Source organism: Acidimicrobiia bacterium, assembly GCA_036396535.1.
Lineage (GTDB): Bacteria > Actinomycetota > Acidimicrobiia > Spongiisociales > UBA5794 > DASWKR01.
On record DASWKR010000057.1, the window covers coordinates 1 to 56,724 of the forward strand.

At 68.1% G+C, this 56,724-nt stretch carries 59 protein-coding genes (1 of these 59 only partly in view); 24 read left to right on the forward strand and 35 right to left on the reverse strand.

What is annotated here, in order from left to right:
• The first annotated feature begins 421 nt into the window (after positions 1-421).
• The 4 genes from VGC47_09775 (at position 422) to VGC47_09790 (ending at position 8,027) form a co-directional block, all read left to right on the forward strand.
• Positions 422-2,767: a hypothetical protein gene (locus VGC47_09775; protein HEX9855592.1), complete on the forward strand. Its 2,346-nt coding sequence runs from the start codon at positions 422-424 to the stop codon at positions 2,765-2,767.
• Between the two features lie 82 nt (positions 2,768-2,849).
• The gene (locus VGC47_09780; GenBank protein ID HEX9855593.1) at positions 2,850-3,524 is read left to right on the forward strand and encodes a metal-dependent transcriptional regulator; all 675 of its coding nucleotides are present in this window, start codon (positions 2,850-2,852) and stop codon (positions 3,522-3,524) included.
• 2 nt (positions 3,525-3,526) lie between these two features.
• Complete coding sequence (locus tag VGC47_09785) at positions 3,527-5,830, forward strand: sodium-translocating pyrophosphatase (GenBank protein ID HEX9855594.1); 2,304 nt, start codon at positions 3,527-3,529, stop codon at positions 5,828-5,830.
• A 37-nt stretch (positions 5,831-5,867) separates the two neighbouring features.
• Positions 5,868-8,027: a cation:proton antiporter gene (locus VGC47_09790; GenBank protein ID HEX9855595.1), complete on the forward strand. Its 2,160-nt coding sequence runs from the start codon at positions 5,868-5,870 to the stop codon at positions 8,025-8,027.
• A gap of 3 nt (positions 8,028-8,030) precedes the next feature.
• Here VGC47_09790 and VGC47_09795 read toward each other — a convergent pair whose 3' ends face one another.
• A complete protein-coding gene (locus VGC47_09795) occupies positions 8,031-8,459 on the reverse strand; it encodes a universal stress protein (protein HEX9855596.1) in 429 nt (142 codons plus the stop codon).
• Between the two features lie 176 nt (positions 8,460-8,635).
• On the opposite strand from VGC47_09795, the gene VGC47_09800 reads away from it, so the two are divergent.
• From VGC47_09800 to VGC47_09840, 9 genes are all read left to right on the forward strand, one after another.
• The gene (locus VGC47_09800; protein ID HEX9855597.1) at positions 8,636-9,016 is read left to right on the forward strand and encodes a hypothetical protein; all 381 of its coding nucleotides are present in this window, start codon (positions 8,636-8,638) and stop codon (positions 9,014-9,016) included.
• Positions 9,017-9,104: 88 nt separating this feature from the next.
• Positions 9,105-9,773 carry a haloacid dehalogenase type II gene (locus tag VGC47_09805; protein HEX9855598.1) on the forward strand — a complete coding sequence of 223 codons (669 nt, stop codon included), beginning with the start codon at positions 9,105-9,107 and terminating at the stop codon, positions 9,771-9,773.
• A gap of 148 nt (positions 9,774-9,921) precedes the next feature.
• On the forward strand, positions 9,922-10,596 hold the full coding sequence (locus tag VGC47_09810; GenBank protein ID HEX9855599.1) for a dienelactone hydrolase family protein: 675 nt from the start codon (positions 9,922-9,924) through the stop codon (positions 10,594-10,596).
• 63 nt (positions 10,597-10,659) lie between these two features.
• Positions 10,660-11,181: a MauE/DoxX family redox-associated membrane protein gene (locus tag VGC47_09815; GenBank protein ID HEX9855600.1), complete on the forward strand. Its 522-nt coding sequence runs from the start codon at positions 10,660-10,662 to the stop codon at positions 11,179-11,181.
• A complete protein-coding gene (locus tag VGC47_09820; GenBank protein ID HEX9855601.1) occupies positions 11,178-11,798 on the forward strand; it encodes a hypothetical protein in 621 nt (206 codons plus the stop codon). The genes VGC47_09815 and VGC47_09820 overlap by 4 nt, the downstream gene beginning before the upstream one ends.
• 22 nt (positions 11,799-11,820) lie before the next feature.
• Positions 11,821-12,564, forward strand: a complete 744-nt coding sequence (locus VGC47_09825; GenBank protein HEX9855602.1) for a hypothetical protein — start codon at positions 11,821-11,823, stop codon at positions 12,562-12,564.
• A gap of 83 nt (positions 12,565-12,647) precedes the next feature.
• Positions 12,648-13,250: a hypothetical protein gene (locus VGC47_09830; GenBank protein HEX9855603.1), complete on the forward strand. Its 603-nt coding sequence runs from the start codon at positions 12,648-12,650 to the stop codon at positions 13,248-13,250.
• The gene (locus VGC47_09835; GenBank protein ID HEX9855604.1) at positions 13,247-13,720 is read left to right on the forward strand and encodes a hypothetical protein; all 474 of its coding nucleotides are present in this window, start codon (positions 13,247-13,249) and stop codon (positions 13,718-13,720) included. Before VGC47_09830 ends, VGC47_09835 begins: the two co-directional genes overlap by 4 nt.
• A complete protein-coding gene (locus tag VGC47_09840; GenBank protein HEX9855605.1) occupies positions 13,717-16,011 on the forward strand; it encodes an LpqB family beta-propeller domain-containing protein in 2,295 nt (764 codons plus the stop codon). Before VGC47_09835 ends, VGC47_09840 begins: the two co-directional genes overlap by 4 nt.
• 56 nt (positions 16,012-16,067) lie before the next feature.
• Here VGC47_09840 and VGC47_09845 read toward each other — a convergent pair whose 3' ends face one another.
• Positions 16,068-17,132: a hypothetical protein gene (locus tag VGC47_09845; GenBank protein ID HEX9855606.1), complete on the reverse strand. Its 1,065-nt coding sequence runs from the start codon at positions 17,130-17,132 to the stop codon at positions 16,068-16,070.
• A 527-nt stretch (positions 17,133-17,659) separates the two neighbouring features.
• Between VGC47_09845 and VGC47_09850 the strand changes: the two genes are divergently transcribed.
• From VGC47_09850 to VGC47_09860, 3 genes are all read left to right on the forward strand, one after another.
• The gene (locus tag VGC47_09850; protein ID HEX9855607.1) at positions 17,660-19,423 is read left to right on the forward strand and encodes an ABC transporter ATP-binding protein; all 1,764 of its coding nucleotides are present in this window, start codon (positions 17,660-17,662) and stop codon (positions 19,421-19,423) included.
• A complete protein-coding gene (locus tag VGC47_09855; GenBank protein HEX9855608.1) occupies positions 19,420-21,189 on the forward strand; it encodes an ABC transporter ATP-binding protein in 1,770 nt (589 codons plus the stop codon). The genes VGC47_09850 and VGC47_09855 overlap by 4 nt, the downstream gene beginning before the upstream one ends.
• A 216-nt stretch (positions 21,190-21,405) precedes the next feature.
• Entirely contained in the window at positions 21,406-22,407 is a 1,002-nt protein-coding gene (locus VGC47_09860) for a cyclase family protein (protein HEX9855609.1), read from the forward strand.
• A 78-nt stretch (positions 22,408-22,485) separates the two neighbouring features.
• On the opposite strand, the gene VGC47_09865 is transcribed toward VGC47_09860, so the two are convergent.
• The 13 genes from VGC47_09865 to VGC47_09925 all read right to left on the reverse strand — a co-directional run bounded on the left by VGC47_09865 (position 22,486) and on the right by VGC47_09925 (position 33,471).
• Positions 22,486-23,445, reverse strand: coding sequence for an ABC transporter permease (locus tag VGC47_09865; GenBank protein HEX9855610.1), 960 nt, complete (start codon positions 23,443-23,445; stop codon positions 22,486-22,488).
• Positions 23,446-23,696: 251 nt separating this feature from the next.
• Entirely contained in the window at positions 23,697-24,761 is a 1,065-nt protein-coding gene (locus tag VGC47_09870; protein ID HEX9855611.1) for a sugar ABC transporter substrate-binding protein, read from the reverse strand.
• A gap of 111 nt (positions 24,762-24,872) precedes the next feature.
• Complete coding sequence (locus VGC47_09875) at positions 24,873-26,378, reverse strand: sugar ABC transporter ATP-binding protein (protein ID HEX9855612.1); 1,506 nt, start codon at positions 26,376-26,378, stop codon at positions 24,873-24,875.
• Between the two features lie 132 nt (positions 26,379-26,510).
• On the reverse strand, positions 26,511-26,951 hold the full coding sequence (locus VGC47_09880; protein ID HEX9855613.1) for a pilus assembly protein TadG-related protein: 441 nt from the start codon (positions 26,949-26,951) through the stop codon (positions 26,511-26,513).
• Entirely contained in the window at positions 26,951-27,400 is a 450-nt protein-coding gene (locus tag VGC47_09885) for a hypothetical protein (protein HEX9855614.1), read from the reverse strand. The genes VGC47_09880 and VGC47_09885 overlap by 1 nt, the downstream gene beginning before the upstream one ends.
• On the reverse strand, positions 27,397-27,810 hold the full coding sequence (locus tag VGC47_09890) for a hypothetical protein (protein HEX9855615.1): 414 nt from the start codon (positions 27,808-27,810) through the stop codon (positions 27,397-27,399). The genes VGC47_09885 and VGC47_09890 overlap by 4 nt, the downstream gene beginning before the upstream one ends.
• Complete coding sequence (locus tag VGC47_09895; GenBank protein HEX9855616.1) at positions 27,807-27,980, reverse strand: hypothetical protein; 174 nt, start codon at positions 27,978-27,980, stop codon at positions 27,807-27,809. Before VGC47_09895 ends, VGC47_09890 begins: the two co-directional genes overlap by 4 nt.
• A 92-nt stretch (positions 27,981-28,072) precedes the next feature.
• The gene (locus VGC47_09900) at positions 28,073-29,026 is read right to left on the reverse strand and encodes a type II secretion system F family protein (GenBank protein HEX9855617.1); all 954 of its coding nucleotides are present in this window, start codon (positions 29,024-29,026) and stop codon (positions 28,073-28,075) included.
• Positions 29,026-29,916, reverse strand: a complete 891-nt coding sequence (locus VGC47_09905) for a type II secretion system F family protein (GenBank protein HEX9855618.1) — start codon at positions 29,914-29,916, stop codon at positions 29,026-29,028. The genes VGC47_09900 and VGC47_09905 overlap by 1 nt, the downstream gene beginning before the upstream one ends.
• Positions 29,913-31,199 carry an ATPase, T2SS/T4P/T4SS family gene (locus VGC47_09910; GenBank protein HEX9855619.1) on the reverse strand — a complete coding sequence of 429 codons (1,287 nt, stop codon included), beginning with the start codon at positions 31,197-31,199 and terminating at the stop codon, positions 29,913-29,915. Before VGC47_09910 ends, VGC47_09905 begins: the two co-directional genes overlap by 4 nt.
• Positions 31,196-32,413 (reverse strand): hypothetical protein, encoded by a 1,218-nt coding sequence (locus VGC47_09915; protein ID HEX9855620.1) that lies wholly within the window; start codon positions 32,411-32,413, stop codon positions 31,196-31,198. The genes VGC47_09910 and VGC47_09915 overlap by 4 nt, the downstream gene beginning before the upstream one ends.
• Positions 32,406-33,092, reverse strand: a complete 687-nt coding sequence (locus VGC47_09920) for a hypothetical protein (protein ID HEX9855621.1) — start codon at positions 33,090-33,092, stop codon at positions 32,406-32,408. The genes VGC47_09915 and VGC47_09920 overlap by 8 nt, the downstream gene beginning before the upstream one ends.
• A gap of 157 nt (positions 33,093-33,249) precedes the next feature.
• The gene (locus tag VGC47_09925; GenBank protein HEX9855622.1) at positions 33,250-33,471 is read right to left on the reverse strand and encodes a helix-turn-helix domain-containing protein; all 222 of its coding nucleotides are present in this window, start codon (positions 33,469-33,471) and stop codon (positions 33,250-33,252) included.
• Positions 33,472-34,080: 609 nt separating this feature from the next.
• Here VGC47_09925 and VGC47_09930 point away from each other — a divergent pair.
• Positions 34,081-34,629 carry a hypothetical protein gene (locus VGC47_09930; GenBank protein HEX9855623.1) on the forward strand — a complete coding sequence of 183 codons (549 nt, stop codon included), beginning with the start codon at positions 34,081-34,083 and terminating at the stop codon, positions 34,627-34,629.
• 124 nt (positions 34,630-34,753) lie between these two features.
• Here VGC47_09930 and VGC47_09935 read toward each other — a convergent pair whose 3' ends face one another.
• The 4 genes from VGC47_09935 to VGC47_09950 form a co-directional block, all read right to left on the reverse strand.
• A complete protein-coding gene (locus VGC47_09935) occupies positions 34,754-34,900 on the reverse strand; it encodes a hypothetical protein (GenBank protein ID HEX9855624.1) in 147 nt (48 codons plus the stop codon).
• 31 nt (positions 34,901-34,931) lie between these two features.
• On the reverse strand, positions 34,932-35,447 hold the full coding sequence (locus VGC47_09940; GenBank protein ID HEX9855625.1) for a DUF6328 family protein: 516 nt from the start codon (positions 35,445-35,447) through the stop codon (positions 34,932-34,934).
• Positions 35,440-35,658 (reverse strand): hypothetical protein, encoded by a 219-nt coding sequence (locus VGC47_09945; GenBank protein ID HEX9855626.1) that lies wholly within the window; start codon positions 35,656-35,658, stop codon positions 35,440-35,442. Before VGC47_09945 ends, VGC47_09940 begins: the two co-directional genes overlap by 8 nt.
• Before the next feature lie 217 nt (positions 35,659-35,875).
• On the reverse strand, positions 35,876-36,247 hold the full coding sequence (locus VGC47_09950; protein HEX9855627.1) for a hypothetical protein: 372 nt from the start codon (positions 36,245-36,247) through the stop codon (positions 35,876-35,878).
• A 58-nt stretch (positions 36,248-36,305) separates the two neighbouring features.
• Between VGC47_09950 and VGC47_09955 the strand changes: the two genes are divergently transcribed.
• The 4 genes from VGC47_09955 to VGC47_09970 all read left to right on the forward strand — a co-directional run bounded on the left by VGC47_09955 (position 36,306) and on the right by VGC47_09970 (position 38,305).
• On the forward strand, positions 36,306-36,683 hold the full coding sequence (locus tag VGC47_09955; protein ID HEX9855628.1) for a hypothetical protein: 378 nt from the start codon (positions 36,306-36,308) through the stop codon (positions 36,681-36,683).
• Positions 36,676-37,425: a SigB/SigF/SigG family RNA polymerase sigma factor gene (locus VGC47_09960; GenBank protein HEX9855629.1), complete on the forward strand. Its 750-nt coding sequence runs from the start codon at positions 36,676-36,678 to the stop codon at positions 37,423-37,425. The genes VGC47_09955 and VGC47_09960 overlap by 8 nt, the downstream gene beginning before the upstream one ends.
• Positions 37,426-37,547: 122 nt before the next feature.
• A complete protein-coding gene (locus VGC47_09965; protein ID HEX9855630.1) occupies positions 37,548-37,913 on the forward strand; it encodes an ATP-binding protein in 366 nt (121 codons plus the stop codon).
• Positions 37,914-37,990: 77 nt separating this feature from the next.
• Positions 37,991-38,305, forward strand: coding sequence for an STAS domain-containing protein (locus VGC47_09970; protein HEX9855631.1), 315 nt, complete (start codon positions 37,991-37,993; stop codon positions 38,303-38,305).
• Here the strand turns inward: VGC47_09970 and VGC47_09975 are convergent.
• The 5 genes from VGC47_09975 to VGC47_09995 form a co-directional block, all read right to left on the reverse strand.
• Positions 38,246-40,051: a SpoIIE family protein phosphatase gene (locus tag VGC47_09975; protein ID HEX9855632.1), complete on the reverse strand. Its 1,806-nt coding sequence runs from the start codon at positions 40,049-40,051 to the stop codon at positions 38,246-38,248. The genes VGC47_09970 and VGC47_09975 overlap by 60 nt on opposite strands.
• 186 nt (positions 40,052-40,237) lie before the next feature.
• Positions 40,238-40,480, reverse strand: a complete 243-nt coding sequence (locus tag VGC47_09980; GenBank protein HEX9855633.1) for a hypothetical protein — start codon at positions 40,478-40,480, stop codon at positions 40,238-40,240.
• Between the two features lie 53 nt (positions 40,481-40,533).
• On the reverse strand, positions 40,534-41,055 hold the full coding sequence (locus VGC47_09985) for a macro domain-containing protein (GenBank protein ID HEX9855634.1): 522 nt from the start codon (positions 41,053-41,055) through the stop codon (positions 40,534-40,536).
• Positions 41,052-41,822, reverse strand: a complete 771-nt coding sequence (gene murI, locus VGC47_09990) for a glutamate racemase (protein HEX9855635.1) — start codon at positions 41,820-41,822, stop codon at positions 41,052-41,054. Before murI ends, VGC47_09985 begins: the two co-directional genes overlap by 4 nt.
• Positions 41,823-41,831: 9 nt before the next feature.
• Positions 41,832-42,989, reverse strand: a complete 1,158-nt coding sequence (locus VGC47_09995; GenBank protein HEX9855636.1) for a homoserine O-acetyltransferase — start codon at positions 42,987-42,989, stop codon at positions 41,832-41,834.
• A gap of 72 nt (positions 42,990-43,061) precedes the next feature.
• Between VGC47_09995 and VGC47_10000 the strand changes: the two genes are divergently transcribed.
• Positions 43,062-43,913, forward strand: coding sequence for an SDR family NAD(P)-dependent oxidoreductase (locus VGC47_10000; protein ID HEX9855637.1), 852 nt, complete (start codon positions 43,062-43,064; stop codon positions 43,911-43,913).
• 60 nt (positions 43,914-43,973) lie between these two features.
• Here VGC47_10000 and VGC47_10005 read toward each other — a convergent pair whose 3' ends face one another.
• The 4 genes from VGC47_10005 to VGC47_10020 all read right to left on the reverse strand — a co-directional run bounded on the left by VGC47_10005 (position 43,974) and on the right by VGC47_10020 (position 49,409).
• Positions 43,974-45,362, reverse strand: a complete 1,389-nt coding sequence (locus VGC47_10005) for an ABC transporter substrate-binding protein (protein HEX9855638.1) — start codon at positions 45,360-45,362, stop codon at positions 43,974-43,976.
• Positions 45,359-46,912 (reverse strand): OmpA family protein, encoded by a 1,554-nt coding sequence (locus VGC47_10010; protein HEX9855639.1) that lies wholly within the window; start codon positions 46,910-46,912, stop codon positions 45,359-45,361. Before VGC47_10010 ends, VGC47_10005 begins: the two co-directional genes overlap by 4 nt.
• Positions 46,913-46,976: 64 nt before the next feature.
• Positions 46,977-47,495, reverse strand: a complete 519-nt coding sequence (locus VGC47_10015) for a nitroreductase family protein (protein HEX9855640.1) — start codon at positions 47,493-47,495, stop codon at positions 46,977-46,979.
• Between the two features lie 111 nt (positions 47,496-47,606).
• Positions 47,607-49,409, reverse strand: coding sequence for an acyl-CoA dehydrogenase (locus tag VGC47_10020; GenBank protein ID HEX9855641.1), 1,803 nt, complete (start codon positions 49,407-49,409; stop codon positions 47,607-47,609).
• A gap of 146 nt (positions 49,410-49,555) precedes the next feature.
• Between VGC47_10020 and VGC47_10025 the strand changes: the two genes are divergently transcribed.
• Complete coding sequence (locus VGC47_10025; GenBank protein ID HEX9855642.1) at positions 49,556-50,101, forward strand: helix-turn-helix domain-containing protein; 546 nt, start codon at positions 49,556-49,558, stop codon at positions 50,099-50,101.
• 96 nt (positions 50,102-50,197) lie between these two features.
• Here VGC47_10025 and VGC47_10030 read toward each other — a convergent pair whose 3' ends face one another.
• The 7 genes from VGC47_10030 to VGC47_10060 form a co-directional block, all read right to left on the reverse strand.
• The gene (locus VGC47_10030) at positions 50,198-51,034 is read right to left on the reverse strand and encodes an LLM class flavin-dependent oxidoreductase (protein HEX9855643.1); all 837 of its coding nucleotides are present in this window, start codon (positions 51,032-51,034) and stop codon (positions 50,198-50,200) included.
• Complete coding sequence (locus VGC47_10035; GenBank protein ID HEX9855644.1) at positions 51,031-51,627, reverse strand: nucleotidyltransferase family protein; 597 nt, start codon at positions 51,625-51,627, stop codon at positions 51,031-51,033. Before VGC47_10035 ends, VGC47_10030 begins: the two co-directional genes overlap by 4 nt.
• Positions 51,624-52,994: an 8-oxoguanine deaminase gene (locus VGC47_10040; protein ID HEX9855645.1), complete on the reverse strand. Its 1,371-nt coding sequence runs from the start codon at positions 52,992-52,994 to the stop codon at positions 51,624-51,626. Before VGC47_10040 ends, VGC47_10035 begins: the two co-directional genes overlap by 4 nt.
• A 102-nt stretch (positions 52,995-53,096) precedes the next feature.
• Positions 53,097-53,564 (reverse strand): DUF2017 family protein, encoded by a 468-nt coding sequence (locus VGC47_10045; GenBank protein HEX9855646.1) that lies wholly within the window; start codon positions 53,562-53,564, stop codon positions 53,097-53,099.
• Positions 53,561-53,851, reverse strand: a complete 291-nt coding sequence (gene clpS / locus VGC47_10050; protein ID HEX9855647.1) for an ATP-dependent Clp protease adapter ClpS — start codon at positions 53,849-53,851, stop codon at positions 53,561-53,563. Before clpS ends, VGC47_10045 begins: the two co-directional genes overlap by 4 nt.
• Before the next feature lie 65 nt (positions 53,852-53,916).
• A complete protein-coding gene (locus VGC47_10055; GenBank protein HEX9855648.1) occupies positions 53,917-54,678 on the reverse strand; it encodes a 3-hydroxyacyl-CoA dehydrogenase in 762 nt (253 codons plus the stop codon).
• A gap of 36 nt (positions 54,679-54,714) precedes the next feature.
• Positions 54,715-56,376: a D-aminoacylase gene (locus VGC47_10060; protein HEX9855649.1), complete on the reverse strand. Its 1,662-nt coding sequence runs from the start codon at positions 56,374-56,376 to the stop codon at positions 54,715-54,717.
• Positions 56,377-56,635: 259 nt separating this feature from the next.
• Here VGC47_10060 and pyrB point away from each other — a divergent pair, with 259 nt between their 5' ends.
• A protein-coding gene (pyrB, locus tag VGC47_10065; protein HEX9855650.1) for an aspartate carbamoyltransferase crosses the window boundary here: on the forward strand, positions 56,636-56,724 show its 5' end (the start). Its footprint extends 865 nt past the window's final position; the window shows 89 of its 954 coding nt (coding positions 1-89); it begins with the start codon at positions 56,636-56,638; its stop codon lies off the right edge, out of view.

Below are 56,724 nucleotides of genomic sequence, written 5' to 3' on the forward strand. Positions count from 1 at the left end.
CTCGGCCTGCGGCGCTTTGTTCACCCTGCTCGACCTGACCAGTGCCACACCGAGCAAGGAAAGGTCAAGCAGGGTGAATCCGCTCCCCCGCAAAGTGGGGGACAGCGTAAGAGGAGCGGGAAACACTGTGTGAGGCGGCGAGAGCTCACCCCACCACGTAATCCCCCGGCGAGAGCTCACCTCCCCACGCAATCCCCCGGCGAGAGCCGGGGGATCGACGAGCGTCCCGCCAGGGACCGAGTCGAGGGGGCCCACCAGTGACAGCAAACCCGCGCGCCCGGCCTCTCGACTCGGCCTGCGTGCTTCGTGCACCTGCTCGGTCTGGCGCGTGCCCCACCGAGTCGAGGGGGCCCACCAGTCAGGATGAGTCCGCTCAGCTGCCCTTAAGGGCGCTCGAAGGTCGCGGCTGCATGATCGTGCCATGGGCACGCTCGACACATCGTGGAAGCGGGTGCCTCGCTTCGAGGTGGCGGTCGTCGTGCTCGCGATGGCCGCGGCGGCGTGTGGCGGGTCGGGGAATGCCGCTGAGGACGAGACACCCGGCCAGCCGTCCCAGGAGCAGGCCGCCTTGGCGGCGGAGGGGGTGGCGGCGCGCTTCGACGGGGTCGGTATCGGCGTGTTCGACGACGTCGAGGGCTCGGGGGACACGGACTCCCCGATCAGGCTCATCGACGACCAGATCGACGGACTTGTCGCCGAGCTGAACTCCGGGGGCGGCGTCACGGGCGCCCAACTCGACGACCTGGTGCCGATGCCGGACGACGCCCCGCCCTTCTCGTACCTGGTCGCCGGATGGCTCGATTCCGTCGACAGCCCCGAGACGGAGTACGCACTCGAGCTGATGGGCGGGCGCGGCGCCCACGACTGGACCCGCACCACCGACGTCATCTTCCCGAACGCCGTCCTGATGCTGTTCGTCTCGAACATCGGGCGTGAGGTGGCGGACGAGGCCGGGGTCGACTTCGAAGCATCGCCGGCGGCACAGGAGGTGATCCTCGCTGCTGGTGAGTCGCTCACGCTCGCTCAGAACGACGTGTGCAGCCAGTTGCAGGGGTGGCTCAACAAGGTGCTCACCGCCTTGTTCGATGTGCTCAAGATCGAGGAGTCGACCTGGATCCCGGGTTTCATCCAGGTCATCTGGAACGCCGCGGTCGACATCGCCAAGACAGTCATCACCGGGCTCATCGAGGTGCTGACCGCCCCGATCCTGCAGGCGATCAAGGTCGGCATCGGCATCGTCGGGACGCTGGCGCTCGCTGCTTCGTTCCTGAAGTCGTGGACGGTGGAGGTGATGCCGTCGCCGATCATCGACCACTTCGCTCACCCAGGTGAACCCGACCACGACGGGACGTTCACGGCCAGCGTCGGCATCGGCAAGGACGCCTCGTTCGCAGCGGCCCTCGTGAAGTGCGCCGAGGTCGCCGGCTTCACGCTTCCCAGCCCGCTCCCACCGGGCAAGCCGATCGAATGGGACATGAACCAGCTGGGAGCGATCACCGTTGCCACGGACATCGGGCACGACGACGAGATCAGGGACGACAGCAGCGCCCAACTGCGCTACCGCACCGGGCGCGAAGGTCCGAAGGATCCCGAAGGCGACCTCCACAACGGCAGCGTCCAGGTGATCGCGACGGTGGAACGTCTGAGCGAGGAGGACCTCCAGGCATTGCTCGACACGATGATGTTCAAGGGGACCGTCGGCGAGCTGCTCGGCAAGGTCCTCGGCGCGCTGCTCGGCGACGTGAAAGACAAGCTCTCTGCGCTCATGGACGTCAACGGATCGATCGTCCTCGCCGTCGACTATCACGTCAACGAAGAAGAGGACGAGCCGGAGGAGGCGGCCTCGTGCTTCCAGGGGGTCTGGTCGAGCACGTCGTACCACGCCATGGACCAGACCGTCACCGGAGGAACGGGCATCGAGTTGATCATCGGAAGCAACCTGAACGGCACGATCGACTTCGACGGTTCGGAGCCGATCGTGGGAAGCCTCAACTTCTCGGGAGCACCACAGACGATGGTGGTCCAGGCTGGAGGAGCAACCCTCACGATCTCGGAGGCCTCGGAGGGCCACGGCACGGTGAGTGCCTCGGCAACCCACGATTACTCGGCCATTCCGTTCGTGTTCCTCGATGAATGGGTGCAGTCCGGCCCCGGCACTCAGAGCCTGAGCGGTGGGGGCGCCAACTCACTGCTGCAGCTCACGTGCGGCGGGGACACGATCACCTGGGACGTGCCCGGAATCTCGGGCTATGTATTCGAAAGGGTCGGCGCCTACGCGGGAGAGCTGCCCCCGCCCGACACGGGCTCGGGGGATGGCGACGACTCTCCGCCATCGACGGTGCCACCCGACTGGGGTGAGAGCCTCGACGCCTGCTCCCTCCTCACCCTGAAGGAGGTCCGCAGCCTGGCCGCCGACGCCGAGAAGCCGGAGGGCGAGGACGACTTGAGCTCACAGTTCTTCCACCAATGCACCTACTCCCCGGCGCTCAGCATCCAGGCGACCCCACCGCAACAGCAGGAGGGATTCCGGGAAGGGGCGGAGAGCTTCGGGTTCGCGGTCCTCGAGATAGACGGCATCGGCGACTGGGCGCTGGCCATGGTGAACATCCCCGATCCCGACTTCGGCACGGACGACTCGGTGTTCACCGTGGTGGCGACGAGCGCCGACGCCACGGTCTCGATCGTGCCCTGGACAGGGGTCCACGAGGACACAGCGGAGTGGGAGACGCTCCTCGAGCTGCTCGAGATCGCGCTCGGCAACGTGTGAGCCGGCCTCGCCTTCTCGCTCAGGTTCAATTGAACCGAAAACGAGGTTTCGTCGAGACGAACCCTGGCTAACGTCTCCAGCCTTGGAGCTCTCATCAGTCGAACGCGAGACCTTGAAGGCGATCTATCGGCTCGCCGGAATCGACGCGATGGTGAAGGCGGGACCACTCGCCGAGGCTCTCGACATCTCCCCAGCGAGCGTAACGGCGAGGCTGCGACGCCTCGACGAGAGGGGCCTGGCAGTCCATGCCCGATACCACGGCGTCAGCCTGACGCAGACCGGCCGTGAGCTGGCCATCTCGGCGATCCGGCGGCATCGCATAGTCGAGAGGTTCTTGGCGGACTCGCTCGGCTTCGACTGGGAGGAGGCGGACGGCTTGGCCGTGACCTTCGAGCACGACCTCCCGGTCGATGTCGTGCGGCGAATGTTCGCCATGCTGGGCAGTCCGACCACTTGCCCTCATGGGTTCCCGATCCCCGATGCCGGCGCAGACGAGCTGCCCCGTCTTCCGAGGCTGACAGATCTCACCGTCGGTGAGGTGGCCGACGTGGCCGTCTCGAGGGACGTAGATCCGGAAGCCGCCGCCTTCCTCGAGGATCTCGGCGTCCGACCAGGGGTGCGCGTCGAGGTGATCGAGAAGCACCCGTTCGACGGGCCCGTCGTCATCGCGATCGACGGAGCGCCACGAACGATCGGCAACAACCTGGCCCGCGAGATCTACATGCTCGCCGCCACCGGCACGGAGGTAACGACCTGACAGTGATCATCGCCGCCGAAGGCGGCTTCCAAGAGTTCACGCTCGGCGGCGCCGAGTGGGCCTGGCTCGTCGCCTCCGTCGCCACCGCGCTGCTGGCGATGGTCGTCGGATACGCATTGTCGAGCGATGTCTTGAAAGCGGACGCCGGGACGCCGCACATGCGCGAGATCGCCGCCGCCATCCAAGAGGGGGCCATGGCGTACCTGCGCCGGCAGTTCAGGACGATCGGGCTGATCCTGATCCCGCTTGTCGCCGTGGTGTTCCTCACGTCGACGAGCGTCACCCGACCGGACGGGTCGGTGGCGTTGTCGTTCTGGGAGTCCGGCGCCGCCAGGACCCTTGCATTCCTGGCAGGCTGCTTCATGTCGGGGCTCACCGGGTTCATTGGCATGTCGCTGGCGGTTCGCGGCAACGTGAGGACGGCGGCCGCCGCCATGCGCGGCTCGATGCCGGCGGCTCTCAAGGTGGCGTTCAGGACGGGAGGCGTCGCCGGGATGTTCACGGTCGGCCTCGGGCTCCTCGGCGCCACGCTGATCATCATGATCTTCCAGAACACGTCGTCCGCGATCCTCATTGGATTCGGCTTCGGCGGATCCCTGCTCGCCCTCTTCCTGCGAGTTGGCGGGGGCATCTTCACCAAAGCTGCGGATGTCGGCGCCGATCTCGTCGGCAAGGTCGAGCAAGGGATCCCGGAAGACGACCCGCGCAACCCTGCGACGATCGCGGACAACGTCGGAGACAACGTCGGGGACTGCGCCGGCATGGCCGCCGACCTGTTCGAGAGCTACGAGGTCACGCTCGTCGCCTCGATCATCCTCGGGGTCTCCGCCTTTGCGTCGATAGGGGCCAATCCGGTGCTCGGGCTGATCTTTCCGGTGATCGTTCGCATGATCGGCGTGCTCGCCTCGATCGTCGGCGTCTTCCGGGTGAGGGCGACACCCAAGGATCGCTCGGCCCTCGCCCCGATCAACAGGGGATTCCTCACCGCGGGGGTGCTCACCGTCGCCGGCACGTTCGTCGTCGCCGTCCTCTACGTCGGCAACGACCACGGCAACCAGGGGTGGAAGGTGCTCGGAGCGGTGGTGTCCGGCCTCGTGCTCGCCCAGGTGGCATCCCGCATCACCGAGTACTTCACGTCGACGGAGGAGCGTCCCGTGCGGGAGATCGCCGAGGCGACTCGGACCGGACCGGCGACGACAGTGCTGGCGGGCGTTTCCACGGGTCTCGAGTCGTCCGTCTGGGCGATCGTCGCGATCGCGGGAGCGATCGGCGTCGCGGTCGGACTCGGCGGCGGGAACCTGCAGTTCGCCCTGTACCTCGTGGCCCTCACCGGGATGGGGATGCTGGCAACGACCGGTGTCGTCGTGTCGGAAGACACGTACGGCCCGGTCGCCGACAATGCCGCCGGGATCGCCGAGATGTCGGGCGAGTTCCACGGCGAGGCGCTGGCGATCATGGTGGAACTGGACGCGGTCGGGAACACGACGAAGGCCGTCACGAAGGGGTTCGCCATCGGGTCGGCGGTGATCGCCGCCGTGGCGCTGTTCGCCTCGTTCGTGGAGACGATAGGCGCGGAGCTCGGCCTCGGCCTCGAGGGCAGCGATCTGTTCCGCAACGTCGCGACGTCGATCAACGTCGCCGACCCGACGGTGTTCATCGGGCTGCTGATCGGGGGATCGGTGGCATTCATGTTCTCGGCGATCGCGATCAGAGCAGTCGGCCGGACCGCTGGCGTCGTCGTGAACGAGGTGCGGCGCCAGTTCGCCGACGGCCAGATCATGGCCGGGAACCGTCGACCCGATTACGGCCCCGTCATCGACATCTGCACCGCGGCGTCGCTGCGGGAGCTGGCGACCCCTGCGCTCCTCGCCGTGCTGACGCCGACGATCGTCGGGTTCGGCATCGGCTACCTGGCGCTCGGCGGCTTCCTGGCGGCGGCGATCCTCACAGGGCAGCTCATGGCGAACTTCCTGTCGAACTCGGGCGGCGCCTGGGACAACGCCAAGAAGTACATCGAGGAGGGCCATCTCGGCGGCAAGGGCTCGGACTCGCACAAGGCGGCCGTGATCGGCGACACGATCGGCGACCCGTTCAAGGACACCGCGGGCCCGGCGCTCAACCCGCTCATCAAGGTGATGAACCTGGTGTCGCTCCTCGTGCTCCCAGCCGTGATCGCTCTCGCCGACAGCGGGGTGCGGTTCGTGATCGCCGGCGCAGGCCTCGTCGTGCTGCTCGCCGCCATCTGGTGGGCGCGCCGCCCGGCCGACGTGACGGTCGAGCCGATGCCGACGGCGATCGAGGCATGAGCATCGCACCCGCCCCACCCGTCCCTCTTGGAGCCGCTTGATCATCACCCCTTCGCCGCACGACCAGGTGCTCCAGCTGGTGATACAGCTGGCGATCCTGCTCGGTGTGGCGCGACTGCTCGGGGAGGTTGCCAGGCGCTTCCGACAGCCTGCCGTCGTCGGGGAGATCCTCGCAGGAGTGCTGCTCGGACCATCGGTCGCCGGGGCGCTGGCGCCGGCACTTGCGTCGAACTGGATCCCGGCGACCGTCGAGCAGGGCAGGCTGCTCGAGGTGGTCGCCCTCCTGGGGGCGATGCTCCTCCTCGCGGTCACCGGCCTCGAAACCGACGTCCCGCTCATCAGGAGGAGAGCGGGATCGGCCGTTGGGATCGCGGCCGGCGGCCTCGTCCTCCCCTTCGCGGCGGGGCTCGCCCTCGGTGGGGTCTTCCCGGAGGACCTGGTCGGCGATCCGTCGCGCAGGCTGCTGTTCGCATTCTTCCTGGCGACGGCGCTGGCAGTCTCGGCGATCCCGGTCCTGGCCTCGATCCTCCTCGAGCTCGGGATGATGCGCCGCAACGTCGGCCAGGCGATGCTCGCCGCCGGCATGATCGACGACCTCATCGGGTGGACGGTGCTCGGCGTCGTTGTTGCCCTCGCCAACGAGGGCACCGGCGTCGGAGCACTCACCGCAACGGCACTGACGGTCGGCGGGTTCGTCGCCGCCACGATCTTCGTCGCTCCGCGGCTCGTGGGCAGCGCCGTGCGCGCCGTTCACTCGGCAGGCGGCAGCAGCCATCGCTTCCTCAGCCTGGCGCTGGTACTCGTCTTCGGGTGGAGCGCGCTGAGCCAGGCGCTCCACCTCGAGCCTGTCATCGGCGCCTTCGCGATGGGGGTGCTCCTCGGCAGGACGAAGCGGCTCCCCGTGGCGACGATCGAGTCGATCGAAGCGCTGGCTTTCGGGGTGTTCGCGCCGATCTTCTTCGCCGTCGCCGGACTCAAGGTCGACGTCGGGTCGATTGCGTCCACCCGACTGGCGCTGCTGACGCTACTCGTGCTCGGGGTGGCGATCGTCGGCAAGGTAGCGGGCGCCTACCTCGGGGCACGGTTCCTCTCGCGGGCGGACAACGCATCGGCCCTCGCCTACGGCATCGGGCTCAGCGCTCGCGGCGCCATCGGTATCGTCGTCGCCACCGTTGGGCTCTCGCTCGAGATCCTCACCCCGGAGGTGTTCTCGATGATCGTCGTCATGGCCGTCGCCACGTCGCTCATGACGCCACCGGCCCTGAAGGCAGTCCTCCACAGGATCGCACCAGACGAGGACGAGGCAGTGCGGCTTCGCAGGGAGTCGGCCGAAGCGGCCGGCATGGCCGGGAGAGTGCGCCGCGTGCTGCTAACCGTGCGGCCTCGCTCCGAGCCGGGCAGCGCGGTCGACGTCCAGGCTGCGATTCTCGACAGGCTCGCCGAGGACGTCGGCCTGGCGGTGACGGTCGCGGCCGTCGCCGAGCCGGGCGAGGCCTCGTCTGCCGAGGCCTCGGCAGCCGACGTCTCGGCCGCCGAGGACGCCGTTCGCCGGATGGCCGACCGCCTGGCAGCTGCCCAGGACGTCACCACGAAGGTCCTCTCGGGCGATCCGGTGACGTCGATCATCACAGAAGCGGCCAAGGGATACGACCTCGTCGTCCTCGGAGCGACGGAGGCGACTGCCCCCGCGGCTCTCTTCGGCAGCGCCGTCGACGAGATCGTCCGCATGGTGGCGGTGCCTGCCCTGCTCGTGCGCGGCGGGAGTGCGCCCGAGGGTTGGCTGCCCCGCCACATCCTCGTTCCCGTCGACGGCACCGCGGCTGCCATTCGTGCCGCCGAGTTGGCTTTCGCCATCGCCGGCCGTGAGGCGAAGGTGACGGTGTTGCACGCCGTCCAGGACCTCAGCCCCGTCGTGTCAGTGTCGGACACCGGCCCGATGCGCCGCCTCGACATGGGCCATCAGGTCGTGGCGGCCGTCCGGGCGATCGGCGACTCGCTGGGGGTCGAGACGGAGGGCCTCGTCGAGTTCAGCCCAGAGCCCGAGGTCGCCATCCTCACGGTGGCGGCGTCGATCGGGGCCGACCTCGTCGTGCTGAGCACGGCCGCCCGTACCGGGACGAGCCGGCTGTTCCTGGGACCAAGAGTCGAGCGGATCCTGGCCGAATGCACTTGTGCCGTGGCCGTCCTCAACAGTTGACGGTCACTCCTGTTCCTCCGCCTTGACGACGAGGACGTCGCACGGGGCGATGTGGATCGCCCTGTGGCTCGTCGAGCCGAGCACGAGCGCTCCGATCTGCCCGCGGCTCCGTGTGCCCACAACGAGCAGGTCCGCCCCCACGTCGGCGGCGTGGTCGGCGAGCGCGTCCGGCGGGTAGCCCCACAGGTCGATCTTCTCCATCTCGACGTCGTCGACGCCGTCGAGCAGGCCGTCGATGAACTCCCAGAGAGACTTGCGAACCGCCACCGCGATGGCGTCGACGTCAACGGGGAAGTCGACGTACGCCAGCGGCGGCTGATGGAACACGTGCACGATGTCGAGCGAGGCGCCGTGGGTACGCGCTTCGATCACGGCCCGCTCGAGCACGCCGGCACTACGCGGCGACTCGTCCACGCCGACGACGATCTTCATGGTGGGCTCCTTTCTCCATCAGCGTCGCGCACGTGAGCGCGGCGAGCAATGGTCCTTTGCCCCTTGTCGGGCTCCTTGATCGACGCTTGATGATCGCTTACCCGTCCCGTAGCGCGGACCAATCAGGGGCGGTGCACAGTGGCCGCAGACCGCAAGCGAGACACAAGGAGCAAGTCATGCGGAAGATGATCAAGGTGACGACGGTGGGGGCTCTCGCCCTCGCACTCCTCGCCCCGACGGCGGCGTGGGCCAAGGCCGACGTCATCAAGACCGGCGACTGCACCGCCGCCAGCGACTGGAAGCTCAAGCTCGACAACGAGAACGGGCAGATCGAGCTGGAGTACGAGGTCGATCAGAACGTCGTCGGCGACGTCTGGCGGGTGAAGATTCGCCACAACGGCGACCTGGCGTACAAGTTCAAGAAGACCACCAAGGCGCCGAGCGGATCGTTCGAGGCTCGCAGGCTCCTTCCGAACGAGGCGGGCAAGGATCACTTCAAGGTGAGGGCCATCAACCTGTCGACGGGCGAGGAGTGCGTGGGCAGGGCATCCCTCTGAACTGATCGTCTGGAACGGAACCCCCGGATCCTCCCCCGGGGGTTCCGCCGTGTCTGGGCAGAGAGTGAGTGGGCCTAGATTCGGGCTCATGACTCCCGTCCTCGTCTTCGACGTCAACGAGACCCTCCTCGACCTGCGAGCCCTCGACCCGCACTTCGAAAGGATCTTCGGCGACGGAAGCATCCGTAGGGGCTGGTTCGGGCTCGTCCTGCGCAACGCCCTGTGCGTCACCATCACGGGCCTCGTCGTCGATTTCCTCGCCGTCGGCGCTGCCTCGCTGCAGATGGTCGCCGACCAGCATGGTGTCGCCCTCGACGATGAGGATCGGGGCGCCGTGCGGCAGGCGATGCTGACGCTCCCGCCTCACGACGACGTGGTGGAGGGACTCGACGCCCTGCGCAGGGCCGGCTACCGGCTCGTGGCCCTCACCAACTCACCGCAGGCCGGAGCGGAGGCGCAGCTCACGAACGCCGGGCTCGCCGACCGCTTCGAGCGAATCTTCTCGGTCGAGACCGTCGGGAGGTTCAAGCCGGCGGCCGAGGTGTATCGGATACCTTCCGACGCCCTTCGAGTGGAGATGGCCGACATGACGATGTTTGCTGCTCACGACTGGGACGTGGCAGGGGCGATGATGGCCGGCATGCGGGGCGCTTACGTCACGAGACCGGGCATGGTCCGCAACCCCCTGTACCCGCCGCCCGACTTCGAGGGCCCCACGCTCGTCGAGGTGGCCGAGAAGCTCATCGCGGCGAGCTGACAACGCCTCGGCGCTCCTTGTGGAGCTGCCGGCCGGATCGTCGCGCGCGTGCCCGCCCGGACGGCGGATCTGTGTGAGACGTCCAGACAGCCCTGTTCGGGCGCCGGGTAGTCTCGGCCGACAGGCACAGGCACGCGGAGGACGACCGATGGGCACATGGGAGACGATCGACGCGGCAGGCACGCCGGCGCGGCAATACGTGGCCGGGGCCGAGACCCGGGGGATGCCCGGCGTGGTGCTGCTCCACGCCTGGTGGGGACTCGATCCGGACGTGACGGCCTACGCCGACCGCTTGGCGGCTGCCGGGTTCGCGGTGGCGGCGCCGGACCTCGTGGCCGGCAAGGTGGCAACCACCGTCGAGCAGGCCGAGGAGCTGAGTGCGGGAGCCGACACGGCAATGGCCGACGCGGCGGCGCTGGCAGCCGTCGACGGGCTGGCGGCCCGCTTGGGCCCGGACGCACGACTCGGCTCGATCGGGTTCTCGTTCGGAGCGGCATGGTCGATCTGGTGCGCGGCCGAGCGGGGCCGGATCGCGGCTTCGGTCGTGTACTACGGCACCGTGCTCGGGGGCAGCCTGGCACGTGCCTCGGCGCCTGTGCTGGGGCACTTCGCGGCGAGCGACCCATATGAGACGGAGGAAGGCGTCGCCGCGTTCGAGGCGGCGCTCCGAGCCGCCGGGCGAGAGGTGACCATCCACCGCTACCCGGACACGGGCCACTGGTTCGCCGAGCCCTCGCGCGACGCCTACCGTCCCGAGCCTGCGGAGCTGGCCTTCACGCGCACGGTCGACTTCCTCGAGAACAACCTAGGATCGACGGGCTAGGCGCATCCGCCAATCCCGGGGTATTTTGCATCGGGCCTGCAGGCTGCCACCATCGACGGACCCATGCTGGCGCTGACGGGACCCTTCTACATCACGGCTGTCCTGCTCATCGTGGGAGGAGCCCCGAAGATCCTGGAGCCCTCGGCGACCGCCGGAGCGCTCGGCTCGGTCGGCTTGCCCCGCTCCCGCCTGCTGGTCAGGCTCATGGGTGTGGCCGAGGTGACGATCGGGGCGGCCGCCATTGCCTTCGGAGGACCGGTGACCGCGGCCCTCGTCGCGTCCGCCTACGTCGGCTTCGCGGCATTCGTCGCCGCAGCCATGGCGCGGGGCGGCTCGGTGTCATCGTGCGGCTGCTTCGGGAGCGACGACACCCCTCCGACGTTCTTCCACCTCGCCATCGACGTCGCCGCTGCCGCAATCGCAGTCGCCGCCATGTCCTCACCTGTCGATGGAGTCGTTTCTTCCCTAGGGGAGAGTCCGCTGGCGGGCGTGCCGTTCGTTGCGCTCGTCGCCGTGGCCACCTGGTTCACGTATCTGGCGCTCAGCGTCCTGCCGACCGTCATCCCGAGAGGAAGCCACGAATGACGAAGACACTCGTCAACAGGACCATCCGGGTGATGTCGCGCCATGAGTCGCGCCGCAACTTCCTGCGCAAGTTCGCCCTCGTCGGATCGGCGCTGGTGACGGCGCCTCTCGACTTCCTCCTCAAACCGGTCTCCGCCTACGCCGCGGTGTGCGGCCCGGGCGCCGAGTGCAACCAGGGCTGGAGCGTCTTCTGCTGCACGGTGAACCGCGGGGTCAACAAGTGCCCCCCGGGGACCTTCGTCGGCGGATGGTGGAGAGCGTCGGGCTCGTCGTATTGCTGCGACTCGGGGGGCGGCGCCGGCAGCCGGTACTACATCGACTGCCACCCGGAGTGCGAGTGCACGTCGGGCTGCGGCCCGTTCTGCACCTCGTCGTGCCTGGCGTGCAAGTGCCGCTGCAACAACGTCTCCTCGACGTGCGACCGGAGGCGCATCTGCTGCAACGTGTTCCGCTATGGCCAGTGCCACACGGAGATCGGATGCAGTGGAGGCGTAGCCTGCCGAGTCGTCACGTGCACTCCCCCGTACGTCCTGTTCGACTCTTGCGGCTCGTCGCTTCGCACCGACAACGCCACCGCCCAGCACACCGCCCCATGTCTTTCAGGACCATGTACCTGACCTCACACCGGGAGCCAGCACCATGACAGCGCTCGTCGTCGTCGAAGCCGTCGCCATCCTCCTCCTCGGCCTGCTCGTCGCGGGCCTGCTGCGCAGCCACGCCGAGATCCTCCGCAAGCTCCACGACCTCGGCGTCCACCTCGACGACGACGAAGAGGCTCCGCGTGTGCCCGACCTGGCGTACGCCGAGTCCGTCACGCCTCCACGCGAGAGAGTCACACCTGCGTTCGACGTGTCTGGGCTCACGCACCGCAACGACGCCGTCGGGATCTCCGTGCGCGGCCAGGACCGGTCCACACTGCTCGCCTTCCTTTCGAGCGGGTGCAAGACCTGCAAGGGGTTCTGGGAGAGCTTCGCAACGGACGAGGCCCTCGGCTCCATCGGAAGCACTCGAGTCGTGATCGTCACCAAGGACGACGCCGAGGAGAGCCCCACCAAGATCGCCAACCTCGCCCCAGCCGGCGTGACGCTCGTGAAGTCGTCCCAGGCATGGCTCGACTACGAAGTACCCGGGTCACCGTACTTCGTGCTCGTCGACGGCCGGTCGGGCACCATCGGAGGCGAGGGCTCGGCTGGTACGTGGGACCAACTCGAGAACCTCCTGACGGAGGCGACCGCCGACGATGGCGACGCCAGGAGACGCCGCAAGTGGCAAGCCGATGCAACCAGGGAGGCGCAGGCAGACCGTGAGCTGATGGCCGCCGGCATCCATCCGGGCCATCCGAGTCTCTACCCCGAGCCAGAGGCGAAGTCCGAAACGCCATGACGGCAGGACTCCTGCTGGCCATCGGGGTCGTCACGGCAGTGGCTGCCGGGCTGAGGTCGGCGTGGTCACCATGAGGGGAGTCGATGCTGGCGAGCATCACCCCGCTCGGCGAGCGGGGACGGCACAGGAGATGGGCGGTGACCGCCGGCTGGTACCTGGCGGGATCGGCGCTCGGGGGCGCGACGATCGGGGCAGCGATGGGCGCCGCCGGCTCCATCGTGCCTGAGTCGATTCGCCCAGCCGGAGCCGTGCTGACATGGCTCGCCTTCGCCCTCCTTGCGCTGGCGGCCGCGATCGAGCTGCGCCTGGTCCCTCTCGGGCTCCCCAGCCTGAGACGCCAGGTCAACGAGAACTGGCTCAACATGTACCGCGGCTGGGTCGTTGGCGTCGGCTTCGGTTTCCAGCTCGGCCTCGCAGTGGTGACCATCATCACATCGCCTGCGATCCACGCCATGCTGGCGATCGCCTTCCTCACCCACTCACCCGCGGCCGGGCTCCTGGTGGGCGTGGCGTTCGGCGTGGCCCGGACCTTGCCTCTCCTGACGACGATGCGGGTGACGAGCCCGGACCGCCTCGTCCGCCTCCACACGATGTTCCTGGCGGCGAGCCGCCCAGCGAACGGTGTGGTCGCGGCCGTGCTCGTGACGTCTGCCGTGGTTGCAGCCGTCGCAAGCGGCTTCGCATGAGGGTCGCGGCACATGGGCTCACCGTGGCAACGCCCGACGGATGGGAGACGCGTATCGAGCGGCCCGAGGCGATCGAGGAAGGAGCGGTCGCGCTGCCCCGGATACACGCCGCCACGTTCCCGCTCCCGGAGGAGCGCGGCGACTTCGGATCGGGTGCGGTCGACCTCATGGCAGGCGGCGACGTGTTCGTCTCGCTCCTCGAGTACGAGGCACGGGAGGCGGAGAGCGCCCTGTTTGGCAAGCGCGGGCTCCCCCGCACCCTCGATCCGGAGCGGTTCAAGACGAACCAGCTGCAGCGCTGGATCCCGGGCCAGGCCGGCCTGCAGGAGTTCCTCGTCGAGAAAGGCCGGCCGTTCTGCCTGTACGTCGTGATCGGCAGCTTCCTCAACCGGGTGACGCTCGCACAGCTCGCCGGCGAGCTGCTCGCCACGATCATCGTCGAGTCTCCGACACCGCCCGGCATCAGATGAGGGCCGCGGTACCCATCGCCGTGCTGGTCGTGGTTGCAATCGCCTCCCCCGCCGCGGCCGCGGACGAGCAATTCGTCTCGCTCGAGTCGCGCGACGGCGGGTTCACGTACGAGGTCGTCGTGCTCGAAGGTGACGGATCGGGTAAACGGCGCCCAATCGACGGCCAGGTGATCGGGCGACCTGCCCTCGCTCCCAACGGCAACCGCATCGTGTACGCCGCGCCCCTGTCCGACGGCACGGACGGCCGTTGGGGCATCTTCCGATCGAAGATCGACGGCACTGGGAGGAAGCGGCTCACGGCCCCCCCGATCGCCGACGGTGACCCTGCGTGGTCGTCCGACGGGCGATGGATCGCATACTCGCGGGTCACCAAGGGGAGCCTGCGCGCCGACACCTGCTGCATCATCCGGGTGATGCGCACCACGGGGAAGAACCAGGCGAAGGTCCCCGGCACGCGCGGCGGCATCAACCCCTCGTGGTCCCCGAGCGGCAACCGGATCGTGTACGAGAAGAACGGCGGGCTGTGGGTGACCAACCTCAACGGCCGCAACACGTATCAACTCGCCGTGAACGGTCGCGAGCCTGCCTGGTCGCCGGACGGCGACAAGGTCGCCTACGTCCGCAGCGTTGGAGGCGGTCACGAGCTCGTCGTGATCCCGGCCGGAGGCGGTGCGCCGAAAGTCCGGGCGGCCGGCTCCCGATCGCTCGAGTCTCCGGTGTGGGACGAGGACGGCTCGACGCTGTATTTCGTGCGATACGCCGGCACCGGCTACGACGGACGTAGCGGCACGGCGGTGTGGTGGGACCGGGCCGGAACCCCCGCAGAGCGACTCTTCACACAGAAGAGGGCACTCGTCCACCTCGCCCACTCGGGCGGTCGCCAGGTGGACTGCGACCTCGACGGCGACCTCATCGGCGATCTCGCCGTGGGCGCGCCGGACGACGACGAGGCGGGTCAGCGCGATTCAGGAGTCGTCAACGTGTTCATGGGTCGGACGGGCGGTCTCGGTACGGGCGACGACGATCTGTGGCATCAGGGGAGGCCGATCGGCGGCTCTCCCGGGCCCGACGACGGGTTCGGGGCGGCACTGGCGTGCGGGGACTTCGACGGGGACGGGCGTGACGACCTGGCCGTCGGGGCACCGACGGACTTCCTCGGACGGGGTGTGGTGAACGTCATCTACGGTTCCGGGTCGGGGCTGATCGCTGTGGGCTCCCAGCTCCTCCACCAGGACGTCGATGGTGTCGACGGGGCAGCGGAGAGCGGCGACCGGTTCGGCGCCTCGCTGGCGGCAGGCGACTTCGACGGCGATGGACGAGACGATCTCGCCATCGGAGCCCCAGGCGACGGCGCCGGAGGAGCGGTGAACATCCTCTATGGATCGGCGAGCGGTCTGACCGCCGCAGGCAGCCAGCTGTGGAGCCAGGCCACGTCCGGCATCAAGGGCGACGCCGAGGCGGGCGACGGGTTCGGCTCCTCACTTGCCGTGGGTGACTTCGACGGCAATGGGCGAGACGATCTCGCCGTCGGGGTGCCCGGCGAGAACCGCAACCGCGGGGCAGCCGCCGTCATCTATGGCAAGGCGTCCGGGCTGACGGCCGCCGGTGACCAGCTCTGGCGACAAGGCTCGTCGGGGATACAGGGCGATGCCGAACGCGGCGACGTGTTCGGCAAGGCGGTTGCGGCCGGGGACCTCGACGGGGACGGCAGGGACGACCTCGCCGTCGGCGCGCCCGGGGAGAACGACGACAGGGGCGCCGTCGCGGTCCTCTACGGGTCGAAGTCGAAGCTCGCGGCCTCCGGCGACGACTCATGGATGCAGGGCTCGGGAGGCGTGCGCGGTTCGGCGGAGCGCAATGATCGGTTCGGAGATGCCCTGGCGATCGGCGACTTCGATCACGACGGCCACGGCGATCTCGCCATCGGAGTACCTGGTGAGAACCAGCGGCGAGGCGCGGTGGCGGTCCTCTACGGCACGGTGACGGGCGTCGACGCGTCGCGCGACGACCTCTGGCGGCAGGGCAGCCACGGAGTCAAGGGCAAAGGGCAGAAGGGAGACCTGTTCGGCAAGTCGCTCTCTGCCGGCGACTTCGACGGCGACCGCAGGGGCGACCTGGCGATCGGCGTCCCCCGCGAGGACCACGCCGGATCGCCCAACGAGGGGGCGGTCAACGTGCTGTACGGCTCGGCGGGCGGGCTGTCGGCCGAGGGTGACGACCTGTGGCGCCAGGACGGGTCGGGCGTGGCCGGCACAGGGGCCGCCGGGGACAAGCTGGGGATCCTCCGCTGACGCGGCGGCGCTCCGGGGGAGGGCCCGGGGCGCATGAATCCTCGCGGCCGGCCGGCTCAGCCGTGCTCGCCCCCGGTGGCGACGAAGCCGAAGACGGCACGGCCCCCATCCGACGACTCGACGACCACCCGGAACTCATCGCCGATGGGAGCGTCCGGGAACTCGACCCTGACCTCCCACTTGCCACGCTCGTCGATGGTGACCCGGCCCGAGCCGTACGGGGACTCGACAACGACCCTGGCGCCCGGCGTGCCCGTCCCGTAGAACACGTCGAACGGGATCGGCTCGCCGCAGGACCCGTACTTCTGGTGGGCGGTGAACTCGTGGCCAACCCGGCAGACCCGCTCCATCTCGAACCCGACCCGGGCATCACCCGACTCGGCCGCCACCCGGAACGGCTGGTTGCACGGCGCCTCGAACGCCACCCGCAACTCCCACACCCCGGCGTCGTTCACCTTGGTGGCACCGCGCCCGTACTCGGAACCGACATGGACCTCGGCACCGGGCCGGCCCGTCCCCCAATAGAAGTTCACGACCGGGTTCTCACCATCCACCACCTCGTACTTCTGATGAGCGATGAACTCATGCGTCTCGTCGTAGAAGACGACCACGTGGTCGCGGCTCATGGTGCCGTCCGGGGCGGTGGCGACCGCCACGATGCGGTTCCGTCCGCCTTCGAGCTCGACCCGCGCCCACCAGTGTCCCGAGTCATCGACGGTGGCGTGATGATCGGCGACGGCAACGGTGGCCGGCAGCTCGACCTTGCCGGAAACCACGATCACCTTCGAGTCGACGTGGGCGCCGTGCTCCGGACGCAGGATCTCGATCCGCGGTGCCGCGTCGCCGTCGTCGTCGCCGTCGCCGTCGCCTCGGTCGCCTTCGTCGCCGGCGGTCCTCTCATCTCCGCCCGACGGCTCGGCGCCGACCTGCCGTGCCTCGTCGCCAGTCTCGGCGGTTGCCTGGGTCTGCCCGGCTTGGCCGCCGGCGAGGGCAGTCGCGGCCGCCGTGTCGTCGCCGACATCGTCCGGGCCCCATGGTCCGACGCCTGCCATGGCGACGCCGCCGATGAGCAGGACGGCGAATGCGACCGCGATCACTGCGAACCCTCGCTTCTTCAACATCGGTCCACTCCCTGGTCGTTGTGCGCTGACTTCGAGTGGTCACTCGCCGCAGAGAGCGTTCGGGTTTACCCGACTCCACGAACTGGTCGGATGTTCCGGCGTCCCACCGTCGCACATGTGCGATGCGAGGACGCAAGAACGAGAGGGCGCCAGGCACCAGATGTTCCGGCGTCCCACCGTCGCACATGTGCGATGCGAGGACGCAAGAACGGCACGGGGCGCGGTCGTGGCTCCTTGACACGACGGGTCAGGGCTGCGAATCTCACCGCCGAGGCCGCCGCAGTCCAAGTATTTGCCGCGGCCGTTTCGCATGTAGGCATCGACCCGGGACGGGTCACGAGCGAGGAAAGGAGCCCCACAGTGTTGAGGAAAGAACCCAACACCGCCGCGGGCCCGGCTCACCTCGCGGCGCTGCGGTAGCTCACCAGAGCTCGTAGAGCCAGAGGCAGGCGGCACACCGCCTGCCGTTCTTCACCCGTCCCGAAGCGCCCAGCACCCGCGGTCGCTTCCCTCAACAAGGGTCGCCCATGATCCCCGTACGTGCCTACAGCCGACTTCTCTACCGCTACTTGCGGACGCAACGCCGCCGGGTGGCGCTCCTCGTCGCGGCCCTGCTCGGCAGCATCGCCCTCGACCTGATCAACCCCCAGCTCATCCGGGCCTTCCTCGACGGAATCACGGGCGACGCTCCCCAGAGCCGCCTCCTGACCATTGCTGCGTGGTTCATGGGCCTGGCCTTGTTCCAGCAGATCTGCACCGTATCGGCGGCGTACTTCGCCGAACAGGTGGGCTGGACCGCCACCAACCAGATGCGCGAGGACCTCACCCGCCACGTGCTCGACCTCGACATGGGGTTCCACAAGCGCCACACACCGGGCGAGCTCATCGAACGTGTCGACGGTGACGTCACGTCGCTCGGCAACTTCTTCTCGTCGTTCACCATCAAGGTGCTCGGCAACGCGGTGCTGATCCTCGGCGTCCTGGTGCTGCTGTGGACCGAGAACGTGTGGGTCGGCTTCGGGATGACGAGCTTCGTCGCCATCGCCTTGTGGGGGATGATCCGCATCCAGGCCTCCTCCGTGCCGATCTGGAAGCAGGTGCGAGCTCGCGCCGGAGAGCTCTACGGTTTCCTCGGAGAGCAGCTCGAGGGCACCGAGGACATCCGCGCCAACGGGGGTGTTCCATACATGGTCCGTCGCTTCACCGGGATCATGCGTGCCTGGCTGCCCGAAAGGGTGCGCGGCTTCGTGCGCTTCGGGGCGCTGTGGTCGACCAGCATCGGGGCATACGTCATCGGGACGAGCATGGTCTTCTGGCTCGGTTCGATCTTTTTCGGCAACGGCACGATCACGATCGGCTCCGTCTACCTGATCTTCTATTACACGGAGATGATCCGGCACCCGATGGAGGAGATCCGCTCGCAGATGGAGGACTTCCAGAAGGCGGCGGCCGGCATCTCTCGCGTCGAGTCGATGTTCGGCATCGAGTCGGCCATCGACAAGGAAGGGGCGGTGCACCTCCCCGACGGACCGCTATCCGTCGACTTCAAGGCGGTCCGCTTCGCCTACGACAGCGCCGAGGACCCTGACGACCACACGGACATCGTGATCGACGACGTGACGTTTGGTATTGCTCCGGGAAGGGTCCTCGGTGTCCTCGGCCGATCGGGGTCGGGAAAGACGACGATGGCGCGTCTCCTCACCCGCCTCTACGACCCACAGGACGGCGAGGTGCTGATCGGCGGCGTGCGCACGGCGGACGCCGTCATCACCGAACTGCGCGGCAGGGTGGGGATGGTCACCCAGGACGTCCAGCTCTTCCAGGCGAGCATCCGCGACAACCTCACGTTCTTCGACCAGGAGATCGACGACGACCGGTTGATGGAGGTGCTCGACCATCTCGGGCTGCGGGACTGGGTCGAGGCGCTCCCCGACGGCCTCGACACGTCGTTGCAGGCGGGCGGCGGGGGGTTGTCAGCGGGGCAGGCCCAGCTCCTGGCGTTCACGCGCATCTTCCTGCGTGATCCGGGCCTCGTCGTCCTCGACGAGGCCTCCTCCCGGCTCGACCCCGCAACCGAGGCTCTCATCGAGCGGGCGGTCGATCGGCTGCTGGCCGGGCGTACGGCGGTCATCATCGCCCACAGGCTGGGGACGGTCACCCGCGCCGACGACATCCTGATCCTCGAGGACGGCCAGGTCGTCGAGTTCGGCCGGAGGGTCGAGCTCGCCTCCGACCCCGAATCGCGCCTCGCCCAGCTGCTCAGGACGGGCATGGAGGAGGTGCTGGCATGACGGGACGACCGCTGACGACGCGGCGCGGCGTGTTCCGGCTGATCCGGTTCGTGCCGGTCCGCTGGTCGATCAACGCAGTGGTGTGGACCTCGATGTGGGTGATGCCGGTGATCCCGGCGCTCATCATCAAGGCGTTCTTCGACCGGCTGGATGCCGAGGTCGGATTCAACCCGGCAACGCTGATCGCCTCGATGATCGCGTACGGGGCCGGAAGGATCGGCGTGATCCTCTTCGGCATGCGCAACGATGCCAACTTCCACTTCAGGATCGGGGCGCTGCTCAGGCGCAACATGCTCGCAAGGATCTTCCAACTGCCGGGGGCGGCCGCCATCGAGGAATCTCCCGGCGAGGTGATCTCGTACTTCCGCGAGGACATCGAGCAAACCGAGGAGACGATGTCGTGGACCGTCGACCTCGCCGGCGCGCTCGTGTTCGGGATCGTGGCGACGTTCATCATGGTGTCGGTCGACGGCCGGCTCACCATCGTGGTGTTCGCCCCTGCCCTGATCGTCATCGCCCTGGTGGCGCGCATCGGCGGTCGCATCCGCCGCTACCGGGAACAGGCGAGGGAGGCGACCGAGGCGATCACGGGTGCCCTCGGCGAGACCTTCGGCGCAGTGCAATCCATCAAGGTGGCCCGAGCCGAGGAGTCGATGGTGGGCCACTTCGCCGGGCTCAACGATGTGCGCCGCGTCGCCATGGTGCGCGACAAGCTGCTGACCGCCATCACCGAGTCGGTGTTCTGGAGCACCCTCAGCATCGGCACGGGTTTCATCCTGCTGATCGTCGCCACCAGGGTCGGCTCGTCGAACGAGATCACGATCGGCGAGTTCGTGCTGTTCGTCTACTTCCTCGACTTCGTGACCGACGCAGGGGAGTTCCTCGGGATCGCCATCGTGAAGTTCAAGCAGCTCGGCGTGTCGTTCGACCGGATGGTGAAGCTGTTGCGAGGTGCCCGCCCCGAGAGCCTCGTCGAGAAGACGGAGCTGTTTCTCACGGGCGACGAAGAGCCACTGTCCGGGATCGGCCAGGGTGAAGCCCGCCTCGAGCTACTCGAGGTTCGGAGCCTCACGTATCACTACCCCGGCACGGTCAACGGCGTGGACGACATCGACCTCATAGTGCCCCACGGAAGCTTCACGGTGGTGACTGGCCGGATCGGGTCAGGCAAGACGGCGCTGCTGAGGGCACTTCTCGGCCTCCTGCCTGCCGAATCGGGCGAGATCGTATGGAACGGCGCCAGGGTGGCCGATCCAGCCGCCTTCTTCGTGCCTCCCGTGTCGGCCTACACCCCGCAGGTGCCGCGCTTGTTCTCGCTCTCGTTGCGCGACAACTTGCGGCTCGGCCGGGATGACACGGACGAGGAGATCTGGGATGCCATCCGGTCGGCGGCACTCGACGAGGACGTCGCCGCCATGCCGAATGGCCTCGACACGATCGTCGGGCCGCGCGGCATGCGCCTCTCCGGCGGTCAGGTGCAGCGCACCGCGGCCGCTCGGATGTTCCTGCGCCGTCCAGCGTTGCTCGTGTTCGACGACCTCTCGTCTGCGCTGGACGTCGAGACGGAGCGCACCCTCTGGGAACGCCTGTTCAGCAGGCAGGAGGGCGCCACCGCCCTCGTCGTGTCGCACAGGCGCCCGGCACTCCAGCAGGCTGACCAGATCGTCGTCCTCGAAGACGGCCGGGTCTCTGCGGTTGGAGACCTGGAGACCCTCCTGGAGACCAGCGACGAGCTGCGGCGACTCTGGTCGGGTGAGATCGAGTAGCGCACCGAGCCGCCACCCCAAGGTTCCCGTGGCCGGGCACCCCCTCGGGTCGGTCCCTGACGGGACGCTCGCCGGTCCCCCGCAAAGCGGGAGACAGCGTTGGACGAGCCGGCGCCAGCTCGCCATCGTCTACGGGTGCCCGGCGGCCTCGACCGGAAGCCTCCTGCCGGTCGGCATCCTCGCTACATTCGGTCAAACGTTTGCAGAACGGTGACGATGGACGACGGTCTCCCGACGTATCGACAGCTCTTGCGGCGTGACGATGCCCCGTCCGGATCGTCGTGGGGAGTGTGGGGTGCGAACGATCAACTGGGGACGCTCAACCTGCTCACAGACGAGCGGACGAGGCGGGCCGCCGCCCTCGTGACACGGGGCGCGGTGTTCCCGCTCAACCTCCCGCTTCACGAACTCGACCCACAACTGGCGTGGCGAACCCCGGTCGAGCACCACATCCTCCACGTCGGCCACGAGGCGCGTGACGTTCGTGCGGGTGGAGTCGACGACGCTTCGCAGGGGCATTTCGACCGAGACGACTACCTCGACGGCTTGTGGCTGCAAGGCGGAAGCCAGTGGGACGGGCTCACACACGTCCGCCACCGCGAGCACGGGAACTACAACGGTGTGGCGGACGCCGACATACACGGGGGTCCGGGCACGCGCCTGGGCATCGATCAGTGGGCGAAGCGGGCCATCGTCGGCAGAGGCGTGCTTCTCGACATCCCCGGGTATCGCGCCGCCGCCGGGCTTCCGTACGAGGTCGACAGCTCGTACCAGGTCACCGTCGCCGACCTGGACAGCGCAGCCGGTGCGCAGGGCGTCACCATCGAAATGGGCGACATCCTGCTCCTCCACACCGGATGGCTTGCGTTCCTTCTGGCAGAGAACCGCTCCGACCGCGAGCGCCTGATGGAGCACGCGACCCTGCGTTCGCCCGGACTCGAACCGTCCTACGAGATGCTCGAGTGGATCTGGGACAATCGCCTTGCAGCCATCGTCAGCGACAACGGCGGTGTCGAATCGATGGCGCCAGACCCGCAGTTCTTCCTCCACCTCAATCTGCTCCCGCTGCTCGGGATGCCGATCGGAGAGTTCTGGGATCTCGACGCGCTGGCTGCCGACTGTGCAGCGGACGGCGCGTACGAATTCCTGTTCGTGAGCATCCCCCTGCCGGTTCGCGGCGGCGTCGGCTCGCCCTCGCAGGCCGTGGCCCTGAAGTGAGGTGTTGGAGCAACCACCGCCCGCTTCTGCGTCCCTGCATCGCACATGGGCGACGCCAGTACGCGGAACCCCAGAAACCTAGGTCTCCTCGGCCTCGCCTGCGGTCACCCTGGCAAGCACGAGAGCGATGAGGATCACGGCTCCGAATGCGGCGTCGATCCAGAACGGCTGGATCCGTGACAGCGTCAGGATGTTGCCGATGACGCCGAGCAGGACGACCCCGGTGAGCGCACCGAACATCGTGCCCCGGCCGCCGCTGAGACTGATCCCGCCGATGACGCTGGCGGCGAACACAGTGAAGATCATGTTCTGGCCCTGGCCGGAGAGCACCGAAGCCAGTCTCCCCGTGAGCAGCAGGCCCGCGATGGCGGCGAGCACCGAGCCTGCAATGTAGACGACCCAGATGACCCGCTCGACCCTGATGCCCGCCGCCCTTGCCGCCTCGGCGTTGCCGCCGACGGCGTATATCGACCGTCCGAAGCTGTGGCGACTGAGGAAGAGCCCGACGCCTAGGAACAGGACGGCGGCGATCCACACCGAGGCCGGGACGCCGAGCCATCTCGCCGAGCCCAGGTAGGTGAAAGCGGTCGGCAGGTCGTAGAGCGTCCGCCCGTCGGTGAGCCCGATGGTGACGCCTCTCAGGAGGATGAGCATCGCCAGCGTCACCATGAAGGCGTTGAGCCTCAGCTTGGCGACGAACCAGCCGTTGACGACTCCGATGACGGCACCGACCACGAGCAGGATCGCCACGGCGACATAGGGATTGATGCCGAAGCCCTTGCCGCCGATCGAAGGCGCTGCGATCAGCCACGCCGCGAACATCGGGGCGACGCCGACCGTCGACTCGAGCGACAGGTCGAACTTGCCGACGACGAGGATGAGCGCCTCGGCGAGGACGAGCACCGCCAACTCCGAAGACTGCTGGAGGATGTTGATGATGTTCGCCCTTGTGAGGAAGGCGTCGTGGACGAACGAACCGATCACGACTGCGACCGCAACGACCGGCAACAGGGCGAACTTCTGCAGGAAGACCGTCACCGGCCTCGTACGGTTGAGGACCGACCAGCCAGGCTCGGCACCCGGGCTGGGGCCGTCCGCTGTCGCCGAATCCATGCGGCCGCCCTCTCTCGATCGGTCGTCACATGCCCCGAGCGGCGATGCCAGGCGCCCGGCGCCGCCGCACCATTTCCCCCCCGGCCACGGTCGTCAAGCCGGCCGCGACGAGCGCGGAGTGCCCCAGGAAGCAAGGACGCTCCGCGCTCGTCCGCTCATGGTCGGACAGGGCGATCTCAGCCCTCGACCTGGTTGGCCCACAACGCCGGATCGTCGACGTTGTCGATCGTCACCAGGACGGCGGCCACCAGGTCCATCAGGTTGCCGCTGAACTCGACGATCTCGCTGCCGTGGTCGGTCGGTCCGACCTCGAACGCCTCGCTATTCATCGCGGCGACGAGATACTCGACGCCCAGTGAGGCGTAGAGGTCGATCGGCTGCGAGATGGCGGCGTCCAACTCGCCCGAGCGCACGAGGTCGAGAGCCTCCCTGGTGGCGTCGATGCTGATGTTGTAGATGTGGCCCTCCTCACCGACCTTGGCGGTGTAGCCCGCCTGGGCGAGAACGGCGTTCGTGGCAGCCAGGGCGTACTCGGACTGCTGGAAGACACCCTTCAGGTCGGGGTTCGCCGTGAGCACCGTTTGCAGCGCAGCCACCTGCTTTTGCGGATCCCAATCGGTCGGCTCTTCGATGAGCTCGATGTCTGGGTACTGCGCCATGCACTCGGCGAAGCCCTGGGTTCTCTCGCGTCCGTTGATGGACGTGGCCGCGCCCTGCAGGGACAGCACCTTGCCCTCGTACCCGATCGCCTCCGCCATGTCCTCACAGGCGATCGTCCCCATGCCGATGTTGTCGACGCGGACGATCATCGCGACCGGACCGCCGTCTGGCCCGACGTCGATGGCGACGGTCGTCACGCCCTGCTCCTCCGCGTACTCGAGGGCCGGGACGATGGCGTTGCTGTCGTTGGCGAACACGACCAGCCCGTCTGCGCCCGCCGAGATCAGGTTGCGGATGTCGGTGTTCTGCTGGGCCGAGTCGCTGTCGGCGTTGGTGGGCGGGAGCACCTCGAACGAGGCGCCCTCACCTGCGGCGGCGACGAGGTCTTGGAGCACGACCGAGTACTCGTTGAACAGGAACGGGGCCGAGTAGCCGAGCTGCAGCATCTCCGCTGCCGCCGTGGTGGTGGCCTCGCCGCCGCCTGCAGTGGTGGTCGTTTCGTCGCCTGACTCTCCGCATGCCACCGCCAAGAGTGCGAAGGTCAATCCGAGCACGGCATATCTGGTACTCGCGCGATGCATGCGCGTCTCCTTGTCTCCCCGGTGATCGTGCGCCCGCGGCGCGGGCGTCACGGCGCCGCAAACGTTCGCATTGAGGTGAGGGTGTGTCAAACGGTCCGAGGCAGCGAACTCTCAGATGCCCTCGATGGCGGACACGAGCTGGTGCTCGTCCCAGCCCTTCTCGAACTCGCCGACGATCTCGCCGGCGAACATGACGAGCACCCGGTCGCACAACGCCAGTTCGTCCAGCTCGTCCGAGACCATCAGCACCGCGGTGTCGACCGATTCCTGGATGGCCGTCATGAGGATCACCTTCGAGGCGATGTCGACGCCTGCCGTCGGGTTGGCGAGCACGAGCACCTTCGGGTCGGACGACAGGGCCCTGCCCATGACGGTCTTCTGCTGGTTGCCTCCGGACAGCTCGGTCACGAGCTGCTCGGGCCGACCGACGACGTCGAGGAACTCGATGAGTCGGGTGGCGGTCGCCCGGCGACGCTTGAAGTCGACGAAGCCGCCACGGCCGAGCCCCCTGAGGATCGGCAGCGTCACGTTCTCCTCGATCGACAGGTTCGGTGAGAAACCCCGGGCGTGTCTGTCCTGCGGGACGTACCCGACGCCCGCGGCGATCGAGCCGGCAACGTCGCCGGGCTCGAGGACTGCGTCGCCGACGACGATCTCGCCGCGGTCGTGCTTGACGATGCCGACGATGGCGTCTGCGACGTGGCCCTTGCCCGACCCGGCGAGCCCGGCCAGCCCGACGAACTCACCGCGCCGGACCGTGATGTCGACGTCGCGGCACTCGGTGCCGACGCCGAGGCCCCGCACCTGGAGCACCGCGTCTGCTTCCGCGGCCGCCACGCGGTGACGCTCGGGCACCTCGCCTGCGGCGCGCCCGACCATCGCGGTCACGATGTCCTCCGTCGTCAGGTCGTCGACCCGGGCCGTCGTCACGTGCCGGCCGTCCCGCAGCACCGTGACCTTCTGGCACACCTGATGGATCTCGTCGAGGTGGTGCGAGATGTAGAGGAACGTGACCCCGCTCTCTTGGAGTCGCCGCATGTGGTCGAAGAGCTGCTCGATGTCCGAGCCCTTGAGCTGGGCGGTCGGCTCGTCGAGCACGATGAAGCGGGATCCGAGCCGCAGCGCCCTGGCGATCTCGACGAGCTGGCGCTGGCCGACGTCGAGCCGGGAGGCGTCGACACCGACGTCGACGTCGATGCCCCACTCATCGAGCAGCTTCCTGCCCTCGGCGCGCATCGTCCTCCACCTGATGAGCCCCGCCTTGGCATCGGGGTATGCGTTGAGGAAGAGGTTCTCGGCGACCGTGAGGCTGGGGATGACCGTCGACTTCTGATAGACGCAGGCGACCTGCTCGCGCCATCCGGTCCTGTCTGCCATCCCCGGGGCGGCCTCGCCGTTGAAGCGCACCTCACCTGCGTCCGGCTTGATGAGACCCGTGATGACCCCGACCAGCGTCGACTTGCCGGCGCCGTTGCGCCCGACGAGGGCGTGCGACTCGCGAGGGAGGACGGCCATGGTCACGTCCCGCAGCGCCCTGGTCACGCCGAAGGACTTCGAGATCCCACTGACCGCCACCACCGGCGCTTCGTTTGGCTGGACGGCAGCCTCAGCGTTCACGATGTCCCTCGATCGCGGTCGGCGGGACTCACTGCGCTCGATCCCTGGTGTCTCGGGCATCCGGTGTGCAAACCTTTGCGCCGCTGCGCAGCGAGCGTAGGGGTCGGGCGGGGGGCCGTCAAAGGGTAGGGCTCAGGGCACACCGCGCAGCAAGGTCACCTCGGCCTCGGCGGAAACCCGGATGGGATCGGCGTCACCTCCGAACACGGAGACCGCCCTCAGCAACGTGAGCGGGACGTCCCGTCGATACCGGACGAACACCGTGTCGGTGGCGATGCCGACCTCGACGTCCGGACCGGGGCACTGCCCTGCCGGGACGCCGGCGTGCTCGGCGAGGTAGGAGCAGACACGCTCCCTGGCGAGCGAGGCGTCGAGGCGTGCCGGAAGGTCCGCATAGAGGGCATCGGCGTCGATGGCGGTCGCTCCTGCGATGGCGGCTCCGTCGACGATCCCGGCGACCTCGCGATGGTCGGACAGGACGCGCCACAGGTCGACAGAGATCCCACCGAGGAACAAGACCATCATGGCCAACAGAAGCACCATCACAGGCGAGGAGAACCCATCTTGATCCATCACGGAAGGCTCCTGAAATCGTCGACGCGCTCGGTGTGCTCTGCGGTGTACGTCATCTCCGTCCACCGCTCGGGGATGAGTGGGATGGCGACCGCGGGGATGGGGACGGCGACGGTGACGATCACCTCATTGCCCCGGACGAGTTCGTTCCCCAGGGTGCCCGCGATCGAGACGGTCATGCACCCGGCCCCGGCACAGGCGATCTCGCCCAGGCCGTGGTTGGCGGCGATCTCGTCGGCGAGTGCGAGAGCGGCGCCTGTCCCGCTCTGCCAATCGTCTGCGAGCACCACGGCGCGGGCCGCCTCCTGGGCGATGAGCCGGGCGACGTTCGTCCGCTCACCCCAGGTGCCGATCGTGAGCACGAGGATGGCGACAGGCATGAGGAGAAGCCCGAGGCCGATCGTCCACTCGACGGCGGTGAACCCACGTTCGCCACGTTCGGCCTTCACGGCGAGGCCGGTTCGTCGACCGGCCGTTCGACGACGGAGCGGCCCTCGATGTCGATGTCGATCTTCGGAAGACCACCCACCCACCAATCGAATTGACCGGTCGCTCTGGCGACCATCACGCCCCCGGCGTCCCCACACGTGACCACGATCGACTCCCCGAGTCCGCCGCGCAGCAGGCCGGACTCGCCGCGCAGGATGCGATCTGCTCGCTCGGCACATTCGTCTGCCGTGCGACCGAGCGCCGCACCCCATCGGGCTCCCTCGTCGACGGCGGCGCGGATGGCACCACCCCCGTACTGGAAGGCGATCACGTTGGCGATCATCAGCAGCAGCACCATGGCGAACGAGATCATCACCACCCACTGGATGGCGGCGAACCCGTCCTCGGCGCGCCCGGCGGGCAGCGTCAACCTCCCGGTACGCCGAACGTGTCTCGGATCCAGTTGACGACGTCGACGCCGAGCACCTCGAGCACGCCCCAGATGGCGACGAGTACGAGCAAGCCGACGGCGGCGATGCCGATAGCCTCGGCCGTCTGGAACCCGCTCTCGGATTCGAGCGTCGTCCATGCCTTACTCATGGTCTCTCCTTCCCCACGAACAACGGACCCCTCGTTCCTGCGTCCCCACATCGCGTATGTGCGACCAGGGGACGCACGAACACGTGGGCGGCTCATCCCAGACCTCTGAGGACGATCCACGGCAGCGGGGCGGCGACGAACAGGATCAGGATCGGGGCGAGGATGGCGATGATCGGTATCAGCATCACCGCACGCCGCCGAGTTGCCTGACGGCGCATCGCCTCCTGCCTGTCGTCTCGAATGTCCTCGGACAGGGCCAGGAGGGCTCCGGCGAGGTCGGATCCTCTCTCGTCTGCGGTGGCGAGCACCTGATAGCAGCGCCTGGCGTGCGGCTCGGGTGTCAACGCTGCGATCCTGCGAAACGCTGCGCCGGCGGGCATTCCGCTCTGATGGAGGCGCAACGCTTCACCGAGCTCGTCGATGATGGCGCCATGTCCCCGCTCGGTGAGCCCGCGCACTGCAGAAACGACCCCGCCCCCGACACGGATCCTCATCGCCAGCAGCTGGTTGATGGTGTAGAGCTCGATCCGCATGCGGTTGCTGCGGTCTTCGATGGCACCGTCGACCTTACCGCGCCAGTAGGCGGCCCCGCCGACGAAACCGATGACGGACGAGAGCAGCGTCAATGCAGCTGAACGTCTCGTGACGATCGCCACGAGGAATCCGACTGATCCGCCCGTCGCTGCGAGCAACAGCTGCCTGACTCTGTACTCCTGGACCCGAGTGGCGGCGGGGACGTTCTGGAGCAGGCCGGCTTGTCGGAGCCGTCTGGCGACGCCGTCCTCGCTCGTTGCGTCGATGAGCCTTCCGAGCTTGTCGGCGAGAGAGAGGAGCGGCGGAGCGAAGAGCCGCGCCACAGTCGACTCCCCTCCGCGGCTCGGCATGACTGCAGTGACGTCGACGCTCCGCCCGAGCATCGATCTGGCGGCTGCCGTGTACGGCCGCACTCGGGCCGACAGGCGCACCTGCGGCCTGACGATGTAGCCGGCGAACAAGGCGGCGGCGATTCCTGCGAGCGCGGCGGCCAGAACGGGTAGACCGAACATCACACCCCGATCTCAGCCGGCTCGGACCCGAAGACCCGCTCTTCGACCGGTTCCCGCCCGAGCCGCGCCACCCAGACGGCACCGGCGAGGCTCAACACACCGGCGACGACCACGACGACGAGACCGAGGGAGCTGCGATAGAAGTCCCGATACTGGCCGGGCCGCGCCGTCAGCAGGAGCAGCACGAACCACGGGACGGCGAACACGATCCTGGCGTTGATCCGCTGTTCGAGTGCATTCGAGCGGATCTCCTCGAGCGTTCGGAGGTCTCGGGTCGTGGCTTCAGCCAGGTCGTAGAGGATCTCCGGCACGATCGAGCCGCCTCGCTGGTATGCGAGCAGCAGCACCTCGACGATCCGGTCGGTCGTCGGGTCGGCCAGCTCGTCGCGTACCGCCTCGAGTGCCGCCGTCGGGCCGAGGACCCGAGCCAGCGTCGGGTATCTGGCGAACGCCTCCCGAAGGCCGTCCGGCCCGGTGAGAGAGAGCTCGTCGAGCGCCGCCGCAAGAGACATGCCGCTGCGAACGGACCCAACGAGATGGCGGAGGCCATCAGGCCATGCCTGCTGAGTCTCGGCCAGCCTACGAAGCCGCCGTCGGGCGTAGAACCAGCGTGGCAGGGCCGCCATGGAGATCGCCGGCGGAAGGGCCACCCAAACGGTGCCACTCATGGCGACGCCGGCGAAAAGCCCGACCAAGCCCACCACGAGGGAGGCCGCCCAGAAGCGGGCCGGCGACATCTGCAAGCCGGCTTGGAGCAACCAGAGCTGCCCGCTCGACACGACGGCACGAGACCCGGAGGTGCGCCACGACAGGCTTGGTGCCACCCCCGTGATGTAGCCCGCTGCGAGATAGGCGAAGACCCCGGCGGACAGGGCGGCGAGCAGTCTCACAGCGGGTTCACCGTCCCGTCGCATATCGCCCGCAAGGAGTGATTCCCACCGATCGCAGCCTCGATTCGCTCGGCAATTTCGACGGGTGGGAGGCTCCCCGTCCACGCGAACGGCTTGCCGAGCGCCTCACGGAGAAAGATCGGCTCCGTGGTGAAGTCGTCGGTGAGTGACGGAGTGACTGCCAGGATCTCAGTCGTCTGGCGCCGCAGACCGTCACTCCTGGCGACCGCATCCCTGTCGAGGTGAACGACGAAGTCGATCGTGCTCGCAAAGACCTTGCGGACGACGCGCTCCGTGACGTTCTCTCCCGCCATGAGCGCCGCGTTCGAGATCGCATTGAGCGCGTCTCGCGCCGAATTCGCATGCACGGTGCAACAGAATCCGCAACCGGCGTTGGACGCCCTCGTCAACTCGAAGGCCTCGGCGCCGCGGACTTCGCCGACCACGATGCGGTCGGGCCGCATCGCCAATACGAGCTTCACGAGGGCGCGCAACGAGATCTCGCCTCGGCCGTCGAGACCGGGGGGCCGCGCTTCGTAGTAGGACGAGTGCGGGCTGAGCGGCACGTGCAGCTCTCGCACCTCCTCGACGCACCGGACGCAATGGCTGGCAGGAGTCGCATCGAGGAGAGCGGACAGCAGTGACGTCTTGCCGGCCCCCGGAGGACCGGACACGAGCACCGACGTCGATGCCTGCATGACCGCCCAGAGAAAGCCCGCCGCCGGCGGCGACAACGAGCCGCGCTCGACTAGGTAGGGAAGCGTCTCCCGCCGGAGCGCATACCGACGGATCGTCGCGGAGATCTTGTCCGAGATCGGCGGGATGACCGCGGTGAGCCGGGCGGTGTCTTCGAGCACTCTCGCCTGAACGATGGGGCTCGATGTGTCGAGATGGCGATCGGTGTCGCCCAGGAGCCGACTGATCACCTGCATCGTCTCCTCGCTCGTCGTCGGTGTCGTCAGAGACTGCAGGCGCCCGTCGCCGTCGATGTAGGTGACGCGGTCTCCCTCGATGAAGATCTCCTCGATCTCCCCGCGAGCGAACAGCTCGGTGAGAGCACCGTGCTGGGTGATGGAACGAATCACCCGGCGCGACATCTCGGCAGGGTCGCGCAGTGTTCTCATGCCGGCGGCGCCCTGATGGGCCATCGCCTGATAGGCCTCGACTGCCTCCGAGATCACGGTCTGGACGCGGCCCTCGTCGAGCCGCGGGTCGAGCTTCTCAGCATCGATCTTGTCGAGGACCCTTCGCCGTATGTGCTCATAGGCGCTCGTCTGGCTCACCGGCGTACCCCCATCGGGACGGCGACGCGAGCCAGCCTGGCGACGGCCTTCGTGAACGGCCCTCTGGGGACGGGATCACCGCTCCAGGCGGCTCGAGCGACACGCCTGTCGTGAGGCACCATCGTCACCGACCGAGGCGAGACGGCCTTACGAACCTCGGCCTCGAGCTCGCCAGCCGCGAAGGCGCCACCAGAATGCTGGTTGATGACGACATGCAGCGGCTTGCCGGCGATGAGACGTCTTCCGTCCGCCAGCCAGTCGATGATGCGACCCGCGCCAAGTGGCGAGGCCGAGCCGACGAGGACGATCACGTCTGCGGCAACGAGGAGACTCCGCGAGACTCCGAAACGCGCCGGGCCGCCCTGGTCCGGCAGGTCATCGATCCTCGATCCGACGTTCACGACGACCTGGGCGCGCGTCGCCCGGAGCTCGGCGAGGACTTCGGTGACGTCGCCGGGACGGAGCTCGAACCAGTCGCGAGGGTTGGGGAGCCCGCACAGCACCTCGATCCCGATCGACGTGAGGCGGTGGAGCGTCGCGTCGAGTTGAGTCGTCCTGTGGAGGACTGCGTCAACGGCAGATCGGATGTTGGGGTGGAGCCCGAGCCCGAGCCGCTGTGCGATCGACGGTGCCTGCTCGTCAGCGTCGACGAGGACGGTCGAAACCTCGTTGTCACGCAATGCCGCCGCCAGCGCGATCGCGATCTCCGTGGCGCCGCTGCCTCCCGTGGCTGCCGAAACGGCAACCACGGTCCCTCGGTTGCCTCCATGTGGGACGGCGTCGTGATCTGCCACAACCGATGGCGGCCTCCCGCGAAAGGCGTCGACCGGGCTCGCCGGCTTCGCATCGTCCGTGACGACCGGACCGACGAGGCGTACCACGATCTCGAGGATCTCGGCCGCCGGAGAGTCCGCGGCGACGGCCTCGTCGACGCCAAGGTCGAGCAGGCGAGCCTTGCCGGCCCCCTCGGTGTCGGCGCCGTCGTAGAAGCCGATCACACGCGCCCCGCGCCGTTGCAGCGCCGCGACGAGCCTGTGGCTGAGGAACGAAGTGACGTCGTCGACGAGCAGAGCGTCGTACTGCTCCGCAATCGCGTCCTCAGGTGAGACCACGTAGCCGCGCACGACGGCGCCGCCATGATCCATGAGGAAGAAGTGCAGGTCCTGGGCCCATTCGCGTGTCGAGTGGGCGAGCACGACGGTTGGCTCACGCATCGCCGGATCTCGGGTCGAACACGGCGAGCGGATCGGCCGGCGACGCTCCCGTGGCGCGCACGACGTATATCTCACCGTCCGTGAGAGCCGAGGCGAGGCGCAAGGTGGTCGGCCCGTCGGCCGCGATGGTGACGATGAGATCCGATGAAGCAGCGACGGACGAGCCGCTCGAGAGGACATCGATCACCTCCACGTTCGTGACGACATACGAGGCAATGCCATCACGAACGACGACCACGTCGACCTGATCGCCCACGTCTATGTCGCCGCCCACCGACCGGCCTGATGTGAGCTCGATGGCCATCGCCCTCAGCCCCTCGGCACCGAGCGCGGCCCGCAGGTCGGTGGCGAGGATCGGATCACCGCCACGGATGGAGGCGCCGGCGACTCTGCCGGCTTCGATGGCCTCGGCGACTTCGGCATCGCTCAACAGCGCATCGATGAGAGCGATGTCGTCGGCGGACGTCTCGACCATGCGAACATCCTCGGCCACGAGGCTCGCCCCGGCCGGGATGTCGTGGGCGGCGACCGCCACGAGGGCCGCTTCGGATCTGTCGCGCAGCAGGGCAAGGACGAGTAGGAACGCCAGCAGCCCGGCAAGCACCATGATCACGTGGCCGATCGACAGTTGCGTGAGCAACGGTCGGCGCGGAACCGGCTCCGTGATCGGCGATTCCATCGGTGGATCCGCCCGTCGCGCAGTCTGAGTCATCCCCTGTCACCTCCCCCAGTCGAAGTCCCCCGGTGCGATGATGAGTGCGATCAGCCGGGCGGCTCGTTCGGCCTGGGTGAGGCCCTGCTGGATCTTATTGCCTTGCGGTGGTCGGCCGCCACCGTCACGTGTCGACGTCCTGGTCGAGCCGCTCGCTCACGGGGAAGCCCTTCAGCCATTCGAGCACCTCGTCGCGGAAGAAGCGGAAGGAGCGGCCGCCCGGAAGCCGGTATGCGGGGATCGAGCCTTCTCGCGCCATCCGGCGAACCACCTGGACGTTCATCCCCAGGAGCTCGGCGACCATGGCGGTGTCGAGCACTTGTGGATAGTCCTCGCTCCGTGCCACTGCCCAGCCTCCTTCGCCGCCCTTTTGTGGATGGTACACGATTGAGAACGGGCTGTGGCGAGATTTAACGATACTCTTCGCGTCCCACCCTCTGCTCTTGCGTCCCACCGTCGCACACATGCGATGCAGGGACGCAGGAACCTCGAGACCGCCGCCCCAGCATTCCGGCGTCCCACAGTCGCACCGACGCGATGCAGGGACGCAGGATCGGGGGTGGAGGCGGCCCCCCGCCTCAGCGGGGGTCCCACCCGGCGCGGATGTTGCGCTTGAACTTCGGCTTGCGGCGCGGACCCCTGGCGGCCTCGAACCCGGACGCCACCCTTCCTCCCGTTGCGTCGCACAGAACGCTTGGGAGCAACGAGCGGCGGGTTTCGCATCGTCCCACAGGGCCCCCGCCAGGCCATGCTTCCTCACTCGACGTCGAAACGTCCTGCCTGGGCACCACACCCACAGGGCGTAGCCAACCATGCACATAGCGCGTTGTGGAGGAAAGTTCTCTCTCACTCTGCGCAAGTGGTCTGCCGGCCGTTCATGCGTCGCACCGTCGCAAATGTGCGATGCAGGGGCGCCGGAACGGCCCACGTTCGCTCCAGGTGCGACAATCGCCGTGTGACGACCGGCGACCCATTCGAGGAGCTGGACGAGGAGCTGCGGCACCGGATGGCGGGCGAGTTCCGGAGGACGGCCGAGGAGGACGAGTACGCCGCCCGCAAGGCGGCGCTGCGTTCCCGATCCCTCGCTGACGTCGCATTCGAGCTGCTCGGGCGGGGCGACGTCGTCGCAGCCGTCGTCGGGAGCTGGCACCGCTACCAGGGGACCATGAGTCACGCCAAGGGATCGCTGGCGAGCCTCACCACGGGGATCGGGGACTCGGTGCACCTCAACCTGGAGGGCCCGGTGTCACTGGAGGTGGTCGAACGCAGCGCCGCCGGCGGCCGCTCGCGAGAGCCCATGGCCGCCGAGTCGTTCATGGCGAAGCTGAGGGAGATCGAACTCAGCGAGCATCCCGTCGACATCGTGCTGCACTCGGTCGAGGAGTCGATCGCCGGGCGCATCGAGGCGGTCACGAAGGATCACGTGATGCTCGTGACGACGGACTCGCGGACCTGGTTCGTCCCCATCAGGGAGATCGCGGCAGTCGTCGAACGGGAAACGTGAACCAGTCATGTGCGTGATGACACGCCAGAGCGGTGGGCCGGCGGTCCCCCCAGAACTCTCGCCTTTGAGCAAGCAAGAGGAAGAGCGTCCGAAGTGCAACCGCCGACCCACCGGGCCTCGTGCGTCAGATCCTGCGTCGGGCCGACCAGCCACTGAACGCGCCGAGCAGGAGCATGACGAGAGCGATGATGAGCAGCCAGCGCAGAGCCTCGACTGCCAGTCCAACCCCGCCCAACAGCAGAGCCAGGATCAAAAGGATGACAATCCACATTTTCGGTTCTCCTCACGGTCGATGCAGGTCCCTACCCGTCGCGAGAGCCCGGTAAACCGTTCGGCTCGAACGTGACGGCAGGTACGTAGAACCACGACCAGGCAATCCCGAGCGAGACGACAACGGTCGCAACTGACGCGGCGACGTCGGCGAACACCAGCGTCGACACCAGGAACACGGCCGATGCGAGGGCGATCGCGAATATGACCGAGCCGACGATCGTGAGCATGACCGTGAAACGCAGGTGCGCGGACGACCGGCGCCGCACCCCGGAGATGGGGGCTCTGACGCGCTGGTGCACGCTCGGCGCGATGAGGATCACAGACGAGACGGCCGAGCCGAAGAAGGCAACGTAATACGCCGTCCGGTCGACACCGCGAAGGTCGCCGAACGCCGGCTGAAACGGGAGCGTGAGGAGGAAGGCGAAGAGGACCTGCACACCGGGCAACGTCGTCCGCAACCCTTCGAGGATCGCTCGGAAGGCATCGTCGACGTCGTTCTGCGACAGGCCCTCTCCGCCGTTCCGGACTTCAGCTGTCTCAGCCAAGCCCCGTACCAACGGTCTCCGTCACGGTGGTGGGTACGACGCCGTCACCTGCCGACTCCTCGCCACCTCCGATGGCGGCGAGCAAGACGAGAAGAGCGACGATGGCGACGATGACGAGCAGCACGACCCAGGCGGGGCGTCCGTCACGCCACTCGAAGTCCTCGGCTTCCTGGTTCTGATCAGGAAGGGGATCGAGCATCATGGGTTGCATCAGGTCTCACCTCCATTCGTGAAACAGGGAGCGATACCCGATTCGTCGAGATCTCAGACCGAAGCAAACCCCGTTTCCGGCGTCCCGGCATCGCACATACGCGTCAGGGGTACGCCAGAACGGACCCCAGGGGCTCGGCCCCCCCGTTCCGGCGTCCCGGCATCGCACCTACGCGTCAGGGGTACGCCAGAACGGACCCCAGGGGCTCCGTGACGAATCAGCCGGAGACGCGGTACCGGGCGAGAACCCCTCCCTGTCCCGAGACGTCCACCTCGTCGGCGACGGCTGCGAGCACCCGCTGCTCGAGAGATCCCTCCCAGGTGGCAGGGGGCCATGCGCCGGAGCCCCTCGGGTCGATGGACATCTCGACGTGCACCTCGCCCGCGGCCACGGTGAAGCCGGCTTCGATCCTGGCCTTCGTGTCGGCCGCGACCATCAACGAGGCCATCTCGTTCGTTGCGAGCATGGCGTCCTCTGCGCTGTCGTAAGGGATGTCCGCCTGGGTCGCCGCCCCGCACGCAACCACCCGCAAGACGGCGAGCGCCTCCCGATTGGCTGGAACCGACACCGAGATCGAGGAGGTTGTCACCCGCTGGATACTACGGTGCGAGCGCCGTCGTCCGATCCTGGTCGGGGCGGCACACCACATGACAACGCCGCACAGACCAGACACCGCCTACCACATCACCGTTCCGGCGAGCCCGGAACAGGTCGGGCTCGCCCGTCTCTTCCTGGCGGCTGTCTTGCGCGGCACCGACCTCGGCGACCACACCCAGGAGACCATCGAGGACGCCAAGCTCGCCGTCTCCGAGCTCGTCACTGCGCTCATCTCCGGCGGGAGCGCCGAGCGCATCGACGTGACCGCCTGGCGAGGACCGAACGCCGCCTTTGCGGTCAGGCCATGGGTCGATCCGGCTGAAGGTGACGACTTCGGACCCCTGTCGATCGTCGAGGCCCTGTTCCCGGGAACGACGGTGCTCGTCGGCGAGGTCTTCGTTCCCTTGGAGCCCGGTGTCGATGGCTGAGCCCCGGCCCGAGGAGGACACCGTCATCGCCCTCTTCGAGCGCCGCGACGAGGAGGACGCCAGGCGGGCCATCGTCGAGAGGTTCGACCCGCTCGCCCGCAGCCTGGCGAAGCGCTTCACGGGCCGCGGCGTCCCACTCGACGACCTCGAGCAAGTCGCCCGCTTCGGGATGCTCAACGCCATCGACCGCTTCGACGCCGAGCGGGGGGTGAAGTTCGCCACGTTCGCGGGCAGGACCATCATCGGGGAGTTGAAGCGTCATCTCCGCGACCAAGCCTGGTCGCTTCGGGTGCCCCGCTCCCTCCACGACCTCTGGCTCGAGACCGGCAAGGCGATCGACACCCTGACCCAGCGCCTCGCCCGAACCCCCACCATCAGGGAGATCGCAGCTGAGCTCGACGAGGACATGGACAGGATCATCGAAGCGATCGACGCCGGCAGCGCATTCACAGCCGGCTCGCTCGACAGCCCCGTCGGCGAAGAGGGAAGCGCGACGCTCGCCGACGTGCTCGGTGACGTCGACTCGGCTCTCGAGAGAGCAGGTGAGCGCTCGACACTCTCGGAGCACCTGACGAGGCTGCCTGACAGGGAGAGAACGATCCTGTACCTCCGGTTCTTCGAGGGGAAGACCCAGAGCGAGATCGCCATCGTCGTCGGCGTCTCACAGGTCCATGTCGGGCGGATCCTGGCTCGAACGCTGGACGACCTTCGAAACGCCATCTCGGAGAGCGGCGGAGCCTGAGGGTTTGCACCTTCGCCGTTCGGGGTATCTGAGGCTGAGACTCATCGGGTCCCGCGACGATCGATGATCGGCGGGGGCCGCGTGACGACCCCAGGCGGTGACCACGCACGACGAGGAACGGAATGCGACTTGAGCTCCCGGCGGACGAGTACGCGCCTGCGGCGGTGCGCCGCGGGATGGAGACGGAGCGGGGTCGGCTCGGATCATGCTTCGACGACGTCGCCCTCATCCTCTCGGAACTCGTCAGCAACAGCGTTCGGCATGCCGGCGCCCACGAGATCGAGGTCGTCGTGGATTTCGAAGGACCTCGAGTCCATGTCGCGGTGACGGACGCAGGAACGGGATTCGAGCGTGTTGCGGCCGCGGAGAACGGGGGTCTCGGCCTCGTCATCGTCGACGAGCTCGCGTCAGACTGGGGAGTCGAGCGAGGAGACGGGACGACCGTGTGGGCGTCGGTGGATCGAGATCGGTGCCACGCCTCCGGGTAGCCCCCCGGCGACTTGATCTCGGGTCGTTGCTACGCTCGCGCTCTGCAATCGAGGCCACTCAATCGACGAGGGAATCGGTGTCCACATTCTCCTATTCCATCGAGCAGCTCGGCGACCGCCCGGTGGCCAAGGTCGAGGGTGAGATCGATCTCGCAGCGGTAGACGGGTTCGAGGGCGCCATCGACGCCCTGACGGCGGAGGCCGGCGACCGCGACGCGTTGCTCGACATGGCCGACGTCACGTTTCTCGACTCGAGCGGCCTGCGGGTACTCATGAAGGCTCACCAGCGCTGGACCGACGCCGGGAGCACGCTCACGATCCGCAATCCCTCATCAGCGGTCTCCCGAATCCTCGAGATCACCGGGTTGTTGGACAAGCTCGATCTGGAGTGAGCGAGCCCCCTGGTCTCGCCGCACGATGAGGAGCGAGAGGTCGTCCTCGTCCGCCCGATGAGGGCGACGAGCAACGAGCCCGTCGGCCAGGGCTCCGAGGTCCCCATCACCATGTGAGGCGATGAAGGCCGCCGTCGCCTCGATGGACTCGAGCAGATCCGACCCGGGTGCCTCGACGAGGCCGTCCGTGAAGAGCACGATCAGGTCGCCGGGATCGAACGTCACCGACGCTTCAGTCCGGGGCCCCTCGAAGCCGATCCCGAGCGGCGGATCGGACCCTTCGCCGAGCAGCTCCGTCGAGCCGTCGGCCCTGCGAATGATGCCCGGCAGGTGGCCTGCCCGGCTGTACAACAGCGACTCGCCATCGGCGGCAAGCACCGCGTACAGGAGTGTCGTGAGGTCGGCCAGCTCGATCGTCTGGTCGACGAGCTCGAGCTGCCTCGCAGGGCCACCGATGGCGGCCTGACCGAGGCCTCGGAGGACGTTGCGGGTCTCGGCCATGTGGGCGACCGCTCGCGAGCCGTGGCCCGCGACGTCGCCGACCACCAAGGCGAGGGCGCCGGTACCGTCGATGAACAGGTCGTACCAGTCTCCCCCGGCGCCGGCGTACGCTGCTGATGGCACGTATCGCACCTCGGACTCGATCCCGGCGATCGCTGGTCGAGACTCCGTGCCGAACCAGCGCAGCAGCCCTGCGACGAGCTCTCCGTGCTCGTGCAGCGCAGTGATGCGGCCTCGGGTTGCGTTGATGGCGCCGATCGCCGCCAGCACGGACAGAGCCAGCAGCCCGCCGAGCAGCAGACTCGTGAGGGTGACGGCCCGCCTGCTGCCCAGGACGCCTTGGACGGCACGCTCCTCGATGTCGTCGCCGAGTACCGCGGTCACATCGACGACCTCTTCGAGTTGCGCCGTCGCCACGTCGAACCAGTCCCTGTGGCTTGTCATGAAGATGCCCGCACGGGCGTCCTCGAGGATCGTCCGGAGCGCGCTCTCGGCGGCGCCGCCGGCGTCCGAGTCGTCGAGTGACTCGACCATGTCACGAGCCTCGCCCTCGAGCAGGTCGGCGCCCTCGGTCCGGTTGAACGCCAGGTCGCGCCCGATGAGGATCAGCTGGGTCTCCTCCTCCCGAGACGGCGGCTCACGGCGAGCGATCAACTCGACGATCAAGTCTCGGCGAGCCGCCAGCGCATCGACGACGCCGACCAGCCTGGCGATCGCTCGCCTCGTCTCGGCATCCGAGGCGTTCTGGGTGAAGAAGGCCGCCTCTCCGAGTGCTTCCCGCATCGGGGCCACCACGGCGGCGTAGAGATTCGAGTCGTCGCCGGCGTCGCGGACAGACACGCTGGCACGGATCTGCTGCAGTGCCGCCAGCGCCCCGGATGCCTGGTCGAAAACGGCAGCCACCCGACGCGGCGCCTCCGCCCGCGCCTCCTGGAAAGCCGACACCGCGGCATCCGTCGACGACGCCGTCGCCCGGTACTCCTCGAGCATGGCGGAATCGCCGGAAACCAAGAACAACGCCCCGAGCCCGCTCTCCCGATAGGCGGTGGCGAGCACCTCGATCGAGGACGATGAGACCATCGCCACCTCGGACGACTCACGGGCATCGGTGACGCGGCCCGCGGCGGCGCGGACGAGGACGAACAGAGCGATCGCCAATCCGACGACGACGAGAACCGCGAAGGGAGCGACGGTGGTCGCGCCCCCGATACGCAGCCGTCGACGCGTCGGCCGGAGCAGCGTCATCGGCGAATCAACCGTCCGTTCGGCGCCGGGGGAGGCCGGAGCTCATCACCGCGAGCCTACGTAGGACCGTGCCACCAGTCGAACCGCTGAGGCTGACGCGGAACGGTCCCGGGGCGGGATCCGGGACCGAACCGCGACCCTTGCGAGCCCCTTCGGCTCAGTTCTGGCGTGCGCGGCCCGTGGGAGTCAGTTCTCCTCGACCGTGACGTCGACGTCGTCGGGCACGACCTGGTCACGGGTTTCGTCGCCGGCGAGGAAGAGCAGCCAGACGGCACCGGCGATCACCAGCGCGAGGAGCAGTGCGACGATGACCCCCATCGGGCTCGGCGGACGCTCCACGATGATCGGGTCGTGGAGGTGGTCATAGTCGATGTGATCGGACATGGGTGTCCCCTTCTCGAATGCTTGAATCGAGAGTCGTACCCGCATGTCGAAGTCGATAAACGGCGGGAGGCGCGTGGAATCAGCGGGACCCGGGCGTATCAGTCGAGCGCCGCCAGGAATGCCCCGGCCACGTCGCCGTCGTGTCCCACGAGCCGCACCTCGTCGAGCGCCTCTGGGTGGCTCTTCACCCACCGCATGGTGGCGGACGCGATGACTGCGGTCGCCTCGACGAGGGGATACCCGAAGACCCCGGCCGAGATGGCAGGGAGCGCCACCGTGCGAGCACCGTGAGCGGTGGCGGCGTCGAGCGCCGTCGCGACGGCCTGGGCGAGCAATCGGGCGTTGTCCCCGTCAGGTTCGTATCGAGGGCCGACGACGTGGACGACGTGGTGGGCCGGCATCGACCCGGCCGAGGTCACCGCCGCGCTGCCGGCACCGACGGGGCCGTGCTCGAGGACCCATCGGTCGGACTCGTCCTGCACGATGTCACCCCCGGCGCGCACGATGGCGGCCGCTACCCCGCCCCCGTGGGCGAGCTGCTCGTTGGCGGCGTTGACGATGACGTCTGTGTCCTGTGTCGTGAGATCGCCCTGGACGACCCGGATCACCGTGGTGGTCATGGGATCGTCACCCATCCCGGTTCGGGGCCGCCGGCTACGAGCCGGCGCAGCTGCTCGCCGAACCTCCCGGCGTCACCCGTCGTGAGGTACTCGACGGAGCCGCTTCCGACCCCGGCGGTGTCGACGAGCCTCCCGAGCTGCCTGGCCACCGCGCCGGAGGGGTCGACGAGCTCGACGTCCGGCCCGAGCACCTCTGCGATGAGGTGAGCGATGAAGGGGTAGTGGGTGCAACCGAGCACCAGCTTGTCGATGCCGGCGACAAGCAGCGGCTCGAGGTACCGGACGAGGAGGTCACCCGCCAGCTCGTCGCGACCCTCCTCGACGGCAGCCGCCAGCCCCGGGGCGGGGACGGCGATCACCTGGACACCGGCGGCGTGGCGATCGACGACCGAGGCGTAGAGCTCACCCTGAAACGTCGCCGTCGTGGCCAGCACGCCGACTACTCGCTTGGAGCTGTTGGCTGCGGCGGGCTTGACGGCCGGTTCCATGCCGACGAATGGGACGGGCGAGAACCGGGCGCGCAGATGATGCAAGGCAGCAGCGGATGCACTGTTGCATGCCACGACGATCGCTTCGGCGCCTCGACCGAGGAGGAAGGTGCTGACGGCGACCGCCCTGGCCCGTACCTCGGCGAGGGTGCGCTCACCGTACGGGGCGTGGCGCTGGTCGGCGAGGTAGATCACGTGAACAGAAGGGTGCTGGACGCGTATCTGGTCGAGGATCGAGAGGCCTCCGACGCCTGAGTCGAACACTCCGATGGTCGCCACGGGCGCCGCTCACCAGCCCGACAGCGTGTTCGCCAGGTGCGGGGCGTAGAGGTCCGGCTCCAGGAGAAACGAGTCGTGTCCCTTGTCCGAGTGGACCGTGATCCAACGGTTGGGCACGTCGGCGGTCTCGAGGTACTCGACCATCTCCTGCTGCTCGTCCTGGTAGTAGCACACGTCCGAGTCGATCGAGAAGACGAGGTAGCGCTGGTGCTTGCAGGCGACGAACACCTCCGACATGTCCTCGACCCCCGCTTCGGTGACGAGATCGAAGTTCTGCCACGCATCCACGATCCTGAGGTAGGAGTTTGCGTCGAAGCGGTCGACGAACTTGGCGCCCTGGTGCCACATGTACGACTCGAGGGGGTGCTCGATCGGCAGCGCGCCCGGCTGGTCGGACGTCTCGATCACCTCGTCGCGGGCTCGCAGGCGGAGATCCTTCAGTGAGATGAAGCTCTTGTGGCTGATGATCCTCGCCAGCGCCAGCCCGCGGTTCGGAGGACGTTCGACGTGGTAGTCGCCACCCCTGAAGTCCGGATCCGCGTAGATGGCGTTCATCTGCTCGAAGTTGAGGAGGGTGTGCAGCGACGTGGTGCGCAGACCGGACGCGATCGGGACGGCGACGTCGACGAAGTCGGGGTAGCGAGTGGCGAGCGACAGCACCATGAAGCCCCCCGTCGAACCGCCGATGGCCGCATGGAGCTTCTCGATGCCGAGGCTGCGCGCCAGTTCGACCTGCGTGTCGACCATGTCGCCGAACCGAACCCTCGGAAATCGTGAGGAGTATGGGACTCCCGTCGCAGGATCGATCGAGGTCGGGCCGGTCGAGCCGTAGCAGCCGCCCAGGTAGTTGGCACAGATGACGAACCACTTGTCCGTGTCGACCGCCTTCCCCGGCCCGATGAAGTCGTCCCACCACCCGACGTGATACTCCTCGGTCCAGCGAGTTCCCACCTCGGGGAGCGACGGGTTGTGCCCGGCGGCGTGGTGGCTGCCTGTGAGAGCGTGGAACACGAGGACGGCGTTGTCCCTGGCCTCGTTGAGGGCTCCGTACGTCTCGTACGCCAGGGTCACCTCGGGCAGCGCCGCCCCGTTCATGAGCACGAACGGACGGTCGGCGGAGCCGAACGTGAAGAACTTGGTGCTTACCGAGCCGACGCCTTCCGGCATGCTGCCCTCCCGGAGACGGCAACAGGGTAATCGGCTCCTCGGAGGCGGCCGGTGGGTCGCTACGCTCGAACGATGGTGTCCAGGGCCGTGTTGATCACGGGCTGCTCGTCCGGGATCGGTGAAGCAACGGCCAGGCGGCTGGTAAGGGCCGGATGGCCGGTCTACGCCAGTGCCCGCAACGTGGCGGACCTCGCCGCCCTCGAGGAGGAAGGTGCCACCCCGCTTCGCCTCGACGTGACGGACCGCGATTCGATGGACGCCGCCGTCGATGCCGTCGTCTCCGACCACGGCGCAGTCGGCGTCCTCGTCAACAACGCCGGGTACAGCCAGAGCGGTACGATCGAGGAGGTCACGGACGACAAGATCCGGCGTCAGTTCGAGACGAACCTGTTCGGCCCGATCCATCTGATCAGGCGGGTTCTCCCGGGGATGCGCGCCCAGCGGTGGGGCAAGGTCGTCAACCTGTCGTCCATCGGCGGGCGCCTCGTGTTCCCCGGCGCGGGCTATTACCACGCCGCCAAGCACGCCATCGAGGCGCTCAGCGACGCCCTGAGGCTCGAGGTGCGCGACTTCGGCATCGACACGATCGTCATCGAACCGGGCCTCATCCGCACCGGGTTCGCAGACGGCATCACCGAGCACATCGACATCGACGAGGACAGCCCCTACGCCGACTTCGTTGCGAGCGTCCACGCCGTCTCGGTCGGGGCGTACGGCCCGGATGGGACGGCGAGCCGGTGGGGAGGCGATGCCGACCGCGTCGCCGCCGCAATCGAGAAGGCGATCACGGCGAAACACCCCGGAACGAGGTATCGAGTGACCGCATCGGCCAAGGTGCTCTTGACGGCCCGCGACCTCGTCCCCGACCGGGTCTGGGATGCCGCTGTGCGACGGGCCTTCGGTCGGCCGGCCGATCGCCGCTGATCTCTTCCGTTCCTGCGTCCCCCTGTCGCACCCTTGCGATGCGAGGACGCCGGAACGGGATCACAACGTGTGGCAGGGACCCTCGAACGTGTAGTCCGCTGCGGCTGGAGAGACGAAGAAGCCCTCGACGGACACGAAAGGCGACGCCGCTCCGGCACCGAGGCTCGCTCCGAGGCCGCCCGCCTGGTCGAAGAGCTGCTTCGAAGGGCGATACAGCGCCGAGGCCCGCGTGACGGCGTCGTTCGGGTTGCCGGCGTACACGTTGGCGGGCGAGAGTCCGTCGAACACGTACGACCCGATGGAGCCCGCCGCCACCTCGAGCCCCTCGGGAGTCATGTCGCCGATCTCGGCTGCCCGCTCCAGCACGGAGCGAACCACCGAGAACTCCAGGTAGCCCTTCACGAGCGCATCGCTCGGATAGCGGCTTGGGAAGGCGTCCGCCAGCACGTCGTAGACGTCTCCCATACCCTCGACGTCTGCACCGATCGGAGTGAAGAGCGCTGACATGAGCCAGGTCTGCGACAGGTAGTCGCCGAGCGCGGTGTCGAGCAGGCGCGCCGAGAACGACGGCATCGCCCCCGACCACTCACCCGCGTAGCCCTGCTGGATGGCCGCCCTGACGATGGCCGCGGAAGACGTCGGATCGGTCGCCAGCCAGGCCCAATCGGCGCCGCTCTGCGCGATGCCGGCGCCGATGGCGGCCAGATCGGCGCTCGACGAGATGGCCCCCTCACCGTCGAAGACCACCTCGGCGCCGAGCGACGCCAGCACGTGCTTGGCACCTGCTGCCGAGTCCTGCCCATAGTCGCCGGCATCCGTTGCGATGGCTACCTGCGGCAAGGCTCCCGCCTGCGCCCTCTGCTCCTCTGCGATGTACGTGAGGGCGTTCATGGCTTCCAAGCAGTAGTTGCTGCCGGTCTCGAGGATGTTGGCACCAAGCACCGGGTCGGCCCAGCCGGAGTACCACGTGGCAACGGTCGCCAGGCGGTGATCGGCGACGAGGTCGTCGGCGATGGCGGCAGTGTGCGGCGATCCGGTCGAGTGGGCGAACATCACCACGTGGTCGCGCAATGCTTCGTACTTCAGCCGATGCCGTGCGACGTCGTACCCGGTGTCGGACACCATCAGCTCGATCTGGCGATCTGCGATCCCACCGCGCTCGTTGAGGTCGGCCCAGAACACCAACTGGGCGTCCACGATATCGACCACCAGGCCGCTGAACGGCCCGGAGAGGTCGGCGAGCACGCCGAGATAGATCGTGTCGTCGGTGACGGTGACCCCGTCCGCCCTGATCTCGGGTGTCGCGGGAGAGGTGGTGGCCGTCTGGCTGGGAGCGATTGTCGGCTGCGTCGCCGCAGGAAGCGCCGCCTCGGTGGTCGGAGGAGTTGTGTCGCCCGTGCACGCTGCCGAGACGATCACGAGCGCAAGAAGGCCCCACGGGCGTCTCACGGGCCGACCTCGAACTCGACCCGCCGATCGGCGTCGCCGCCCTGCTCGCCAGGGAAGAGCTCCCCGTATGCCACGACGAAGAGCCGGTTGGCGGGGACGCCTGCTGCGACGAGGTACGAGCGCACCGCGTCGCCTCGCCCTTGGGCGAGGGAGGCATTCGGCGCGGCCTCTCCTGTCGCGTCGGTGTGCCCGGCGATGAGCACGCGCAGTCCCGGCTGGCCAAGGATGATGCGAGCGGCCTCGTCGAGGGCGGCGAGGCTCTCCGGCGACAACTCGGACGACGCAGAAGGGAAGACGATCGGGCTGGCGTCGATCAGGGTGACCAGGGCCTCACGGAGGCGACCCTCGTCGCCCTTGAGCTGGAGACGGAGACGGACGACGCCGACCCCGTCGATCGCCAGCAATCGCAGCTTCAGCGGCTCGACCGACTCGAAGACTCCCCCTTCGATACCGGCACGATCGACGACGCCGGACAGGGTGGCCACGTCTGCCTCGACCTCGATCGAGAGATGGGAATAGCCGCTCGCCGCCACGATCGCACGTGCCTCTGCTGCAAGCTCGCTCTGGGGACGAAGCGGGACGACTTCGAGGTCGCTGACGACTCGGGCGACCCCGTTGAGACGCTCGACGGCCGCAACGGCCTGACTCTCCTGCTCCGTCGTGCGAACGGTCCCCCGCAGCGTGACCACCTGGTCCTCGACGGTCGCCTCGACGCGGGTGAACCCGTTGGCATCGAGCGTCGACTGTGCGTCGGCCAGGATGTCGGCGTCGGAGCGCACGACGGCGGCTCCGAGCGACACGACGAGGCGGTTGTCGATCGACTCGAATCCCGGGATCCTGCCGAAGACGCGGGTGGCGGCCGCCACGAGCTCCTCGTCGGCTACGACGCCGACGAGGACGAGGGTCCGGTCCTCGACTCGGGTGGCGATGCCGGCGAACTCGGGGACCGCCAGTGCCTGGTCGATCCGCTCCTGCACGGAAACGGGGTCGCCGGCGCCCGACTCGAACCAGGCGGCCAGCCAGATGGCGACCAGTCCCAGGAACACCACGCCGAGGAACGGGACGATGAATCGCTTCGGGTCGGCGGGTTCGGGTTGGGCACGCCGTATCGGGCGCCGCACGGGAATCCGCACGTCGGTGTTGACGGGCCGCGGCCACGGACGAGCGGGAGCATCCGTCGCAAGGTTCGAGGCGACCTCGAGGTCGTCGAGGAGAGCGGGCTCGTCCTGCTCGGCGTGTGGCGCAGCATCGTCGTCGTCGGCAGCAGGCTCGGGATCGAGCTCGAAGAGCGTCCCATCGTCATCGACGACGGCGGGCTCGATCACGGGAACCGCCATGTCCGTGCGGTGGCTGCGGTGCCTCACCGCCAGGCCCTCGACCGCGTTGACCTCGAGCTCCTCGACCTGGCGATCGTCGATGTGGACGTCCGGCTCATGGCGCGTCGGCCCGAGGACGCGCGCCGATGCTTCTTCGTAACGCCTCTGAATGCGTTCGACGTACTCGTCGACGCTCGCCGCGTCTGGCGTGTCTGCCGCGTGAGGTTCCTGCATGTGTGCCGGGCGTCCCTGCACGGACGCCGCACTCACCCCCTCCTTCGAGGGTGAGTATCGGCAGTCAGGCTCGGTTACTTGACGTGCCGTAGCGGTTGCGATGGACGAGCTCGGCGAGTGGCTTGCGGCCTCCGAGCGGCCGCGGCTCGGTGCCCTTGCTCGGGTAGCCGAATGCGATGGCATACCGGCAGCGCCTGCCGGCCGGGAGGCCGAGCACGGCGGCGGCATCTCCGTCGCGGTGCAAGGTAACCGGGCAGGACGCCACGCCAACCGTGGATGCTGCGAGCATCATGTTCTGGGCGAGGCGTCCGGTGTCGAGCTCGTAGCCGTCCGGCTCCTGGACGAGCGCGATGGTCAGCGGGGCATGGCGGACCGGGGTCATGAAGTCTCCGCAGCCTGCGAGCGCTTCTCTCTGGCCGGGTTCGTCGACGACGATGAACGACCAGTTCTGCGCGTTCTTGGCGCTCCCCGTCCACCTTCCCGCCTCGAGGATCGCTTCGAGGTGCTCGTCGGCGAGCGGGTCCGGCCGAAACGAGCGGATGGCTCGCAGCCCCAAGATCTGTCGGTAGATGTCGTTCTTCATCGCGGCGAGCGTACTCAATTCTGTTCCGGCGTCCGGGCGACGCACGCATCTGTTCCGGCGTCCGGGCGACGCACATGTGCGACCACGGTACGCAAGAACGGAATGCGAATGTCAGAAGGCGGCGTCCGGCATCTCCATGAGGGCGCCGTCTTCACGCTCCGCCGCCTCACGGCGCAACCGGGCCTTCGGCAAGGCGTGATGGGCGAAGAACCGTGCGGATTCGACCTTCCCTCGGTAGAAGCTCGCGTCCGACGCCGATGCGCCGTCGATCGAACGCAACGCCACGGCGGCGTGGCGAAGCATGAGCCAGGCGATCACGATCTCGGCCAACGTCTCGAGGAGGGCGTTGGCGTGCAACCCCACCTTGTAGAGCTCCGGTGCGTCGGACTGCGATGCGATCGCATGCCCGACCATCACGCCGATGTGAGCCTGGGCGTGCTCGACCGCCTCGCCGAGCAGGAGGCGCTCGGACTGGAGCGCCTCGGGGCCGTCGTCGACGATCTCCATGACCTCGGCGGTGGTCCCCCGCAAGGTCTCCCCTTGGTCGCGCACGATCTTGCGAAAGAAGAGGTCGAGCGCCTGGATGCCCGTGGTGCCTTCGTAGAGCGAGTCGATCTTCACGTCGCGGATGTACTGCTCGAGCGGGTAGTCCTGGAGGAACCCGGAGCCGCCGAATACCTGGAGCGCCTGACCGAGCAGCTCATACGACTTCTCGGAGCCGTAGCCCTTGAGGAGCGGGAGCAACAGATCGGCGTGCCTCATGAACGACTCGTCCTCCGGGTGCATCCGCTCTTGATCGCTCGCCCAGGCCGTGTAGTAGAGAAGCGCTCGCATGCCTTCGGAGTGCGACTTGAGAAGCATCAGCATCCTGCGCACATCCGGGTGCCGGATGATCTCCACCCGGGGCGCCGACTTGTCGGGCATCTGGGTGAGATCGGCAGATTGAACCCGGTGCTTGGCGTATTCGAGGGCGTTGAGGTAGCCCGTGGAGAGAGTGGCGGCCGATTTGCAGCCGATGAGGAGGCGCGCATCCTCGATGACCCTGAACATCTGCCTGATGCCCGTGTGGACGCCACCGACTAGGTAGCCGACCGCCGGTCTGCCGGCCCCGAACGTGAGCTCGCAGGTCGACGAGCCCTTGATGCCCATCTTCTTCTCGACGTTGGTGGCGACGACGCCGTTGCGCTCCCCGAGGCTGCCATCCTCGTTCACCAGATACTTGGGGACGATGAACATCGACAGCCCGGGCGTGCCGGGCTCGCCTCCCTCACGCCTGGCGAGGACGAGATGGACGATGTTCTCGGCGTAGTCGTGGTCGCCGGAGGTGATGAAGCGCTTGACCCCCTCCAGGTGATACGTCTCCCCCTCCACGTGGATCGCCTTCGTCGTCCCGGCGCCCACGTCGGACCCGGCGTCCGGCTCCGTGAGGACCATCGTTCCGCCCCAGCGGCGGTCGATCATCGGCTTGGCGAAACGCTCGACCTGTTCGGGCGTCCCGACCAGGCCGAGCACCACGGCCATGAGGATCCCGGAGACGTAGAAGAACACCGCCGGGTTGGCGCCGACGAGCATCTCCTGGGTCGCCCACCGGACGAGCCCGGGGGCACCGAACCCGCCCAGCTCTTCCGGAGCGCCGAGGAGGTGCCAGCCACCCTCGAAGTATGCGTCGAGGCTCTTCTTGACGGCGTCGGGCAACACGACCTCTCCGTCTCGCAACGTGGGCGGGTTGCGGTCGGCTTCCTCGAAGCTGGCGGCGAAATCCTCTCTCGAGAGCCGCTCGACCTCACGAAGGGCATCCAACACGGCGTCGTGGTCGACGTCCCCGAACGGCGGCTTGCCGAGGTAGTCGTCGAGATCGAGCACCTCGAAGAGGTTGAACTCGATGTCCCTGAGATTGCTCTTGTAGTGACCCATCTCGATCCCTCGGCCGACGCTTCGTTCATCGGCAGACCGGCACTCCATCCCCAGCTCGGTCTGTATTTTGAGTTTACACTCTAATTTGAGCGAACGTTCCAGAACTGTCGGAACGGCTACCCTTGGCGGGACTGCGGGGAGGTGCCGTGGCGCGCTACAGAGCCGGGATCGAGACCGAGGGCAAGATCATCGCGGCCACCCGAGAGCTGCTCGGCGACGTCGGACTCGAAGGAACGACGCTGAAGGCCATCTGCGACAAGGCCGAGGTCAGGGCGGGAAGCTTCTACAACCTCTTCGACTCGAAGGAGGAGGTCGTGCTGCGGGTCGTCGGAGAGGCGATCAACGCGGTCGACCCCGACCCTGAAGGGCTCCACACCGACACGGTCGAGGATCTGGTGGAGGCGCACATCGCGTTCATCACGGGCGACCCGGCCGTGGCCCGGATCTACCTACAGATCGCAGTGGGCAGGTCACAGTCCGACTCGACGATCGGCAATCGCTTCTTGCGCCATCACCGCAGGCGCTTCGAGCGATTCGCCGACGCCATGCGCCGGGCCGAGCCGGCGCTGGAAGCCACCGAGGTGGCTGCCCGAACCGAGATCCTGCTCGCCACCCTCAACGGGCTGGCCTTCCACTGGTTCCTCGAGCCCACCTTCGACTTCGCGGCGCACGCCAGGCGCGTGGTCCAGTAGCCGTCGCGCCCATCCTTTCCGGCGTCCCCCCATCGCAGGTACGCGGCACAGGTACGCAAGAACACCCTTCATCGTCGCCGCTGAGGAGCCCGGCCCTCACAAGTCGGCCAGGGCCTCCACCGTTTCCGTGAGCAGCTCTGGGGTCGCCGAGATGAAAGAGAGTATGAGGTGCTCGGCGCCCGCCTCGATGAGGGCCTCGGCCTTGGCTCTCGCCTTCCCGATGTCCTTGCCGATCCAGAACTGAACGGAGCGCTCGATCTCGCTCTCGTCGCGTCCCACCCGCCGACACGCCTCACGCAGGTCGGCGAGGCTGCGAGCGAATCGATGGGCGTCGCTCCCGTCGACGTTCCAGTGATCGGCGTGGCGGGCGACGATGAGGAGCATCCTCGGCTTCGAGCCGCCGATCAGCAATGGCATCTCGTCCTGTATCGGCGCCGGGTCGGATTTCGCATCGTGCAGCCGGTAGTGCCGACCGTCGAACGTCGTCGTCTCGTTGCGCAGCAACGATGAGACGATCTGGACGGCCTCTTCGAATGCGTCGACCCTGGATGCCACCGGATGCAGGAGGAGACCGTGATCAGCGTGCTCCTCCTCGTGCCACCCGGCGCCGATTCCGAGCTCGAATCGTCCTCCCGAGATGTGGTCGATCGTGATCGCCATCTTGGCGAGCAATGCCGGGTGGCGGAACAGGTTGGCCGCCACCATCGTGCCGAGGCGCACCCGGCTCGTCTCGACGGCGAGCGCAGCGAGCAGCGTGAACGACTCGTAGCAGCGCGTCGTCTCGGCGCCGTTCGGGTAGAACGGGTTGTACAGGTGGTCGTTCACCCAGCCGGCGTGCAGCCGATCCAACTCGTCGCCGCGCCGCCACACAGCGCGCAGGGACTCCCAGTCCGTAGCGTGCGATCCGGTCTTGAACGAGAGGCGTGTGGTCACGACTGGTCGGCGGCAAGCAACGCCGCGTAGTCGGCAGGCGTGTCGAGATCGATCGGCTGCGGCCCGCCGAGCCGCACGCACAGCCGTCGGTCGCTGTCGAGCCCGGTGATCATGCCCCACAGCGGCTTGGCGCCCTGCAGCGACGCGATGCGCTCGACCGCCACGGCGGACAGCAGGAACGGATGGCCTATCCCGTCGTCATACTTCGTAACGGCGATCTCGTGGGGATCGGAGCGCCACCCCGACACGAGGGCGTCGATCGCGACCCTGTCGATCCCGGGCATGTCGCCGAGCACGAGGACGACGGCGTCACAGTCACCTGCGGCGTCGATCCCTGTCAGCAGGGACGTCAGGTTGCCCTGGCGAAAGCGCGGGTTGTATGTGATGAGAGCGTCGCGCCCCGAGAGCGAGGCGACCACGGCCGGCGCGTGCGCCCCGACAACGACGACGGCTTCGTCGACCAGCGAGGTCTCGACCTGTTGCACGACGTGATCGATCACGGTGGTCTCGCGGTATTGGAGCAGCTGCTTCGGCCGACCCATCCGCTCCGAGAGCCCGGCAGCGAGGACGACTGCAGCGACCCGGCCGCTCATGTGGCCTCCACCAACCGCCTGGCCGCAGCATTGTGCTGGTGGACCGCCCGGTCGAGGTCGACGGTCGTGAGCCGGCCGCCGTCCACCACTGCTCTCCCGTGTACGTAGACCGCCTCGGCCCTCGTCGGCGATGCGAGCAGGAGAGCGGCGACCGGGTCGTGCAAGGCCCCGGCATACTCGACCCGATCGAGCGAGAACACCGCGAAGTCGGCGCACTTACCGGCCGTCAGCGAGCCGATGTCGTCGCGGCCGAGAACGGCTGCGCCGCCCCGAGTCGCCATCTCGAGGCCCGTCCTCGCCGGCATGAGCCGGCCGCCTCGGAGCCCCGGAGACGCTTCGAGTCTTGCCAGCAGCATGGCCTGGCGGGCTTCCCCGAGCAGGTCGCACCCGTCGTTCGACGCCGAGCCGTCGACGCCGATACCGACGTGCACGCCCGCCTCGAGGTAGCGCCTCACAGGCGCGATGCCTGACGCGAGACGCATGTTCGACGTCGGGCAGTGGGCCACACACGTCCCGGTCGCCGCCAGCAGCCCGATCTCGGCCTCGTCCACGTGCACTGCGTGGGCGTATGAGACGTCCTTGCCCACCCACTCGACGCTCTCGGCGAGAGCGATCGGCCGCATGCCGTGGGTGGCGAGGCAGAAGTCCTCCTCGTCCTTCGTCTCCGCCATGTGGGTGTGGAGCGTCACGCCGTACTGTCTCGCCAGCTTGGCGATCTGGCGCATGAGATCGACGGTCACCGAGAATGGGGAGCACGGCGCAGCCACGATGCGGCGCATCGAGCCCGGCTGCGGGTTGTGATATGTCTCGATCAGCCGGGCGGTGTCGGCGAGGATCGAGTTCTCGTCCTCGACGACGGAGTCGGGAGGCAGGCCGCCCCTGCTGGCGCCCAGGCTCATCGCGCCCCGGGAGGCGTGGAATCGCACGCCGACGCCGAGAGCCGCCTGCAGTTGGTTGTCTACCCGGCAGCCGTTCGGGAACAGGTACGTGTGGTCCATGACCGTGGTACAGCCGCTGAGCGTCAACTCGGCGACACCGACCTGAGTCGCCAACCTCAGGTCGTCGGGCGTCATACGTGCCCAGATGGGGTAGAGCGTGCGCAGCCATTCGAACAGCCCGACGTCCTGGGCGGCCGGGATCGCTCTCGTGAGCGTCTGCGAGAGGTGATGGTGGGTGTTGACGAGCCCCGGGATGACGATTCGATCCCTGGCGTCCACGACGACGTCGGCCGTCGCAGGCAGTTCGGACGATGGCCCGACGCCGATTATCCATCCATCGTCGGCGTAGAGGCCGCCGCTTGCGATCTCACGCCGCTCGTCGTCCATCGTGACGAGGACGGTGGCGTTCTTGACGAGCAGCGAGACCATGAGCGGCCACGCTAATGGCTGAACGAGGAGGCGATCCCGGTCCCCCATCCGTTCTTGCGTCCCCACGTCGCGCTCATGCGATGGAGGGACGCAGGAACGTGATCAACCCTCCAACTCGACTCCCCCGAGCAGCGCATCGACCAAGGCGTCCTGGAGGTACGACAGGTAGTTGAGCGCGATGATCTGCGGATCTCGTGACCGAGAGTCCGGTTGCCAGTCCTCTGTGATGCCGAGGCGGGCAGCCAGGCTGAGACGTGCCTCGCCGAGGACCCTCAGCCAGGCGTCTGCCGTCTCGATGTCGAGCATCGCCTCCCCGACGAGGGACGCCTCGAAGGCCATACGGTCGTGGCGTCGCTCCCGCTCGAGGCGGTCGCCGAGCATGTCGGCGTACGCCGTCGCCGCGTCGGGGTCGTCGGGGTGCGGCTGGTAGTCGAGCCGCTGCGCCGCCGGGTCGCCTACCTGGTGGCCGACGCCTGCCAGCAGCGCGGGGAGCTGCCTCAGGAGGGCGACCTCGGCCTCGGTGAGCCTGACGGTCACCGTGTCGCCGACGAGAACGAACGGCGCGGTCACGCCCGCTCCAGGGTCGCCCACAGTCCGTACCCGTGGAGCCTGTGACAATCGAGCTCGGCCCGCTCGAGGGGGCCGCTGGAGACGATCGCCCTGCCTTCGTTGTGGATCTGCAGCATGAGCCGGGTCGCCTTGTCGACGCTGTACCCGAACAGGCGGCGCAAGACGAGCACCACGTAGCTCATGAGGTTGACGGGGTCGTTCCAGACGACGACGTTCCACCCCAGGTCGATGTCGGAGCGCTCCCCCGTCTCGGGTCGCTCGACCTCGACAGGAGCGGTCGTCGTCACCGGTCACCGCCTCGGAGGCGGCCGCCGCCCGAGGCGCCCCGCCGCACGCGCCGACAGTTGCGGCATCACTTCGGCCCCATGCGGATGCCGCCGTCCATCCGGATCGTCTCGGCGTTCATGTAGCTGTGGGTGACGAGCAGCATCGCAACTTCGGCGTACTCCTCCGGCGTGCCGAGGCGCTTGGGATGGAGAACCTGTTGACCGAGAGATTCGCGGGCCTCCTCGGGAAGGCCGGCGAGCAGCGGCGTGTCGATGATCCCAGGCGCGATCGTGTTCACCCGGATGCCGCGCGATGACAAGTCGCGGGCGATGGGGAGCGTCATGCCCACGATCCCGCCCTTCGACGCCGAGTATGCCGCCTGGCCGACCTGACCGTCGAAGGCCGCAACCGACGCGGTGTTGACGATGGCGCCTCGCTCGCCGTCCGCCAGCGGTTCGTTGCCGACCATGCGGGCCGCCGCCAGCCGGATGCAGTTGAAGGTGCCCGTCAAGTTGATGCCGATGACGGCATCCCAGTGGTCGAGCGTGTGCGGTGAACCGTCGCGATTGATCGTCCGCTGCGGCGGCCCGATTCCGGCGCAGTTGACGAGGACCCTGAGCGGAGCCATCTCGTAAGCGGCGTCCACGGCCGCTTGGACCTCGTCCGGCCGGCGTACGTCTGCGTGGACGTACGCCCCCCCGATGCCGGTCGCCAGGACGTCGCCTTGCTCGTCCTGGATGTCGACGATCACCACGTGGACTCCAGCATCCGCCAGACGGCGGGCGGTCGCCGCCCCGAGACCTGAGGCGCCTCCGGTCACGATTCCCGACGATCCTGCGATCTCCACGCTTCGAGTCCCTTCTCTCGGTACGGCCCGGCTACGTTAGGAGGGCGCCTCGGCGGCGGGCACGGCGCCGGACAGCACCTGTCCTGAGACGACCATCCGCCCGCCGACCCACACCGATTCGATCCCGTCTCCAGCCAACCGGGGCTGCTCGTACGTCGCCTTGTCCCTCACGGTGGCCGGATCGAACAGGACGAGATCGGCCGGGCGTCCGGGCGTGATCGACCCGAGGCGGTCGGCGGCCCCGACGATGGCGGCGGCCCTTCCCGTCATCTTGTGGATCGCGTCGCGGAGCGACATGACCCCGAGCTCACGGACGAACCGGCCGAGCACCCTGGTAAACGTGCCGTAGAGACGCGGGTGCGGCATCCCGCCGGGGTTGACGACGCCGTCCGACCCGATCGACGTGTACGGCATGCCCATGAACACCGCCACGTTCTCTTCGACGTTGTTGAACGAGATGAGCGACACCGCCAGATCGTTGCGAGCGAGGATCTCGAAGACGGCATCGAATGCCTCCTGGCTCATCGGGTCGGCGACGCCCGATCGGTGGATGATGTCGGCGAAGCTCCGCCCTGCGAGGCTCGGGTCGACGGCGTCGGCCACTGTGAGGCCTTCCCACCCCCCCGAGAAGCGGAACCAGTTGTCCCACCCGGTCACGTCTTCGAGAAGCTGGCGCCTGGCACGCTGTCGTACCGCCGGGTCGGCCAGTCGGCGAATGGCCGCAACGTGGCCGCCTTCGAGCAGCCACGGCGGGAGGAGAACCGTCGCCGTGGACGAGCCGGCGGTGTACGGGTGGATGTCGGCGGTGATGGCGACGCCGGCCCCCTGGGCGACGGCGATCTTGTCGAGAAGCGACTGAGCCTTCGGCCAGTTCGCCCGGCCGGCCGTCTTGATGTGGCTGTAGTGGAGGTGAACACCGGTGGCGGCGGCGACATCGATGACCTCGTCCGTCGCCTCCTCGACGTTCTCGCTCTCGGAGCGGACGTGGACGAAGAACGGCTTGCCCTTGGCCGCCGCCACCTCGCACAACGCGGCCACCTCGGCGGTGTCGGCGTAGGCGGCAGGTACGTACACCAGGCCGGTCGACAGCCCGGCGGCGCCGTCGTCGAGCGCCCCGGCCAGTGCCTCCTGCATCGCGGCGAGCTCGTCGGCGGTCGGGGGACGGCTCTCCATTCCCATCACGTATCGGCGGATGGTGCCATGCCCGACGAGCCCTATCGCCCTCGTCGACGAGTGGCGGCGCAGCTCGGCGAGATATTCGCCGAACGTCGACCACGTCCACCTGTCGCGAGGGAGGCGCCCGTCGAGGCCTGCGATGTAGTGGCCGAAGTCGTCGATGTCGCCTTCGTGGACGGGCGCCGCCGACATTCCGTCCTGGCCGAACACCTGGGCGGTGCAACCTTGGAGCAGCTTTGGCGCGTCGCCTATCGGGGCTCCGTCGCCGTCGCGCAACACCGTGTAGAGGTCGGAGTGCGAGTGGAGGTCGACGAACCCCGGCGCCAGCGCCATGCCGGCGCCGTCGACGACCCGCTCCGACTCCGCCGGTGGGAGCGCCGCCGCGATCTCGACAACGGTGCCTGCGCCGTCGACGCGGACGTCGCCGCGCACCGGGTCGCGGCCCGACCCGTCATGGATGTCGGCGCCTCGAATGAGCCAGGGCCCGGTCGCGCCGAGATGTGGGGAAGGCGCTCTCGACATGGCGGCATTATCACCCGCCAACCGTTCCTGCGTCCCATCATCGCAACGAAGCGATGCCGGGACGCAGGAACCGGATTGGGGCCACCGCTCACCGTTCGGGCGTACCCCCGTCGCAGCGATGCGACGGGGGTACGCAGGAACAGAGTGAGGACGATGATTGACAAAACGTAAACCGGCTCCGATAGTTGATCGGACGGCCGGGCCATGCGGATCGACCTCGAGAGGCGCCGGCAACCCACTCTGCTTGCAGGAGAAGAGCATGCGCAGCTTCGCCGGTCGGGACGTCCTCTCCCTGAAGGACATGGAACGGGCTGAGTTCGACCACATCTTCGAGGTGTGCGACGAGCT

Coding starts and splice junctions, on each gene's coding strand:
- VGC47_09845 (HEX9855606.1), bottom strand. CDS start 17,132: ATGTTGAAGAAGCGAGGGTTCGCAGTGATCGCGGTCGCATTCGCCGTC.
- VGC47_10015 (HEX9855640.1), bottom strand. CDS start 47,495: ATGAAGAACGACATCTACCGACAGATCTTGGGGCTGCGAGCCATCCGC.
- VGC47_09840 (HEX9855605.1), top strand. CDS start 13,717: ATGAGGGCCGCGGTACCCATCGCCGTGCTGGTCGTGGTTGCAATCGCC.
- VGC47_10035 (HEX9855644.1), bottom strand. CDS start 51,627: ATGAGCGGCCGGGTCGCTGCAGTCGTCCTCGCTGCCGGGCTCTCGGAG.
- VGC47_09965 (HEX9855630.1), top strand. CDS start 37,548: ATGCGACTTGAGCTCCCGGCGGACGAGTACGCGCCTGCGGCGGTGCGC.
- VGC47_10040 (HEX9855645.1), bottom strand. CDS start 52,994: ATGGTCTCGCTGCTCGTCAAGAACGCCACCGTCCTCGTCACGATGGAC.
- VGC47_09920 (HEX9855621.1), bottom strand. CDS start 33,092: ATGGAATCGCCGATCACGGAGCCGGTTCCGCGCCGACCGTTGCTCACG.
- VGC47_09900 (HEX9855617.1), bottom strand. CDS start 29,026: ATGTTCGGTCTACCCGTTCTGGCCGCCGCGCTCGCAGGAATCGCCGCC.
- VGC47_09835 (HEX9855604.1), top strand. CDS start 13,247: ATGAGGGTCGCGGCACATGGGCTCACCGTGGCAACGCCCGACGGATGG.
- VGC47_09815 (HEX9855600.1), top strand. CDS start 10,660: ATGCTGGCGCTGACGGGACCCTTCTACATCACGGCTGTCCTGCTCATC.
- VGC47_09870 (HEX9855611.1), bottom strand. CDS start 24,761: ATGCATCGCGCGAGTACCAGATATGCCGTGCTCGGATTGACCTTCGCA.
- VGC47_09975 (HEX9855632.1), bottom strand. CDS start 40,051: ATGACGCTGCTCCGGCCGACGCGTCGACGGCTGCGTATCGGGGGCGCG.
- VGC47_09855 (HEX9855608.1), top strand. CDS start 19,420: ATGACGGGACGACCGCTGACGACGCGGCGCGGCGTGTTCCGGCTGATC.
- VGC47_09960 (HEX9855629.1), top strand. CDS start 36,676: ATGGCTGAGCCCCGGCCCGAGGAGGACACCGTCATCGCCCTCTTCGAG.
- VGC47_09820 (HEX9855601.1), top strand. CDS start 11,178: ATGACGAAGACACTCGTCAACAGGACCATCCGGGTGATGTCGCGCCAT.
- VGC47_09935 (HEX9855624.1), bottom strand. CDS start 34,900: ATGTGGATTGTCATCCTTTTGATCCTGGCTCTGCTGTTGGGCGGGGTT.
- VGC47_09805 (HEX9855598.1), top strand. CDS start 9,105: ATGACTCCCGTCCTCGTCTTCGACGTCAACGAGACCCTCCTCGACCTG.
- VGC47_09995 (HEX9855636.1), bottom strand. CDS start 42,989: ATGCCGGAAGGCGTCGGCTCGGTAAGCACCAAGTTCTTCACGTTCGGC.
- VGC47_09775 (HEX9855592.1), top strand. CDS start 422: ATGGGCACGCTCGACACATCGTGGAAGCGGGTGCCTCGCTTCGAGGTG.
- VGC47_09955 (HEX9855628.1), top strand. CDS start 36,306: ATGACAACGCCGCACAGACCAGACACCGCCTACCACATCACCGTTCCG.
- VGC47_09810 (HEX9855599.1), top strand. CDS start 9,922: ATGGGCACATGGGAGACGATCGACGCGGCAGGCACGCCGGCGCGGCAA.
- VGC47_09830 (HEX9855603.1), top strand. CDS start 12,648: ATGCTGGCGAGCATCACCCCGCTCGGCGAGCGGGGACGGCACAGGAGA.
- VGC47_09825 (HEX9855602.1), top strand. CDS start 11,821: ATGACAGCGCTCGTCGTCGTCGAAGCCGTCGCCATCCTCCTCCTCGGC.
- VGC47_09985 (HEX9855634.1), bottom strand. CDS start 41,055: ATGACCACCACGGTGATCCGGGTCGTCCAGGGCGATCTCACGACACAG.
- VGC47_10000 (HEX9855637.1), top strand. CDS start 43,062: ATGGTGTCCAGGGCCGTGTTGATCACGGGCTGCTCGTCCGGGATCGGT.
- VGC47_09980 (HEX9855633.1), bottom strand. CDS start 40,480: ATGCGGGTACGACTCTCGATTCAAGCATTCGAGAAGGGGACACCCATG.
- VGC47_09880 (HEX9855613.1), bottom strand. CDS start 26,951: ATGGATCAAGATGGGTTCTCCTCGCCTGTGATGGTGCTTCTGTTGGCC.
- VGC47_09850 (HEX9855607.1), top strand. CDS start 17,660: ATGATCCCCGTACGTGCCTACAGCCGACTTCTCTACCGCTACTTGCGG.
- VGC47_10060 (HEX9855649.1), bottom strand. CDS start 56,376: ATGTCGAGAGCGCCTTCCCCACATCTCGGCGCGACCGGGCCCTGGCTC.
- VGC47_10020 (HEX9855641.1), bottom strand. CDS start 49,409: ATGGGTCACTACAAGAGCAATCTCAGGGACATCGAGTTCAACCTCTTC.
- VGC47_09800 (HEX9855597.1), top strand. CDS start 8,636: ATGCGGAAGATGATCAAGGTGACGACGGTGGGGGCTCTCGCCCTCGCA.
- VGC47_09860 (HEX9855609.1), top strand. CDS start 21,406: ATGGACGACGGTCTCCCGACGTATCGACAGCTCTTGCGGCGTGACGAT.
- VGC47_09795 (HEX9855596.1), bottom strand. CDS start 8,459: ATGAAGATCGTCGTCGGCGTGGACGAGTCGCCGCGTAGTGCCGGCGTG.
- VGC47_09895 (HEX9855616.1), bottom strand. CDS start 27,980: ATGAGTAAGGCATGGACGACGCTCGAATCCGAGAGCGGGTTCCAGACG.
- VGC47_09945 (HEX9855626.1), bottom strand. CDS start 35,658: ATGCAACCCATGATGCTCGATCCCCTTCCTGATCAGAACCAGGAAGCC.
- VGC47_10010 (HEX9855639.1), bottom strand. CDS start 46,912: ATGCAGGAACCTCACGCGGCAGACACGCCAGACGCGGCGAGCGTCGAC.
- VGC47_09915 (HEX9855620.1), bottom strand. CDS start 32,413: ATGCGTGAGCCAACCGTCGTGCTCGCCCACTCGACACGCGAATGGGCC.